Genomic DNA, 55586 nt, shown 5'->3' with positions numbered 1-55586 from the left:
GACGACATGGACAACCGCCGCTTGAGCGGTCTGCCGGTCCTGATCGCGTAACCGAAAATAATCGTACGGCGGCAAGCCGCACGGACGCCCTCCGCAATTCGGCCGGGCGAACATTTCCCCTGTCGATAACGAAAGGAATGATCGATGAGTGAACTAGCAGGTAAACGTGCGCTGGTGACTGGCGCGTCCCGCGGCATTGGCGCCGCGATAGCGATCGCTCTGGCCGAAAAAGGCGCCGACGTTGCGATCACGTACGAACGCGCCGCTGATCGGGCAGCGCAAGTTGTCGCGACGATCGAAGGCAAAGGGCGCAAGGCGGTGGCTATCCAGGCTGATAGTATGGACCCCGAGGCGGTCAAGCGGTCGGTTGATCAAGCGGCGCAGGCATTGGGCGGCCTCGACATATTGGTGAACAACGCGGCTATCGCGATCTATAAGGATGTGGCGGACTTCACCCTCGCCGAGATCGACGCCCTTTTTGCTGTCAACGCTCGCTCACCGATCCTGGCATCGCAAGCCGCGATGCCGTATCTTGGCAAAGGTGGCCGGATCGTCACAATCGGCTCCGCAGGCGCAGAACGCATTGTCGGACCGTCGACGGTTTATTCAATGACCAAATCGGCACTTCAATCATTTACCCGCGGTCTGGCGCGGGAACTTGGCCCCCGTGACATCACTGTCAACCTCATTCAGCCGGGATCAACCAACACGGAAATGAACCCGGCCGAGGGCGAGTTTGGAGATTTCCAGCGTGCCCTAATTCCGCTCGGCCGGTACGGCGAGCCGGAGGATGTCGCGGCTGCGGTAGCATTCCTCGCATCTGGTGCGGCCCGACAAATCACCGGAACCATCCTGACCGTTGATGGCGGCACGCTGACCTAAACACACGCCAGCGGGTCCGTGACTTGTAAGATAGGAGAGTGGGAGCTAACTAGATACTACCACCTACTAGCTCCCCACTCTCATTCCACTTTGCACCATGATCAAATAGCGTGTTCGAACGGCGTCCAGGTCGCGTGTCTTTCAGGAGCGGACCGGCCCGTCGCGCGGGGAAGCAAGCCACAGCGGCGGCCCGCCTCGATGCCTCTTTCGGACGCCACCCTACGCGGCATCCTGGAGGAGACGGGGCTCGTCACCACGGAGAACGCTCGGCCGGGTGCGGACCTGCAAGCTCGGCCTGCTCGGACTGGAGGAAGAGGCGGCATGGATCGAGGGGCACGCTTAAGGATTCCGGTCTCGAAAAAATCCTGATGCAATCGACCTATGGCGCAATGGAGGGCGACGGCATCGGCGATCTCACGGTGCTCTACGAGTCCGAGCGGCTGGCGGAGGCGAGCGCCGTTCCGGCCGCCATCAACCGCGCGGCCTATTTCTACACCAACCTCGACATGCTGCTGGAACCGGCAAGGCAAGGATCCCCACGCGCCGCCCGGAACTTCTGCCCGAATTCGTCATAAACGGGCGCTGCAAAGCCCCTGCTGCCGCTCAAGATCAGAACTGCCGGACCGGTTGCGTTTGCGCAGTTCCCGAAGCTCTCGACCAAAATCTCCCACTCGGCGTTGGCACGGTAAATTGCTGCCGCGTCGATTGGGCGGTGGCTACCGAAAACAAAGAATGATGAAGGCGGCAATAGTGATTTTGAATAGACGCATGGAGCACGACAGGACAGAAATAAAATCTCGCGATTCTTCACCAGCTACGCTCCACCAATTGCCCGCCGCCGACAAGGTTCTAGTTCAGTTTCGAGGCCTCCAGAGAGCAGACCTATCGCTACATACGCCGAAGCGTCTTGCCCTAGCGGCCAAGGTTGGCGTTGCCACCTTGCTTTGCTGCCCAATATGCCGAGACTGGTGAATCTCAAGGAGTTCAACCATGTCGCTGCGCCAGCCCGGCCAAGTTCGATTTCCCTTTCACTCACAATTGCCAAGGGATGACGGCTGTGGAGTTCGCGTCCTGCAAATGCTCACTGGCATGACCTATGATCAGGTCGCGGCCATGGTGGATTCGGGCGAGAGGTCAGTCCACTATACGAGGTGGGATGACGTCTGCCGGGTGTTGAGGTCCCTCGGCTGGCCTATCGGCGCGCCGATAAGAACCAGCGAATGGAGTGATATTCAAGGTGTGGCCGTGGTCCACGTTGATGGGGACCATTTCCTGCTCTATGACTCGGTCAATCGTCTGTTTTACGATCCAGGAGAACCGGAGGGGCCGGCTGTGGTCACCAGCCATACTCCAACCAGCTATCTGACGGTTCAGCCTGGGGAACGTGCGCCGGCTCGATGAAATGGCCACTTCGGGCTGATCTTGGTCGATAGGTCAGGTCGGGCCGGACGTCTGCTTTGGCCGCTTCGCCCTGACTTCGCTCGGCCTCTACGCTGCACTCGCGATCGATCAACTTCTAGTTTCAGACCGCGGCACCGTATTGTTGCTGCGCGCCGCCAGCGGGTTCATCCCCGTCGCGCTGATCCCACTTTGCCTCTTCCATATGATGCAGGCCTTTCCCGAGAGATGGCGTTTGCGAGGACTGGTGCTCGGCATCGGCGTGACGCAGTGCGCAGTTCCGTTGGCACGGCTCCTCTCGCCATTATTGCTCGCCAGCCAGGGATGGCGTTCGCTTTTCCTGTTCGAAGCCGGTCTGGCCCTGCTGTCGTTCGCTGCCGTGGAGCTGCTGCGTCTGCCGCAGGCCGAGCGAGATCGGGTCTTCCTGGCCGCTCGACCTGCTTACCTTCGTGCTGATGGGCGGTGGGCTGGCGTCGGTCGCGGCGATGCTGGGACTAGGCCGCTGGGAAGGATGGCTCCAGGCGCCGTGGATAATTATTTCGCTCATCGTCGCCATCGCAGCCTTGCTGACAGCTGGCGCGATTAAGACCCGTCGTACGACGCCGCTGCTCAATTTGCGCTGGCTTGGACGCGGCGAGGTCGCGCGGTTCGCTGTGGCCGTTTTCCTGGCGCGGATCGTTTTGGCCGAACAGGATGTCGCAAGGGCTACGGTGCGGTCGCTCGGCGGCACGACGCGTGAACTTTTCACGCTTTCGGCGATCATGTTGACCGCGCCGCCTGCGGCGTCCTCGCCAGCGCCTTCTCGATGAACGTCGAGAAGGTTGCGCGGCCGATGATGCTGGCCATCGGGATCGTGGCGATCGCGGCCCTTGGCGAGAGCACCACTGCGAATTCGCTTGATCTGTCGCGCTTCTATGTGTCGCAGGCGGGGACCGCGTTTGCTGGGACCTTCTTCCTGGGTCCGGCTGCTGCTCGGCATCACCAACCCACGTCAGTACGGCAGCAGGGAATTGATCAGCTTCATCGCGCTGTTTGGCGTCGTGAACGCACTCGGCGCGCTTGCCGGACCTGCGCTCCTGGGAAGCTACATGGACGGGCGCTTGGCAGCTGGCGATGCTCCGCTCACGGCACAATCCGATGCGCACCGCCTCGCAGCCGCACTGGCGGCGCTCACGACGGCATATCTGGCGGTTATCCTCGCTTTACGCATCCGGCGGAAGATGGCGGAACTGCGGATTTCAGCGCAGCGCCAACACAGTCGATCAGCCCGCGGCCGCGGGCGGCCCTCATGGTGCATCGAGTGATGGTGGCTGGCAGCCGCCACGCCCTGGCCGAGGTGTTACTACCGCACTGGCCGCGATGGCGATTGGTGGTGCCCTGCTGGTTCTGGCGGCCTGGAGATTGCCTGACCCGCGAACGACTTAGATTTCCCGGTCGAACTTCTCGTAGAGGAAATCCACCAATGCCCGCACACGCGCGATACCGGCCCGCGCGGGCGGCATGAATATCTGCAGATCACCCCCTTCGTGCGGGAAATCGGGCAGGACCGCTTCGAGTTCACCTCGCTCCAGAAGGCCTTCAACCATGAACAGTGGAAGAAGTACAATCCCCAGACCTGCACGCGCGGCGGCCAGGAGCATCTGCCCGTTATCGGTGCAGAACCGGGAGCTGGTGCGCACGTGCCCCGAGCCTTCGCGGCCCTGAAAGCGCCAACGGCCGGAATCCAGCGCGTAGAGGATGGTGTCGTGCGCCGCCAGGTCAGCGGGGACCGCAGGGCGTCCGCGCGCATCGAGGTAGGACGGGCTGGCTACCACTGCCCAGCGAACCTTCGCAAACTTGCGGGTGATGAAGAATCGAATCCGGAACAGCGCCGGGCCAGATCGCAAGATCGTACGCCTCGGCGACCATATCCACTTGACGATCGGTAAAGCGAACATCGAACTGGATAAGCGGATAAAGTAGCGCGAATTCCGCCAGCAGCGGAGCTAGCAGAAACTCGCCGAAGGCTGCCGGAACCTGAATTCGCAGTTGGCCGGAAATCTCGCTGGTCGACTTGCTGACGACCTCCTGCGCCGATTCCAGTTGCAATAGGCCTGCGGCCGCATGCGCATGATATTCGCGACCAATATCGGTTAACCTCGTGCCCCTCGGCGTGCGGGTCAGCAACTGAGCACCAAGAACGGCCTCGAGCCGACTGACGCGTCGGCTCACGATAGATTTGACGATGCCGAGGCGCGCTGCAGCATTGGCAATGCTTCCGGTCTCCACCACTCGGATGAATGCAATCACGTCCAACAAATCAACGGGCCCGGGTTCCGGCATCAGCAACTCCACGTTTCTACCTTGGCGGCTACTGCAACACTACAGGATCGGTATTTTCGAGGAAAGGGCTGCGGAAACACACATCCCGCCTCCCTTGCAATCGAACTCCCTGGAGGCCGCCGATGACAAGTTCGCGAAACTCTGAAGCAGCGAATATTCCCCGCGATCCGCATGGGCAGAGCACGACCACCCGTGCTCGCGCAGCGGTGGTCGAGAAAAAGGATGCACCCTTCGTGATGCAGGATGTGACAGTTGAAGCGCCCCGGCCAGACCAGGCGCTCGTCCGCATGGTCGCGACGGGGATCTGCGCGACCGATGCCCATGTCCGGCAACAGCTCATGCCGACGCCACTGCCGGCGATCCTCGGCCACGAGGGCGCCGGCATCGTCGTGCGTACTCGGACGTCGCGTCACCGCACCTCAAGCCCGGCGACCATGTCGTTCTTTCCTACCACTCCTGCGGCCACTGCAAACCCTGCCTGTCTGTCCCACGCCGCCTACTGCGACCACGTCTGGGAGGCCAACTTTCGCCGGCTGCCAGGCTCGATGGCACCATCGGCGTCGACGGGGAACGGCGCGGACAGACGCTCCACGCCCATTTCTTCGGCCAATCCTCGTTCGCCACCTATGCGCTCGCGCACCCGCGCAACACCGTCAAGGTGCCCGGACGACGTGCCGCTTGAGACTCCTGGGGCCGCTCGGCTGCGGCTTCCAGACCGGCGCCGGCTCCGATCCTGAAGGCGCTCAAGGTGCCGGTCGGCGCCACGTGTCGCCGTCTTCGGCGCAGGGCGCAGTCGGCGCTGGCGCGCGATCATGGCCGCAAAGGTCGCCGACGCGGCCGACGGTCATCGCCATCGACGTCGAATGCCGAACGCCTGGAGCTCGCTAGGGACCTCGGCGCGACCCACTGCCGTCAACCCGCGTCGAGCCAAGCTGGATGTTGCGTCGGCGATCCGGGACAGCTCGCGCCGCGCGGCGTCGAGTACGTCCTCGACACCAGCGGCCGAAGCCGCCAACCTCGACGCCGGCAGTTAGGCGCCCTCGCGCCGATGGGGCAGTTTCGGCTTCGTCGCCTTCAACGCCCATTCGGGCGCGGTGGTCGACGCATCCCGGCTCGACGGTCGGGCAGACGCCTCCATCGGGTATCATCCAGGGCGATGCCGTGTCCGGCGCTGATGATCCCCGAACTGGTCGGCCTCTACCGCAACGGGCCGGTTCCCCTTCGACCGCCTGCTCACCTTCTACGACTTCGCCGACATCAACCAGGCGTTCGACGACGTCGCCGCCGGGCGCGTCATCAAGGCCGTCCTCCGCGTTCGACGCCACGCGACGCCGCGTAGCGTACCCGCTTTACTTCCGATATCGTCAGACATCATGGAGAGCGGATCCATGTGCAACCGACCACCAGAAAGCCGATCAATGCCAGCGATCCGCCGAGCCAAACTTCTTCGCGATCGACCATTACGGCTTTCCCGAGGCCGGGTGAGCACCCGGCCGATCCCGCCGGGACTACTATCCGAGTCACTATCTCACTCGCGAGCGCTTCCAGCGGCTCGGCTACCATGTCGAGGAGCTGCGCGGCGGCTTCTACTGGGTCACCAGCGGAGGCTATGACGCGGCCTTCGTCGTGACCGGACGACGGCGTCGATCGCCATCGACGCCCCGCCGACGATCGGCGAGAACATGCTCGCGGCCATCGAGGACGTCACCGACAAGCCCGTGACGCATGTCGATCTACAGCCACTGGCACACCGATCATATCGGCGCCGCCTCCGTGTTCGGGCCGGACGTCGAGATCGTCGCGCACGACATCACCAGGGAACTGCTCGAGCGGTTCCCCGATCCGAACCGACCGGTCCCGACCCTGACCTTCGACAAGGAACACACTGCTTGACGGTCGGCGGCGTGACGCTCGAGCTGTCCTACAAGGGCGAGAACCACTGCCCCGGCAACATCTTCATCTATGCGCCAGCGCAGAAGGTGCTGACCGTCATCGACATCGTCAGCCCCGGCAGCGCCACCTTCATGCACTGCGACGCATCGCAGAATATTACCGGCTGGTATCGAGGCCCAGGAAGCAGCTCCTCGAGTATCGACTTCGACTTCCTCGTGGCTGGCCACCACATGAAGTACGGCACGCCAGAGACGGTCGCAGGCGTCGATCGAGTATTTCGCCGGACGTCCTCGACGGCGCGCAGGCGGCCGTCGACCGGTTCTCAGCCGGTCGGATGCCCTCGATCAGCATCCTGGACGGCGCCGGCTGGGACAGAGTGTTCGTCCGGCACCGAGAACTGGATCAACTCGATGGCCAACTACGCCACGAAATACGTCCTCGAGAAGCAGCAGCAGCAACGGCCAGCTCTGGTCCGAGCGGCTCGCCGGCGTGACCACCCAGACCAAGTACCACGCCTACACCGTGCTCGGAGTCGATCCGCCTGGAACGCCCGCGGCCCAACTATCGCCTGCGCGGCGAAAATCGCGCCGCCGTTCCTGACCTGATCCCCGATCGCCCTCCGTGCCCGCTGAAGCCCGGAATCGCGGCGGGCGCAAGCACGAGCCGCGGCTCTCTAGCGGCACGAGTCGCCACTCACGAGCGGCGGAGCCGGATCTCGTCGCGCCCTTGCAGCTATCAGAAAGGACAAGTCAGATGACGACGTTATTCCGCAAATAACTGGATCGACGGCGCGCTTCGTCTCGTCGGCCGAGCGCTTGGCCGCTCCATCGATCCGGCGACCTACGAGACGCATCGGCGAATATCCGGACGATGGCGGCGCGGCCGCACGGGTCCGCCATCGAAGCCGCGAGCCGCGCCTTCCGCGAAGCACGGCCTGGCGCGACATGATGCCGAGCTTACGATGCCAAGGGTGCTCGACCAGGTGGCATCGGCGATCGAGCGGAACCGCGAGCGCCTGATCGACATCCTCTCGCTCGAGAACGGTAAACGGCTCGGGGCGAGGCGGCGCTGGAGGCTCGACGGCAGCCCCGAGCAAGCTGCGCTACTGGGCGGCGATGGCGCGAACCGGAGGCGGGGCGCGCGACATTGCAACCGACGCCCGGGCAGCCTCTCCGATCGATCCTGCGCCAGCCGATGGGCGTGGCGGGGATTATCGTTCCCTGGAACTCTCCTGATCATTCTGGCGGTCCGCTCCTTCGCGCCCAGCACTCGCCGCCGGCTGCGCGGTCGTCGTCAAGATGCCCGGCCAGGCCGCCCAGATCGCCAGCGTCCTGGCCGAGACCCTCGCGGAACCCACGGACCTGCCGGGCGGCGTCATCGAACATGTTCGTCGAGAGCGGATCGGATGGGCGCCGCGCTCCTTGTCGAAAGCGCCCGACGTGCCGACGATCAGCTTCACGGGAAGCACGCAAGACCGGCCGTTGCCATCGGCGCCGTCGGGGCGCAGCCGGATGAAGCGCTTCGGGCTGGAATTCGGTGGACAAGGCGTCCGATGATCGTGTTCGACGACGCCGACATCGAACGCCATGCTGCCCGTGCTGGAAAAGGCCCTGACCGTCTTCGCCGGCCAGTTCTGCATGACGGGCTCGCGGCTGCTCGTACAGGAAGTTCGGTCTACGACACCGGTCCGCCATCGGCCTCGCCGGGCGGCTGCGTGACTGTACGGAGTCGGGCCCGCCTCCGATCCCGGCAAGCGACATGGGGCCACTGATCGACAAGCCCAACGTCGCCCGGGTCGACAACGATGGTCCAGGACGCGCTGTCAACGCTGGAGCCAACTGCGGTCGTCCGCGGCGGGCCCGATCACCGACGGCCCGCTGGCGAAAGGGGCGTTCTTTCCGCCCGGCCGCTGCTCGAGGTCGCCGACACAGCCTGCCCGGTCGTGCAGCAGGAAACCTTCGGCCCCGTCCTCACCAGCCAGCGGTTCTCCGAAGAGACCGGAAGCCAGTCGCGCTCGGCCAACGACAGCGAATACGGCCTGTCCGCCAGCTGTCTGGACGCGAGACCTGGACCGCGCGTTGCGGGTCGCGCAGGCGCTGGAGGCGGGCAGCGTCTTCGTCAACGATTGGGCCAAGGTCTACGACGGCACCGAGGAGGGCGGATTCAAGCAATCCGGATCTCGGGAGGCTGAACGGAGCCGCCGCGCATCGAGGACTTCATCGAATACAAACATGTCGCGCTGAAGCCCGGTCGGTCCGGCAGTCCACATCAGGTTTCGGGGAAAGAAGACCGACCGGACGCATCGGGAAGACCGCATCCTGCGCCGTGCGGATCCCGCTGAACCTTCATTTATGGACGGCCCGTGCCATCGCACGGACTTGCAGCTTGGGGAGGAGTGACGAAGCCGCCGCCTTAGATTGCTGGAACAGGTCCATATTGGCTTCTCCCCAAGCTGAGAGGGATAGAAGGATCGGTATGAATGTCCGGCCCCGATCAGACAAGCTGTATTCGACCTTGGGTGGTACCTGAGCATGGACTACGCGATTGATCAGTCCGTCGGCTTCCAATTCGCGCAACTGATTGGTCAAGGTCCTCTGCGTGACCCCGGACATTCAAGCGCATCAACTCGTTGAAACGGACAGTACCCCTTTCCTGAAGATACCAAAGCGCAACGCATTTCCATTTTCCGTCGATCAGACTGATCGCCGCCTCTACCGCGCAACCGGGATTGCTATCCAGACTCGTGTGGCGCCGCTTGACCATAGCAGTATCCTTTTGTGTACCTAGGGTCAATCTTTGTGCGTATTACATATGATGTGGGTATCCACTATTAAAGCTCTTACCATCATTGATTTTGAGAAAGGTAAGATCATGACCGACACCATGAAGGCGATCGTCCTCGCCAAGTTCGGTGGCTTCGACGCTTTCGAGATGCGCGATGCTACCGTACCGGTCGTCGGACCTCGGCAGGTCCGGGTGCGCGTTCACGCCACCGCCATTAATCCCCTGGACTATCAGATCCGACGTGGCGACTACGCCGACTACGTGCCGCTCCCCGCCATCATCGGTCACGACGTTTCCGGCGTCGTGGAGGAGAAGGGGGCGGATGTGAGTGAGTTCGACGTAGGCGACGAGGTTTACTACACGCCCAAAATCTTCGGCGGCCCCGGCTGCGTATGCGGAGCAGCACGTTGCCGATGTCGATCTGGTCGCCCGCAAGCCGCACAACATCAACCATCTGGAGGCTGCCACGTCTGGTCGCTGGTCGGGACGGTCTGGGAAGCTTTGGTGACCCGCGCCCAACTTGCCGTTCACGAGACCATTCTGATCCATGGCGGCGGTGCCGGCGGTGTGGGTACGGTGGCGATCCAGCTTGCCAAGGCGATGGGCGCGCGGGTCATCACGACGGCGCGCCGAAGCAACCATGAGTTCGGCGCGTTCGGCGCGGCAGCGGACGAGGTAATCGATCACTCCTCCGACGACGACGTCTCAGCCGTGGCGGAGCTGACGCATGGGCAAGGGGTGAATGTCGTATTCGACACCATCGGAGGCGACACCCTGACCAGAAGCGCACTCGCCCTCGCGGATGCCGGACGGCTGGTCAGCATCGTCGACATCGCACAGCCGCAGAACCTGATCGAGGCTTGGGGAAAGAACGCCGCCTACCATTTCGTGTTCACCCGTCAGAACCGAGGCAAGCTCGACGCGCTGACAAACCTTATCGAACGCGGTCTGATCAAGCCGGTGATCGGCGCAGTGTTTCCTTTGGCTCGCCTAGGCGAAAAGCGCAATCAACCGCTCGAAGGCGGAAGCTCCCGTGGGCTTCGAGGTAAGGTGGCGATCGATGTTGTTGGCCAGACTGTCGAGCTCCCCACGCCGCGATAGATACATCGATAAGACAGCGGTATTCTCCCAAAATACCATCATTTTCGGGACGGCAGCTATCGCCCGTGCCGCCCGGGATCCGGCTGTCCGCTCGCCACCAGACCTTGCCGTAGCTGTTGAGGGCGGCGCTCACGCGCCGCCGAACTTCCAGACCGGGATGCCCAGCTTCTTGGCCTTGTCGGCGAGGTTGTCGTTGATGCCGGTGCCCGGGAAGTGCATCACGCCCTTGGGCAGGATTTCCAGCATCTCGTCGTTGCGCTTGAAGGGTGCTGCGCGGCCGTGCTTGGTCCAGTCGGGAGCGAAATCGATCGGCGGACTGGCGAAGATGAAATCCGGGCAACGCCTCATCCAGTTTTTACAGTCAGCCAAAACCACGGACGGAGGGCAATGGGTTCTCGATTCTCGAAAAAACGAGGGCCTTAGAGGGCTATGGAGTAGACATAGTTCTCATCATCACCCGGCGCGGCGCGCCAAATTCCGCCGATCTCCACCACCCATATGGGAATAGCGAAGACGCAGTTCTCCGCTTCATCGTTCTCGGCCCGCCGGGCGAGATTCGAACCGCACGTGGGTGGGTCGGTACGCGTATGTCTGCTTTCGGGCCGCCTAGCGGACCATTATGCATTTCGAAAAGTCTCTCAACTCAATCTCGCTCGAGAGCGGCGATAAACATAGTTTGGTTCTGCTTCTACGCTGCGGTACGAAATTGACGTGCCCCCGCTAAATTAGGCCATTCAGACCTGGAATTTTCCACTTATGATCCCTGCGGGGAAGAAGAGGGAGAATTCCATGAAGGCATCGAAGTTTTCGGAAGCGCAGATCGCGTTCGTGCTCAAGCAAGCGGAGGACGGAACGCCGATCGGTGAGGTGTGCCGCAAGGTCGGGATTTCGGACGCGACCTTCTATAATTGGCGCAAGAAGTACGCCGGCCTGATGCCGTCGGAGATGAAGCGGCTGCGCCAGCTCGAAGAGGAGAATGCCAAGCTGAAGCGGATCGTTGCCGACCTGTCGCTGGACAAGGCCATGCTTCAGGACGTTCTGGCAAAAAAGCTCTGAAGCCTGCCCGCAAGCGTGTGCTTGTCGACAAGGTGAGAGCCGTACTGGAAGGTTTCCGCTCGCCGCGCCTGTTCGGTGCTGAAGATCGACCGGTCGCTCTATGTCTACAAGTCCAGGCGCGGCGAGCAGGCCGAACTGAAGCTGAGGATCAAGGACATCTGCCAGACGCGGGTGCGCTACGGCTATCGCCGTGTTCACGTTCTGCTCAAGCGTGATGGCTGGCCCGTCAATCCGAAGCGAATTCTATCGCCTTTACAAGGAGATGGACCTCCAGCTCCGCAATAAGGTCCCGAAGCGTCGGGTCAAGGCGAAGCTACGAGCTGGTCGCACGGAGCCGACCCATTCCAACCATGTGTGGGCAATGGACTCTCGTTCATGACCAGTTGGCAACGGGTCGCAAGATCAGGGTACTGACAGTGGTCGATACGTTCTCTCGCTTCTCTCCGGCGGTCGACGCACGTTTCAGCTACCGCGGCGAAGACGTGGTTCAGACGCTCGAGCGGGTGTGCCGGCAGGTCGGCTATCCGGCCTCCATTCGTGTCGATAACGTCCTATATTGGAATGAGGGCCGTTTTGGCAGCAGGTCGTTGTCGCGTCGGCTTGTGCCGATGCGTTAGAATTATGATGCAAGCCATGCCGGCCGTCAACGAACGGTCTCTTCCATAACAAACACAGAGTACGCATGATCGCGGCTCTCACCGTCCTTAAGACGAGATCCTTTTGCCGTTAAGCGGAAGGCCTGAACATTATCTACGAGGTCGCTGAACGCATCAGCGCCTCCACGGCCCTGTCAGAGAAAGGTCCTTCCGCCGTGGATCGCTCCTTCAAAGAAGGGGCGATAAGGCTTCGCCGCTTTTAACGACCGCGTGCACGGTGCGGGCCATCTTGGCGGCGATTGCTGTAGACGCCTTGCGGCGTAAATTGGTGTTGTGACGGTCTTTGGTGATGTAGCGTTCGAATTTGTCGCGGAAGCTGTTAGCACGCTGCGATACGGCTACCTGGCCTGCCATCCACAAGGTCCGCCTCAGCCGCGCATTGCCGTACTTGGAGAGCTTTGTCTGGCCGCGAAACGTTCCTGACTGGATCGTGGCGAGGTCCATGCCGCAGAACTTGAGGAACTGACGATGATGTCGAAAGCGCCGCAGGTCTCCTGCTTCCGCCAGGATGGTCAAAGCGTTGATAGGGCCGATACCGGGGATTGTGCACAAGAGCTGGTAGTCTGGATTGTGCTTCAACATCTCAACGGCCCGCGTTTCGATCTGATTGCGCTGAGCGATCAGACTTCTGCCCTCAGCCAGGACCATACGGAACATGCCTATGGCGTCTGATTCAGGGGAAACGGGTAATCCAACCGAGCTGGTCGCGGTGGTGTAAATATCTGCCAACAAACGTTCTTTGCCAACTTTGCGTCCGACGACCTCCCATGCGGCTTCTATGAACGCATCCTTGGTCAGGGCTGCGATAAAGTGGGGAGACGGGAACAGTTCCAGGAAGGCGAAGAACCAGTCGCTACGGGAACTGCGGTGAAAGCGGTCAGCCTCCGGAAAATACAATGGCAGATAATGGGTCAGGATCCGGTGCCACAGTTCGGTCTTCGACTTTGAGATCATGTCGTGGGTCTTAGACAGTTCCTGAATGTCGTTGGTGCCGTGGACCAATGGGTCGTGGTAGAACTGCTCAGCGCCAATCGTCATCATATGCAGGATGACCTGGGCATCCTTTGGATCGTTCTTGTCCCAGGAATTATGCAATGCCTCCCTGGTCCGAGCCAGAGCAATGGACGAGATCAGTTTTATCTCGAAGCCGGCTGAACAAAGCTGATATGCCAATGCGCGGTGATAGTTGCCAGTTGCCTCGAAGGCGACGCGGACGGGTCGCTGATAGCTTCGCAACAGATTGATCAAGCGATTGAACTCGTCGAGATTGTTCAGCACGCTCACACGGCGCCGTCGCTTTTTATCGGGTGTCTCGATCAGCACTTCATGACGATCTTTGGAAATATCAATCGCTGCCAGAAGCGGAGCAGATGAGCTAACATCGGAAGCGGTCATAGTCGGTCTCCTTTGCAGTGTGGTTTGGGCAAAACCACTGTAGAGACCTAATGCCCGGCTATGACCACCTGCTTCGCCTGATGAGGGCTACGCACATGGACAAAGCCTTATCCAGCGCAGAGTTCCGAAGGTGTTACGGCAGCGAATTCACCAGCAACGCCATCCTGCAATGGACGGATCAGGGCAAGCTGGATTGGCATTACATTGCCCCAGGCAAGCCGATCCAGAACGCCTTCATCGAAAGCTTCAATGGACGGCTGCGCGACGAGCTATTGAACGAGACACTCTTCTCGTCATTGCCGCACGCTCGATCAGCGCTTTCAAACTGGCGCAGCGATTACAATCCTGTTTCATAACGCCCATCTTTCTATGTCATTGAGGGGAATAGGTTTTCCTGATCTGTATGTGATCCTGTTGGGTATTTTGGGTTCTGTCGGGCACGATGAACGATCTGTCGCGCTTGCGGAGTGGCGAGTTTTGAGCGGTTGAAGATCCACGGACCGTTCGGCAAGGGATGAACGCCCTCGATCTCGCCAGCCTCAGCGGCCAGTCTCAACGTCTTTGGCGCGACACTGAGCAGTCGTGCCGCATTTCCCAGATTGAGCCAAGGCTCGATCCCGTCCGTCTGCGGACGGAAGACTGGAATTTCTGCGATATGACCGGAGTGCCGTGACGCGCTCGCGGGTCCAGCGATTGCCATTTCCGGTCGTCAGTCCATTGCGGTTAAGGACCCCGGCAATCACATCGTCGTTGGCAATGAGGACGAGTTGTCGCACCGCCTCAATGATGTCGTCGGGAGTAGCGTTTCTTTGGCCGCGATGCCTCTTCGGCAGCCGCAGTTGCGTATGGACACCGCCAACCCAGTGGATTGCGAGGACGATCTCGGAGGTTACGTCGTCGAGGTCGGCGATCACTTCATGAATGACCGTGCGCACGATGCGTTTCTTGAGCCTGGCATCGGTCGATGGCGCTGCCCAGACGGCACGAAGGTTCCCCGCAAGGGCTGCCATCTCTGATGTCGACATCGGCGATGGTTGAGGCGTCGCAGCGTCATGGCCGGCAATCTTGTTCTCGATCTCGCTGACGCGAGCGAGCGTCTTATTCCACCGCGCTTCAAGTTCCGACGCCACCAGCCGGTTCTCAGGATCAGCCGCGTCATATTGCCGGAATGCCCGGTCGGCGGCATAGCGTGAAGCCTGAAGATCGCGCTGGAGGGCGTCGCGGACCTGGTCACGTTGGCTGCTCATATTGCCTTCCGCCTCGGCGGCGGCGGCAATGGCTCCCGGTTCGACCACCCCGAGTAGTGCCTCTTCGATCGCGTCATCGACCCGCAGGCCGCCGAAGGCGATGCAGCGTGGTTCGCCATTGTCGAGCAGACCACGCCAGCAGGAATACCGCGGAATGTTATGATTGGCCCCTGTGTACCGGACCATGAGTTTCCGTCCGCACCTCTTGCAGCGGAAGAGGCCGGCAAGGAGGGCGTCGCCATGCTTCGGCGCTCCATGATGGCGGCTCGCGGGTAGATTGTCGCTGACCATCTTGCGGATCTCCTCCGCCCGTTCCCAACTGACATAGCCTTCGTGCGCATCCGGGATCAACGCAAGCCATTCATCACGCGACTTGCGGCGAATTGCAGATCGGCCACCGTATCCTGGCACAGAACGACTCTTACCATAAGCATAAGCGCCGCCGTAGATCGGGTTCTCGATCATCCGGTGGACGGTCGCATAGTTTGGCCTGCGCCAGACGACATCGCCATTGGCACGCCTGACAGGCAGGTCCAGCCCATGTTCGAGGAACCATAGCAGGGCCTGCCTTGCACTTCCGAGTTCGGCGACCTTGTTGAAAACCAGTGTAATGGCTTCCTGAACACGTCGATCGGGATCTTTCTCGATCCTGTCACCGGCCTTTACGAAGCCGACCGGGGTAGCGACGACAAGCTCGCCACGGCGGGCCTTCTCGTAGCGTGCGGAAAGGGAACGCTGACGCAGAAGATCGAGTTCATATTCGTTGAGGCTGCCCTTCAGTCCCAGCAGTAGGCGGTCATTACCCTGGCGCGGCGCATAGACCGCTTCCTGGTCGATTAGAACGGTATCAACGACACGGCACATCTCGATGAGTTGTTGCCAGTCTCGGCTGTTGCGGGCAAAGCGCGATACCTCTCGTGCCGCAACCGCCCCCACCTTGCCAAGGCAGACCTCGGCGACCATCCTGTCGAAACCGGCGCGTGTCACGCCACCGGCCGCCGACCGGCCAAGATCCTCATCCACCGTTTCAATGCGCGACCATCCAAGTGCTGTCAGCCGGTCGCGCATCGCGTATTGAAGAGCGCTGCTTTCGCGATTGTGCAGAACCTGGTGGGCCGAGGACTGCCGGACATACAGAATAGCCTTGCGCTCCAGATGGTGCGGCCCGATCTTCTCATGCATCATGATCGGCCTCCTTCTGTTGGGAGGCGCTTGCGCCGCTCGCATGGTCGACGAGCAGTCGCACTATAAGCGCCGTCAGCGCCTGGCGCGTCCCTTCCGGTAACTCCTGCCATTGCGGCATCTCCGCCGTCTTCCCGTTGCGTAGGCCCGAGAACAGATCGAACTGATTTGTCATGAACTGGCGTGGCATGGACATCTCTCCGACTCGATTCGTGAGAGATCAATGCTGCGCCCATCTCCACGGATTGTGATGGGGCGCCAGCCTCTTGGACCAATCTGGCCAAAGCATGCAGGCTGGCGAGTTCGACATGCGGGACCGGCCTAAGAGACCACCGCGCACTCAGGGACCGATCGAACATCCAGGCTGGAACTTCCAGAAAACGACCAGATGAGGCGCCGGAAAGGCTGCATCGGAAAACAACCTCCCCCTTCGCGAGCACCTCATGGATATGAACGAGCCGCCGACACCAGGGATGCCACGGATATAAAAGCTCGCGAACTTCCGTCCCGTGGGTGTTCTGTCGCCTCGTTGTACAACGATCACCGGCCACACTCCGGCCTCGGCTGGCTGACACCTGCCGAGTTCGCTCAGACCATCGACCCGCGACGTGATGCGGTGCTGCGCAGCCGAAATGGCTCCGCACCGCAACCCGCCGCTACCGCCCCAAATGCAGCAACCAAAAACCGCCGGAGCGAACTCAAAACTGGATAAAACTTGGGGGCAAGGTCAACGGGTTTGCCTTTAGAATCAGTAGCTTGATCTAAAGTATACCTGAAACCGCCGGGCTTTGCCCCGCGGAGATATCGCGATACCTACAACAATCTCAGCGGTTTACCGTTCGGGCACTAGTCTAGATGAGAACGTCCCGCAGCGAACGGGGCATTCTACAGGGCGGGGCCAATTCGTGGGCCCCGGCTAGCAATCATAGGCACCAACGGCACAACGCCGAGTTGTCCGCCGGGCGACGCCGGCCACGCTGACCGGCGTCAGCGGTCGACCGACTACGGCGACGGCATCAGAAACGAAGCGGGGCATCGGAACAATTGACTGGTCGCTCGCTAGTTCGCCGACCCAAAGTAAAGCCGCCCAAGCGAGACAGATGATTCCCATGCGTCTAAAAAGGGTCATTTTCCATCTCCTCTTACGAAGTTCCCCGGCAATTCACCAAGGTTACTCTGGATGTCCTTCACGTCGACTTTTTCGGCGTTTGTCGGGTTCTTGAAGCCAAAATCACCCGGCATAACCTCATCCCCCGACTTCCAATCCCGGACCTGGACGCTGTATTCCGGTCCACCCTTGACTAGCCTGGAAGTAATGACGAAGCGGCAGGGGTAAGGTTGTGCTCCTTGGGCGACCCAAATCTGGAAATCTACGTCGTCCTTGCGAAAGGCGAGAGAATTGCACTCGGCACTATTGATGACGCCGCTTCCCAGGTCTTTCGAATCGTAAACGCCCTGCATCAACTCGTCATATGAATTGGTCATCAACAAGTCGGCGGCAGGCAGCGGCAATCCATACTTGTCCTTTAGCTCGTCTATCAGATGATCGACCGTGCCAGGAATATCGACTTGCGTATACTTGTTGAGGTTCTTTCCCAAAAGGGTAAGCGTTTTTCCGTCGAATAGCGCCTCTGTCTCGACAAAACCGCCGGAACGTGTGGTGTGTACCTTGTCAGGCCGGCTGAGGGTCACAGTCCCTGAACTTGCCAGCCCAAGTTTTTGATCACTGTTGGTGACAACCTGGAGATTGGCATCGTATGCGAAGGATATGGCCTTCTGGGTTGCCAGATAATCGGACATGGCCTTCAGCAGCTTCTTGGCTTCGGCCGAGTCCGTGAGCCTCACGAGCTCAACTCGCCGGTTGAGAGCTTTTCCTTCGGCCGTCTCATTGCTGGCGATCGGCCGGGTCTGCCCAGCGCCTCCCGCTAGTAACCTGTCAGCATCGACCCCTCGTTCCACCAGCGCCGCCTTGATGGCGTCGGCGCGTTCAAGGGAAAGACGTTCATTGGCTTCTGCATTGCCGCTTGCGTCGGTATGGCCGACAATTCTCAGGTTCCAATCAGGGAAATTCTTAAGTGCAGTCGCTATGTCATCAAGCAGCGTTTCAGCACCAGGTTCCAGTGTTGCCTTGCCAACGCCGAAACGCAGGCCATAGAGATCGTACTGATCCCTGGTCTGCAGCGCCTGCTGCATGGCTTCTTTACTGTAATGCTTGGCCGGGTCTTCCTGGGACCAGGATGGGGCGTTTGCCGCTACGACAAAGGCAACTGCCAGGAAAATTTGTCGAATTCTCCCATGCCTCGGTGTATTTCCGCTAAGTTTCCGCCGGGCCCTATCGTATTCTTGGTGTTCGAGCATCTCAATTCGTGTGCTAAACATCGGATAAATCCTCCTCACCGATTTATGGAATATGACCACCGAGCACTGCATGCCTTAATTTCGAACATGCTGAATAAGCAAAGTAAAATTGCTGCAGGCGTGCGGCCGAATCTATGGATCAGAATTTCAATCCGAGGCGCCCGCATGGGGTGAACCGCACACGGTCTGCCGGCGGTTTCCCATCATATCGCCGTTCCGGCGCGAAACTAAGTCTAATGAGTTAACGACAACCAAGGCCGGTCGCGGTGAACTGAATACATCCGTTCAGAAAAACGGGAGATTCGACGGTTTCGGGATTGGATCAGGTAGCATTCTGCGCCCATGCAAGCAGTCCGCTCGGGCGGAACACCCACCTTCCGCACCATCCCAATCCATACCCTTGTACAACAACCAGAGAATACATTAGTATGCTCTTAAGTGCAACTTACATTGGGGACCGAGACGGCAGAGCCAGAGTTTGCCAGGTGCGTTCAGGGCACGGAGATCGAGGCCACCAGCTGCAGGTTCCCGCATGCCGCGGTGGCTCCCGGCGGTGGCCAGCGGCAATCACTTTGGGGCCAATATTACAGTTCCGGTAAGTTACTTGTCGGCGGTTGCGTTGTAAGGCAAAATGATGCATCGGAGTTGTGGCCTCCCCTCGGGACTGAGGTGATTTTCCAGTGCGACTGGAGTTGGCGAGGCAGGCTTCATACGATGCAGCGTTGGTGCGGGGTACGGCCAGGGTGGAAACGCCCGGGGCTGTGTTGGTGCTGGAGGACGCGCGAGGATGTTACTTCAGATTGTCACGGGCACTGGCGTGCTGCTTGCCACGATCTTTATTCACGGCATGGCGGTTATGCTGCTGTTCCGGATAGGACGAGGTCCCCTTACCGGCACGCGGAAACTCTCCGGCTACGCCCGATTGGGCATCAGTTACTTTTTTGTCACCGGCTTTGTAATCGCTCACATGATCGAGATCATGCTGTGGGCCATGGTCTATCGGCTAGTCGGCGAATTGCCGAACTTTGAGGACGCCATGTATTTCTCGGCGATTACCTTCGCCACGATCGGCTATGGCGACATCACGCTATCCAACGAATGGCGGCTCGCCAGTGCCATCGAAGGTGTAAACGGAATCCTGCTGTTCGGCTGGACTACGGCATTTCTTTTCAAAGTCTCGGAACTGTGGTCCTCCCGGCGGGCTGCGGATCAAAACATCGCACAACCGTGAAACAAGGACTTGCGGCGCGAGACAGGCCCCGGTGCACGGGACCGATGTACGCAACCATCAGCGGCTGTCCCTTGCAGAAAGGGGCTTCGCCGACTTCTGATCAAACCAGGAGGTGTTGTTATGCAGGAATTGCCTGTTGAAGGCGGGCGACACCAGAAGCTCATAGAGGCAGCTCTCGCCTTGCTGCTTGTGTCCATGCTGATCGTCGCGAGCTTCAGGGTACTGTTAGCCTTTGTCGGTGTCCTCACCTATGCGGTGATCCTTGCCACTGCCACAGCGGGGCTGTTTGATCGAATAGTTGAGCTGCTGAATGGAAGGCGTCGCCTGGCTGCCGTGCTGTTCGGCGTGGTCGCCGTGACGATCATCATCGTGCCGTTGATCTATCTCTGTTCCGCTATTGCCGACTATCTGAGCGTCGCCGAGGCGTGGTTGAGCACGGCCGGCACTCGCGGAATCCCCAACCTTCCCGAGTGGCTCGCAGGACTTCCGCTGGTTGGAAACAAGGTATCGGCGGCATGGCAAGAACTGCAGCGCGAGGGTCTGGTGTTGATGCAGCGCTACCAACCCCAGCTCGCTGCCGCAGGGCGCTGGCTAATCAATTTGGGCGCAGGTCTTCTGGTGGCTGTCCTTGAAATCTTCGTGGGCGTCGTCATAGCCGCGATACTTCATGCGTCGCGCGCCTGGGTGCTGCAGTATGTCTCCGCCATCATGGTACGCATAGTTGGACCGAAGGGGCCAGAACTGCTGAATGCCGCGGGAAGGGCAATAAGCGGCGTGGCAATCGGCGTCATTGGAACGGCTCTGCTCGAGGCGGTGTTGGCCTGGATCGGCTTCGCAATCGCCGGCGTTCCGGGAGCCATCGCCTTGGCCGCAGCGACGTTTTTCCTGGCCGTTATCCAGATTGGACCGCTTCTGGTTTGGTTGCCGGTGGCGATCTGGCTGGGTGCCGGGGGGCAGACCGGTTGGGCGATCTTCACCGCTGCATGGGGGATCATTCTACTCATGGGAGCTGACAATATCGTGAAGCCCATGCTGATTGCGCGCAGCGGCCAGTTACCGATGCTCGTGCTTTTCATGGGAGTGATCGGGGGTCTGGCAGCCTGGGGCTTTACCGGCATGTTCATCGGTGCGACGACGCTGGCCGTGCTCTGGACCGTGTTGCAGACTTGGCTCGGCACCAACGAGGAGCAGCCGGCAGCGGTCACCTGAGTGTGTGCTTCAGCTTGATGCTGCTGTTTGGGTCGCTGGTGCCCGCAAAACCGCTGGGCCGTCCGGAGGCGGTCTGGCGGGTAGGGACGGCTCACCCTCAAATGGAACCTTTGGAGAGGCCAGGCGCGTCATTTGGCACGACTTTCTCGTGTTTCCGATTGCGGCCAGAAGATTGCCGCCATCAGCACCGTGTAGATCAACGCCGCGCCGACGTAGACAATGCGGGTCGCGAAGGATTCCAGCGGCGCCGCCAGGCACCGGCGACACGCCCAGCCCGAACAGGATCAGGAACGTCGTGAGAGCGCCGGCGTACATCTTGGCATCTTTCAACCGGCCCGCAGCGCGCCCGCCCAGGATCAGCGTCACCACGAGGACGATGAGAAAGATCGAGAACAGGCTTGGGCGCAGAGTGAGGATGGAGTAGGCGATGGATGCCAGTATCCCTCCTGACAGATTGATGATCACAAGCCCGAGTGCCATTCGGCTGCTCGCAGCGGCATCGAACTGGCCGAGCAGCGAGGCGACGGTGATGGGGATGACGAGCGCTGCGGACAGTTGATCGTTGACCAGGCAGACCGCGACCGCCCCCAGCAGTATCGCCGTGTTCGCCAGAGCTCGCAGATAGGAAGGAGGTGTGACTGTTGCCGAAGAAGCCGCCGCGATGCGCGTCGTATGGGGCTCCGGGATCACCGCATGGGCAAGCCACATCAGAAGCGTGCCGCCGAGGATGCCGGTCACAAGGATCGACAGGATTGAATTCGCAAGGTCCTTGTTCAGGATTCCGATCAATGGAACCATAATTGCGACGACCTGCACTAGAAAGATCGCGGGCCCCCCTGTGCCCGCCGCCTGGGCCGCGAAACAGAAGAAGTAGATCAGCGCCAGCAGGATCAGGAACGTCGAAGGGCGATCGCCGAACAGAATCGTCAAGACCATCATGCCGATCCCCGTGAACAGGATCAGCAACGCGGCGCCCAATGTCTTGCCTAGCGGCATCGGACCGGAGCTACCCAACAGGAACTGCGCGGCAAAAATAGGCACGAGGAACGGCACGATGGCACCGAGCGACACAGCGGAAGTAAATCCCAAGGAGACCGCAAACGCCACCCTCAGTCCCTTTCGACGCTGCTCGGCAGACGGATCGTCGCGGTCATCCCACATAAGTCAGCACCGATATGATGCGGATCCGCAGCCAGCCCCAGGCATTGGTGACCGGATGATCGCCGGTGTAGATGACGACGGTCGCCTGCGAGCCATATCGCACGCCCTTTGGCCGTTCTGCGTCCATGACCAGGCGAACCGGAAAGCGCTGCGCCTCCTGGACCCAGCCGGTGTCGGTCCGGATCGTCGGCAGACCGGTGTTCGGGTCAGTTCCGCCGCCGCCCTGCTGAGAAACGCCGAGGCCGATGCTTTCGACCTTGGCAGGAAAGAGCCGTCCGGGGAGCGCATCGAAGAGCAGCTCGGCCCGATTGCCGACGGCGACATTCTCCAGGCTGTTCTCCTTGAAGGCGGCGGCAATCCAGATCGTCCCGACATCGATGAATGTCATGGCCGGCTGGCCGACGCTGACGACCTTGCCGATGGAAAGCTGCAAGTTGGTGACGACGCCGGCCGATGGCGCGTGAATGGTCGTTCGGACCAAGTCCAGCTGGGCAGCCTCCAGCGCCGCAAGCGCTTCCCGGAGCTGTGGGTTGTCGTTGCCTGCCGGGCCGAGCTCTTCCTTGGCCTTGGCGAGATCGGCCCCCGCACCGGTCACCGCGGCCTCCGCCTGCTCGTAAGCGGATTTTGCCGTGTCATATCTTGCCTTGGAAAACACGCCCCGCTTGACCAGTTCAGTAGCCCGCGCGTACTGGTCACGCAGGTTGTCCCGATCCACCTCCATTTCCACCAGCTTGGCCTGGGCGACGTCCACCGTCGCAGTGGAAGCGCCGATGGTCTGACCCACAAGCGCCAGATTGGCCTCCGCTTGGGCGACAGCGATCTGATAGGTGCTGGGATCGATGCGGAAAAGCACCTGATCGGCTTCGACCAGCGAGTTGTCGTCGACATTGACGTCTATGACACGGCCCGTCACCTCAGGCGCGATCCCCACGACATAGGCCTGAACCTGCGCCTGCGACGTGGAGGGTGTACGCCGCTCCATGAAGACGGACAGCACAAACAGGACGAGCGCTAGGAGCACTATGATGAGCGCCGTTCGGCGTAACGGATTGCGGCCGGCGACGACAGCTGCTGGCTGGGTTGAATCCACGGCTCTTTCCCCCGAAAGACGCTATTCATCGAGTCCAGGGCCTGCAGTGGCATACCGGAAGCCGACTGGACCAAGCCCGATATTACACCTTACCGGCAGAGATGTCGTCCGAATAGACGATTCGGAATCCCTGGATGCGTGAACCAGAGCATCGCCCCGGCACTATGGCAGGGGCATCTTAACGGCACCGCCGGCGCCGCGAAAGAGCTGCGTCGTCTCGCTGCCAAGCGTCTTGCCGATCGCAAGTGCCTGATCCTAGCCACGAACAGACAGGATGCAAGGCAAGCGCTCAACGACTGTTGCAGGCGCTGGGGCATCGAGTGCCTGTTCGGCAATGCCAAGACGCGCGGGGAGTTCGGCGCGGACGCCAAGGGCCATGGCTCGACAAGCGGTTCCAGATTTTGCAAGCCTCTGTGCAATCAGGCCCCCGCAACCAAATACTACGACAAACTCAATGGGCTCCGACGAAACTCGGAGCCCATTTTGCGTGCCAAATCTACTGACACACGGCTAGCACAAGTGTATCTCCAATGGTGACGGCAAGCACGACGCCCAAGGCTTGGCTGAGAGCACCGCTTCTTCGAGCCGAATCATGACGGCCGTCACCTGGGTCGCAGACGTTACTCCTATAACGTGTCCGCATTCTTCTCGGCGAGGCGATGACGCTGTAGAGTGATCGAACGTGCACCACACCATCTCACCCGGAGGTCTGTATGACTGAGGTCTTGCTGTTCCACCACGCACAGGGGCTGACCCAGGGCGTGCGCGCGTTCGCCGACGACTTGCGGGCCAGCGGTCACATCGTGCACACGCCGGACCTGTTCGACGGACGCACGTTCCAGAGTATCGACGAGGGTCTCGCCTACATCGGTGAGATCGGATTCGACGAAATGCGGGAGCGCGGCGTCCGCGTCGCCGACGAACTGCCTCCCGAGCTCGTCTACGCTGGGTTCTCGTTCGGTGTGCTGCCGGCGCAGAAGCTTGCACAGACACGGCCCGGAGCCCGCGGAGCCCTGCTCTTCCACTCTTGCCTGCCGATAAGTGGCGAGTGGGCCTTCGGACCCTGGCCGGACGGCGTTGCGGTCCAGATCCACGGTATGGACAACGACCCGTTCTTCGTCGGCGAGGGCGACATCGACGCCGCCCGCGGGATCGTGGAGAAGGTCGAGGACGCGGAGCTTTTCCTGTATCCCGGCGATCAGCACTACTTCGCCGACAGCTCGCTTCCGTCGTACGACGCAGATGCGACCGCGCTACTCACCATCCGCGTGTTTGAGTTCCTGGATCGCGTCTGATCCATGCCGACGTCTTGGTTGAGCTCAATTACCGAAAGGTGATCCCGCAACAGCGCTTACCATCCAAAACGTCAAGCCAATGAATAGACACGCCGTTATCCTCGTCGTTAGCAACGTGGCGATAGCGCTCGGCTTTCAGGGCAAGACGGCTCTCGGCGCGGGGACGCAGGGATTTCGAGCGGCCTCGAAGTTCGGAGGCGGTCTAAAGTCAGAAAACCTCCTGAACTTCCATGATTGCCCGGATGAATTCCATAAAATGCTAATATAACCTCTCTAACCGATGTGGTAATATTGGCCTTGGCATGAGGAGGGGATGCCTGACGGCGTTTCGACTTGTCGCAGAGTGGTTCGATGGCTGTCGAGGCAGCGTCGCCGCTATGCCGGAAAGGGTGGGGCCCCTACGAAGAAGACCTCTGGATAACAGCTCGGAATGGGAGGTGTACAATGCTTCGCAAATTGTTTTTCACCTTGGCTATTGCGACGTCCGTACTCGCGATCAACGGAGCCGCATGGGCTGACATCACGATCCTCGTGCCATCGGGCAGCGAGGGCGACGGTCTTAGGGCCGCTGCCCAGGACTACGCGAAGGTGAAGGGCACGAAAGTTGAGGCTGTCCAGGCGCCATATGCCAACGAGTTCGAGCAAGGCGCCAATGCCGGTGCCACGAAGTCGGGCGTCTTCGATATTATCCTCATGGACGACCCGTGGATTCCGTTTTTCGCCGAGAACGGGCATCTGGAGGATCTGACGGCATTTTTCAAGACGGCCGGAATGGAGGGGCCGGACAGCGATTTTCTTTCGAAGTCGCTAGCCGTCTGCCGCAATCCCTACAATACGGGACCCTATGTCTGCCTGCCTTATGTTGGAAATGCGCAGATGTTTTTCTATGACGCTGCCAAGTACAAGGAAGCCGGCGTCGATGCCCCGAAGACCTGGGATGACGTGCTGAAGGCGAGCAAGAAGCTGACTGAAAGCGGAGGTGGCCGCTATTTCGGCTATGTTTTCCGAGGCGGTCAAGGAAATCCTGTGGTTGCCGATTTCATGCCGATCTTCTGGTCTTATGGCGCAGATATGTTCAATGCCGACCGGACTAAGGTAACGATCGATACCCCGGAAGGGGCCGCCGCCATGAAGACATTCATGGCGTTGCGCGATGTCTCGCCGAAAGGGGTAGAGAGCTACAACGCCAACGAGGTCGGCACGGCGCTCGCTGCCGGTGCTGCCGCTTCATCGATCAACTGGCCGAACTGGGTTGCGACCTTTGAAGATCCAACCCAATCGAAAGATGGTTGGCAAGATCTCTTACAGCCCCATTCCTGCCGGAACGAAACCGGGCAGTTCGGAAATCGGCCACTGGACCATGGGCATCATGTCGGCTTCCAAAAACAAGCAGGAAGCTTTCGACTTCATGATCTGGGCGACTTCGTCCGAACAGATGAAGATTTCTGCCCAGCGCGGCAATCCGCCTGTCCGGACCTCCGTCTTCACCGACCCGGAACTGACCTCGCAAGAGAAGTTCCGGCACTATCCCGTGTTGATGGAGGCGATCCAGGCTTCGACTCCCCGCCCGCGTCACCCGAAGTGGCCAGAGATCGAGAATGCCTTCGGCATCGAGCTTTCCAAGGCGGTGGCGGGCACGATCACGCCGCAAGAGGCTTTGAAGAACGCCCAGGAGGCGGTCGCACGGATTACGAACATTTACTAGGCAACGGCCATTCGGAGCGGGGTTTTCGGACGCCGCTCCCTCTGCAGCGCCGGCAATCGCGCCCAGTGAGCTTGAAATCCGACAATTCAGGCGCCCCGAGGCAGGGTTTTGCGGGAGAGGTCAATGTTCAAGTCGGAAAGCGGGGCATTGGCCGAGCCGCTTCGATCTGGTGGCGGTCTGGAGCGGTGGGCAGAGCGGCATTTGCGCATCCTCATGCTCGCACCGACGGTGCTTATACTGCTGGGGCTGACGATCTTTCCCAGCGTCTACATGTTCTACGCGGCGGTTCACAAAATCAGCCCGAATCCCGATATACCCTGGACCTTTGTCGCTGCCGGCAATTTCCTTCGGCTGTTTTCCGACACGCAATTTCACGTCGCGCTCCGGAACACCGCCGTATTTACAGTCGCGGCGGTGACGGCCGAGTTCCTCCTTGGTCTCGGCCTGGCGCTTCTCCTCGATAAATTTATCCGCAAGCTGACCTTTCTGAAGACCGTCCTGATGATCCCCATGATGCTGCCGCCAATCGCGGTCGCGATCACGTGGAAGCTCATCTACGAGCCTCAGTTCGGCGTCCTGAACGAAATCATGTTCCGCCTTGGTCTGCCCTTGCAGGCATGGGCGGGCGACGCGAACCTCGCGATGTTCTCGATCATTGTCGCCGATGTCTGGCAATGGACACCGTTCATATTTCTTCTGATGTTGGCGGGGTTGGCCAGCTTGCCAGTCGAGCCTTACGAGGCCGCCGCACTCGACGGCGCCTCGTCCTGGCAGCAATTCCGGGATCTGACCCTGCCATTTCTCAAGCCGGTTATCGCTATTGCCCTACTCCTGCGCGTCATGGATGCACTGCGTCTTTTCGATCTGGTCTTCATTCTGACGGGAGGGGGACCGGCTGACCGGACCAAGGTCTTGAGCCTTTATATCTATCAGGTCGCCTACCGCTTCGCCGATCCCGGCTACGCGGCGGCGATCTCACTTTTCGTGCTGTTTATGACGATCGTTCTGAGCACTTGGTTTATGAAACGCATGCGATTGGCGGACTGACCATGACGAGGGCAAAGACCATACACGCACGCAGCCGCACCAGAGAGGTGCTCATCCGCCTGTGCGCCTATCTGACGATTCTTGTCGCACTGATCGTCACACTTTTTCCCATCTATTGGATCGCGACGAACTCTTTCAAGTTTGATATCGACATTTTCGCAGTGCCGCCGGAGTGGCTGCCTCGAAACCCGACGCTGAAACACTACGACGAAGCGTTTATCCAGCGTCCGTTCCTGCGCTATGCGCTGAACAGCTTTCTCGTCGCCGTAGGAACGACCGTCATTTCAGTGACCTTCGGCACGATGTCAGGCTATGCCTTGGCACGGTTCAGCTATCCCTGGCAGTGGCGGAAGCAGATTTCGTTCTGGATCCTGTCGACGCGCATGATGCCCCCCATTGTGAGCATCATTCCCCTCTACCTGTTCTTCAACTATTTCGACATGCTCAACACGAAGTCGGCTCTGATCATCGCCTACACCGCCTTCAATCTGCCCTTCGCGACATGGATGATGAAGAGCTATTTCCAGGATCTTCCGGTCGAGCTGGAGGAGGCGGCAATCGTTGACGGCGACACGCGGTGGGGCGCATTCCTGCACGTGGCGTTACCTCTTGCCCGGCCCGGGCTTGCGGCCACTGCGATCTTCTGCCTGATCATCTCGTGGAACGAGTTCCTGCTTTCCCTCATTATTACGCTCACCGAGCAGTCGCAGACACTGCCGATCGGCATTGCCGGGCGCGTAACGCAGTACAACACTTATTGGGGCGAAATCAGCGCGGCTGGTTTCATGGCATGCGTGCCAATCGTTATCTTCGCCTTCATCGTCCAGAAGCATCTTGTCCGGGGGTTGTCCCTGGGCGCCGTCAAAGGTTGAAGCCTATGGCGTCCGTCACATTCAAAAATGTCTGCAAGAAGTTCGGCGAATTCGTCGCCGTCACGAATTTCAACCTTGAAATCAAGGACAAAGAGTTTCTCGTTCTGCTCGGACCTTCGGGATGCGGCAAGACGACGACCATGCGAATGGTCGCGGGTCTCGAGGAAGCGACGTTCGGCGACATCTACATCGATGCGGACCGCATCAACGGTGTCCTGCCCAAGTATCGCGATGTCGCAATGGTCTTTCAGTCATATGCTTTGTATCCGCACCTCACCGTCGAGGACAATATCGGCTACCCCCTGAAGATCCGCAAAGTGCCACCCGCTGAATGCAAGCGACGGATAGCCGAGGTCGCACGGCGTGTGGAACTCGACACGATGTTGTCGCGCCTGCCCAAGGAACTTTCCGGCGGCCAGCGCCAGCGTGTAGCTCTCGCCCGCGCCATCGTCCGCACGCCGCGTGTCTTTCTCATGGACGAGCCACTGTCCAATCTTGATGCCAAGCTTCGCACCCAGATGCGCGCCGAGTTGAAGCATCTTCAACATGAGCTGCAGGTCACGACGATCTACGTCACTCACGACCAGATAGAAGCGATGACCCTTGCCCACCGCGTGGCCGTGATGAACAAGGGCGTGATCGAGCAGCTTGGGACGCCGCGGGAGATCTACAATGATCCGCGCACCCTCTTCGTTGCCGGATTCATAGGCTCGCCGCCGATGAACCTCATTCCGGGCGAAGTGAAGAATGGTGTGTTCGTTAGTGCCGGTCTCAGGGTGTCGGGTATCGGCCGGGCAGATGTCTCCCACGCCGTCCTCGGTGTCCGCCCGGAGGACGTCCACGCGACCGAAGTCGGGGATACGGACGTCAATCTGGTTGCGCCGATCTATTCGGTGGAACTCACCGGTGAAAACACGCTTGTCAGCTTGCGCTTGGGTGGCCAGCCCATGACCTTGCGTGCCGACAAGAATTTTAGTGGTCAGATCGACCAGCAGATCGGCGTCAAGGTCGCGACAGATCGTGTGTTTCTGTTTAATGGCGAGACTGAAGATCGTGTTGACTTCTAGCGTTTGGACGGCAGCTATGGTCATTGCCTTTGCATTCCGTGCGGATGCCACCGATGTCGCCCCTATCGCAGGAAATCCGCTGATCGAAATTCCTGCCGGCGCGTTTGTCTTTGGCCGTGACGACGGCCCCGAGAACGAACGCCCGCGCCGCGTGCTGCAGGGGCGGGCGTTTGCAATCAATCGTACCGAGATCACGAATCGGCAATATGGACGCTTCGTCAATGCTACCGATCACCGTCCGGCCTTCTACGCAGGTCACCCGGTCCTGGGGCTAGACGACAGGCCGGTTGTCGGGGTGAGTTGGGGAGACGCCGATGCCTTTTGCCGTCATTACGGGTTGGCTCTGCCGTCGGAGCAGCAATACGAGAGGGGCGCGCGAGGCGCGAAGGGCGACGCGTTTCCTTGGGGCGAGGCCCTGCCGGACGATACACGCGCAAATTCCGGAGCGGATGCCTGCTGCTCTGGCGACGCGCGCGACGGGTATCCAATGACCGCACCGGCGGAGTCCTTCGCTGATGGCGCAAGCAGCGAAGGCGTCCTCAATCTTGTCGGCAATGTCTGGGAGTGGACCCGCGATCTTTACGTGCCGTATGAAGGCGGGACCGCGGAAAGGAGCGCCGGGCTGTACCGAGTGCTTCGCGGCGGCTCCTGGAACAGCGATCCAAACCACCTTACGACGACCTATCGCCTCGCCTATGATCCGGAATTCCGGTTCTCAGCCAATGGTGGCTTCCGATGCGTTCGTTCCACGCCTTGATTATCGTCTCTGGTCTTCTGTTCCTGGTAGCCGGTGCCGGCGCCGAGCCGACAGTTGCGCCTGGCTACACGCTCGAGACCTTTAACACGCCGGGCGCCGCCTTCGCAGGTGTGTCCCGCGATGGCGGGGGCTTGCTTGTCAGCGATCTCGCGAGCGGCCGGCTCTATCGGCGCGGGACGGACGGCAAGCTTGTCGCATTCGGTCCCGTATTTCCTCATGGGCTCGACGTGATCGGCGACCCGACCGGTCCCTATCGTGTGGTCCGCGTCGGCGATGTCCTTGTCGTTGCCCAGGGATGGACGCCGGTCAATTCTGACGAGGGTCCGCTCGACCACGCTCTCGTGGCGATCGACGCCGCCGGTCAGGCCCGCGTCATCAGCAGCGATTTCTGGAATCCGTTCGATTTCATCGTGGCGGGCGGAACCTACTACGTGATCGACTCTGCTCGAAACAGTGTCGAACGCGTGCAGGCGGACGGCCGGAAAAGTACGCTCATGGCTTTCCGCCGCATGGGGGAGGCGGCCGCGGCGCTGCGCAGCCTTTCGCCAACGGAATTCGCGGAAGGCAACAGCTACGAAGTCGACGCGGTGCCGACTGGCATCGCCCTTCGCGACGGTCGCCTTTATATCGCGCTGTTCGGCGGCTTTCCCTTCCTTGCCGGTGCTGGAAAGATCGTTTCGATTCCCGCGGCCGGCGATGCTTCAAAGCCACAGCTTGACGTGAAAGGACTCAATGCACCCGTGGCTATAGCCTTCGACAATTATGGCGAGATGCTTGTCCTCGAACACGGTACTTACAACCAGAAAGAAGGTTTCCGGAAGGGTAGCGGGCGATTGCTCAAGCTCAATAAACTCACACCCGACCGCAAGATCATTCTCGACGGCCTGACCCGACCCGTGTCCGTGCTCGTCTGGGACGAGCGGCGGCTTGTCGTTTCCGACCTAGGCGGCAACCTCCATTTTCTGACACGCGAATCTGCTCGCTGACATACCAGTCTACGTGTCTTTTGCACTTATCCGAGGCGGGCGCGGCAGGATTCAGCGTTGCAGGTCAGCCACGGGCGCAGTGCCAAACATGCTTTTATACTCTCGACTGAATTGCGACGGGCTTGTGTAGCCTACCTCATATGCCACGCGCGATACATTGGTGCTCCCCGCGGCAAGAAGCTTTCGAGCTTCCAGCAGGCGTATATGACGTTGGAAAGCCAGCGGGCTAAATCCTGTGACAGCCTTGAAGTGCCTATGAAAAGAGGTGACGCTCATGCCGGAAGAGGCCGCCAGGTCGTGGATAACAACGGGTTCGCTGTGGTTGGCGGCGAGCCAGTCAGCCGCAGTCTTGAGCTGTTGAAACCGATCGTTTCGCCGGCCGACCTGACGGAGCGTATCGCCCATCGAGCTCTGCAGCAGACGATAGTACAGTTCGAACTCGTAGTGCGGCGCGAGCACGCGCGGCGTCATCGGGCGTAGCCAAGAGCCCGACGAGACGAGCGAACGCATCGCCGACCGGCCCGTTCAGATCGCCTGCCGCGACCGCGCACGTCCAGCGATCCTCCTGTTTGGGCATATCGAGCATGACGCGCGTGAGCATGCCGATATCAAGATGAAGGCTGATTCCGACATAAGGGAGCTCGGGCGTCGCGCCAGTCAGCTGGTGGATATAGGGCAGGCCGAAGGACGATGCGGCGCAAGCACCCGCCAGCAGTTCGAAGCGATTGGCGCCCATGGTCAAAACCTTGGTGCCCCGTAAAACGGCATAGAACATGGGTTCGAACACGGCCGGTGTGGGTGACGTGGCGCGTGTGCTTGTCCATAGCGTCAGGCGCGGAACGGAAGTCGGGAGGCCAACAGTTCCCCCATGTCGCGCAACAAAGGGAAAAACGTCGTTCAGCAGCTGAGCGGTTGGTTTCAGAGGATCGGCCATCACCTCGAGCATGTAGTGATTTGGAAGGATCAGGCAAGTCTCTGGGATAATCGGGAATGTGGCCTCCGTCGTGTCTGCCTATTTTCAGGCTCAACGAAGGAAACTGCCGTGATCCTCGGTACCAAGGGGAATGGGCCTCGAAACCGCGCATCAGGGCGACACGACATTGAAAGGGTTCGGGTTATGCAGGAACTGGCTGGGAAGAATGCTCTGGTGACGGGTGGGTCGCGCGGCATAGGCGCGGCAATTGCACGCGGGCTTTCCGAGAAGGGGGCGAATGTAGCGATAACGTATGAGCGGTCAGCCGACAGCGCGGCGCAACTTGTTCAGGCGATCGAAGGCAAGGGGCGCAAGGCCGTCGCGATCCAGGCTGACAGCGCCGATCCAGCGGCAATACAGCGATCCGTGGACGAAGCCGTCCGCGCACTGGGCGGTCTCGACATTCTCGTCAACAATGCCGCGATCGCACGGTATAACAATATTGCGGATTTCACGGTCGAGGATCTCGACGCGCTGCTTGCGGTCAACGTGCGCGGGCCGGTGCTCGCGTCGAAGGCGGCCATTCCCCATCTCAAGGAAGGCGGTCGCATCATAACCATCGGTTCAGCGGGTGCGGATCGTATCGTCGGCGTACCCGGCACGGTCTACTATATGACCAAAGGTGCGCTTCAAGCATTCAATCGCGGTCTTGCGCGCGAATTGGGTCCTCGGGACATAACGGTCAATCTCGTTCAACCGGGGTCCACAAACACCGACTCGAATCCCGAGACGGGCGAATCTGCGGATTACCAGCGCAGCCTGACCCCCCTTGGCCGTTTCAATCAGCCCGAAGATGTCGCAGCCGCGGTCGCCTTTCTCGCGACGCCCGCCGCTCGGCAGATCACCGGGACGATCCTCACTGTGGACGGCGGCGCGCTTTCATGAAGGCGCAATGCAGTTGGTGGCCGCTCGATGAAGGTCGGGCAAAGGCTGGTCGGTGCCCCAATCCCTGTAGAAAAGCGGGGTGCCGTCCTTGGTGGTAAAGTAGGTCATCTCAACTCTTATCGTTGTACTCGCGATTATTTGCAGAGTTGTATCGCTGAAGTCAGGGACTTTGCGTTCCGCTTCTTGCGACAAAGTTTTGCGAATGTGGCGACTATTCAGCCTGAAATTGCAACGATACCAAACGAGGTGGAGACACTGAATGGCGGGGCGTGGTCTTTCTTTAGCCGGCGCCCGGTTGCTCAAGCATGTGAGATCGGAAGGGCGAATGCATGGCTGAAGCGAGCTTGGGGCAGACGATCGGACCTGCGATCGTCCTGATGGGGGCGGCTGTTGTCGCGGTGCCCTTGTTTCGGCGGCTCGGCCTCGGTTCGGTTCTGGGCTATTTCGCTGCCGGCGTGCTTGTCGGTCCGTCGATCTTCGGGCTCTTCGCCGATGCCCTGTCCATCCTGCATTTCTCGGAGCTCGGCGTGGTGATGTTCCTGTTCGTCATCGGACTGGAGTTGCGCCCATACAAGCTGTGGGCCATGCGTGGCCAGATCTTCGGACTGGGCCTCGTGCAGGTCGCGGCAGCAACCGCAGCCCTTACGCTGACGGGCATGCTGGTCTTTGGCCTTTCCGGCCCTGTAGCCTTCATCGCCGGGGCAGGTTTCGTCCTTTCCTCGACGGCCGTCATCATGTCGGTCCTGCAGGAGCGCGGCGAGATTTCGAGTGCCGAGGGCCAGAAATCGGTCTCTATCCTCCTCTTCGAGGATCTGATGATCGTGCCGCTTCTGGCGGTGGTCGCCTTCCTGTCGCCTCTGTCCCAAGGACAGTCGGGGTGGATCGAGGTTTTGCTGGCGCTTGGCGCGTTACTGGTTCTTTTGAGCGTATCAAGATGGGGCCTGAACCCATTTTTCGCCTTGCTGGCGCGTGCGCGAACGCGGGAAGTGATGACGGCGGGCGCGCTGCTGGTGGTGCTTGGAGCAGCACTGCTGATGGCCGGCGCTGGTCTTTCCATGGCGATGGGCGCATTCCTCGCCGGGGTGATGCTGTCGAGCTCCAGCTACCGGCACCAGATCGAGGGCGATATCGAGCCGTTTCGTGGCCTGCTGATGGGCCTGTTCTTCATGGCCGTCGGCATGTCGCTCGACCTTTCCGTCGTTGCCGCGGAATGGTGGCTTCTACTGTCCATGCTGGTCGCATTCACCGTTGCAAAAGGCGCTGTGGTCTATACGGTTGCACGTTCATTTGGCAGTTCCGGTCATCAAGCATTGCACCGCACCTCGATGTTCCTTCAGGGCGGCGAATTCGCCTTTGTGCTCTACGCCGCCGCGTCTACAGGCAGCGTGATTGATGCGCGCGAGAACGCACTGTTCACCACCGTCGTGATCTTCTCCATGGCTCTGACGCCTCTTCTCATGATCGTGGCAGACCGGCTGCTGCGAAGCGAGGCATCTATGGAGGGCGTTGAGGCGGCCCGGGATCTCAATGGAAGGGTGCTCATCATCGGTTTCGGCCGCTTCGGACAGATCGCTTCGCAACTGCTGCTTTCCAAGGGAGTCAGGCTCTCCGTGATTGATATGAGTCCCGATCGGATCCGTGAAGCGGGACGATTCGGGTTCAAGGTCTTTTTCGGCGACGGCACCCGGCTCGATACTCTGCGCCATTCCGGCGCGGGTTCCGCCGCAGCACTGATGATCTGCATCGACGACCCGAAGGCCGCAATGCAGATCGTGGACCTGGCGCAGCATGAATTCCCGCAGGCAAAGATTCTCGTGCGCAGCTATGATCGCGGCCATGCGGTCGACCTGATCCGCGCCGGCGTGGACTATCAGATTCGCGAGACGGTCGAATCCGCCTACATGATGGGAGCGGAGGGCCTGCGCGCATTGGGTTACGCCGAGCTTGACGTGGAGGAAGCCGCCGAAGATGTCCGTCAACGGGACAACGAGCGACTGTCCGAGCAGGTGCAGGGAGACGCCATGTCCGGCAGCGACCGCCTGCACGTCCGGCCCGTTCCTGAGCCGTTGAGCGGAGTAGCAGTGTCGAAATAGACAGAGGCAGGTACTCCATCGCAAGCTTCCCTCATCAAAAAGGAAAAGCACATGAAAGCCGCAGTCTACGACAACCCCGGTCCTCCGGCAGTCTTGAGATATGCCGATGTGCCCGATCCGACTTGTGGGCCAGAGGATGTTCTGATTGCCGTCGAGGCGATTTCGATCGAGGGCGGCGATCTGATCAACCGCCGGTCGACGCCACAGCAAACCCCTTGGATCGTCGGCTACGCGGCTGCCGGGACCGTAATATCGGTCGGTGAAAATGTCCGCGACCGGGCAGTCGGCGAAAAGGTGGCTGCCTTCGATATGCATGGATCGCATGCGGAGCTCTGGTCCGTCCCCGCCTCACGGACATGGCTCGTCCCGGACGGCGTGGACATGGCACATGCCGCCGCGCTGCCGATTTCCTTCGGCACGGCCTATCACTGTCTGATCACCAAAGGCGGCTTGCGCGAAAAAGAAACAGTCCTGATTCAGGCTGCCGCCGGCGGTGTCGGTCTGGCGGCCATCCAAATGGCGCGTGGCGCAGGGGCGATCGTCATCGCCGTGGCCGGTGGCAGCGAACGACAAGCGCGCCTGGCTGAGTTCGGCGCATCACATGTCATCGATCGCCTGGAGAAGGATGTCGTGGAGGAGGTTCTTCGGCTGACCGGGCGCAAGGGTGCCGACCTCGTCATCGATCCCGTCGGTTCGACCTTGCAGGCCTCGCTATCCGCACTCGCGCTCGAGGGTCGCCTCGTATTCGTCGGGAATGCAGGTGGCGGCAGCCTCAATGTCGACCTTTGGCAACCGATGCAGAACAATCAAACGCTTCACGGCGTCTTCATGGGGCCGCTTTTCGAGAGGCCGGCCGTATACAGGACCGTCAGCCAACTTCTCGAGGCCGTGGCCGACGGACGCATGGAGGTTGTGATCGATCGCGTGTTTCCGTTGCATGAAGCATCAAAGGCGCATGAGTATGCGGAGACAGCCAAGCCGTTGGGGCGCGTTGTGATGGTGCCCTGATTTCCGAATGATCTGACGAACTCAAGATGCCGTTGCTGATCGCTAGCCGAGGCATCGCGGACGTCGTTGGGAAGAGTGCCGCGACACTACGGGTAAGCTGTTTTCGGCAATGCCGGGCCATGGTCGAAGCACTCGATCAGCATTTCGGTCAGCACCCGGACTTTTCTTGCAGGATGCTGCCCGGGCGGTCTGACGACATATATCCCGATCGGGGTTGGTGGATGGCGTTTCATGACCGGAACCAACTCGCCTGAGGCCAGATAATCTTTTATAAGCTCGTCAGGGAGCGCGGCGATACCCAAACCGGCTACTGCGGCGACAGCGAGAGCAACCCCGTTGTCGGCCTTGAAGCGTCCCTGTGGGCGAACGGTTATCACCTTGTCTCCATCCATCACTTGCCAGGTTTCCGTTCCCTGCATGAGAGCCTGATGGGCGACAAGCTCGTCTGGTGTCTCCGGAGAGCCATGGGCTTTGATATAGTTCGGGCTTGCAACGAAACTCCCATAGAGGGGACCGACGCGTCTTGCGATCAGGCTGGAGTCCTGAAGTGTGCCAACGCGGATCGCACAATCATAGCCTTCCGCGATCAGATCCACGAAGCGATCACTGTAACAGGTCTGGATCTGGAGATGAGGATGGCGGCGTGCCATTTGCGCAATCACCGCTGCGAAATGCGTCGGACCGAAGGAAAGCGGCGCGGCAACCCTGAGGCGGCCGCGGAGCTCACCGGCGGGCAAAATTGTCTCCCTGGCCACATCGATCTCGGCGGAAACCCTGGCTGCATAGTCCCGGAACGTTGCGCCCGGCCTCCGGTGCAGGGAAGCCCCGCGGGTGGATCGGGCGAGGAGCTGGACACCAAGCTCCTCTTCGAGCCGCATGAGCCGCCGGCTGACCATCGACTTGGAGATGCCAAGTCGCAGCGCGGCCGCTGAGACGCCTCCGGCATCCGCAACTTCGACGAAAGTCCGAAGATCCTCGATGTCCACTTTGGCGTTCCCCGTTTTGCGACACAGCTCAGCACGGAACGAGCACTACCGCATCACAAACAGGAATGACAAGTTTCGTCCCGCGGCAGCGCCTCGGAGGGCGCATGTCTTTTGAGCAGAACGCGCTTCAATAAACCGCTAACATAGGATGAAACCATGACCTTTCGTAACGGCCTTGATTCACTTCTCCGCCCCGAAGACTCCGTCCTCGTTCTGATCGATCACCAGCCCTATCAGCTGGCGAACCTGAACAGCCACGATCCGCATAGCTGGTGGTCAACAACACGACCGCGCTGGCGAAGCTGGCAAAAGCCTTCAATGTCCCGACCATTCTCACCAGCGTGATCGCGGCGCGCGGCGGACTTCTCTTCAAGCAGATCACCGACGTGTTCCCCGGCCAGGAGGTCATCGATCGCACCTGGGTGAACACCTGGCAGGACGAGAATGTGGTGAACGTCGTCAAGGCGACCGGCCGCAAGCAGCTGATCATCGCCGGCCTGTGGACCGAGGTCTGCGTCGCCATGCCTGTCATCCAGGCCGCCGGCGAAGGCTGGGACGTGACCGTGATCACCGACGCGTCGGGCGGGATTTCGAAGGAGTCTCACGAAGTTGCCATCCAGCGAATGATCGCGGCCGGCGCGAACGTGATGACCGTGATGGCGCTCGCTGGCGAATGGCAGCGCGATTGGGCGCGCACCGAGCATGTCGAGGAGCTGACCGAGATTCTCATCCAGCACTTCGGCGGCAGCGGCATCGCGTATCTTTGGGAGCAGCAGCTTCTCAACACGCCGGTGCCGACCACCCAAAGCGGGCACTAGAACCTAACGAGGATGACGGGGTTCTCGATGAACGTATCGCAAGTGCCCGGACGGTGCGTTGAACCTCGTCGTCCCTTTTTCATGACAGCTCGAAGTATCTGAAGCACCGGCTTGATTGTGCGCATGATGAATTTCCCGCGTCAGTCGCCGGCGTAGGCTGACAAATATTCAAGGACCAAAATGGAAATCGGTATCGACAGTTTTGCAGCCATCCTCCCGGATCCGACCACAGGCAGGCTTCCTTCGGCGACCGAGCGTATGGCCGAACTCGTCGAGGAGGTCGTCGTCGCGGACCGCGTCGGGCTCGATGTCTTCGGCATAGGCGAGCATCATCGCAGGGAGTTTCTCGACTCCGCACCGACTGTCATTCTGGCTGCGGCAGCGGCCCGGACCGGCCGGATCAGATTGACGAGTGCGGTGACCGTTCTGAGTGCCGCCGACCCGGTGCGGGTTTTTCAGGAGTTCGCAACTCTCGATCTGATTTCCAAAGGCCGTGCGGAAGTCGTTGTCGGCCGAGGTTCCTTCGTGGAAGCCTATCCGCTATTCGGTCTGGACACACGCGACTATGATGACCTTTTTGCTGAAAAGCTTGACCTGTTTCTCAAGCTTGGCGAGACGACCAATATTACATGGGAAGGTCGCTTCCGTCCGGCCCTCAAAGGGCAAGGTGTTTTTCCGCGTCCCCATCAACCACAGCTACCATTATGGATCGGGGTCGGCGGCACGCCGCAATCCTTCGCTCGTGCCGGTTCGCTTGGCCTTCCGCTGATGATCGCAATCATCGGCGGGAGCTTCGAGCGCTTCCGCCCGCTTGTCGATCTCTATCGCGAAGCTGGCAAGCGTGCAGGGCACAGCACCGAGACGCTCAAGGTCGGCGTGCATGCAATGGGCTTCGTCGGCGAAACCAGTACGGCAGCGAAGGATGCCTTCTTCCCCGGATGGGCGCATCTGACGACGACGATCGGTCGCGAACGCGGCTGGTCGCCGCCGACGCGCCAGCAGTTCGAAGGCATGACAGGTCCGCAGGGCGCATTCCTGGTCGGTGACCCGAAGACGGTCGCAGCCAAGATGCTGCAGGCCAGTGAGACGCTTGGCGGCGTTTCGCGCATCACCTTCCAGATGAGCACAGCCTCTCTCGACACGGCAGCGATGAAGACATCGATCGAACTTCTCGGCACTGAAGTCGCACCAATCGTGAGGGCAGCGCGATAGGCATGAACGCCAGGCTGTATTGCAAAGCGGGGAACACCAATTGGACATCGAGGATCTGCGGACATTTGTCGAAGTTGCCGATGCCGGGGGCGTTTCTCCCGCGGCACGTCGACTGGGGATCTCCAAGTCAATGGTCAGTCGGCGCCTCATCCGGCTTGAGGAAGCGCTCGGTATCCAGCTTCTTGCACGAACGACCCGTGGTGCAGGGCTGACGGAAGCCGGGGGCACGTTTCGCGATCATGCAGCAAGGATCTGCGCCGAGATCGACATCGCACGGGAAACGATATTGCCCGACGGTGACCTTCGCGGGCGCCTGCGGGTGGCCGTCCCTCTCACATCAGGCCCGCTATATTTTGCGCCCGTGCTGGCAGAGATGGCGCGCCACCACCCGCAGCTTCAGATCCATGCCGAGTATAGCGATCGGTTCGTCGATCTGATTGCGAACGGGTTCGATTGCGCAATCCGGGTCGGCGCCCTGCGCGACTCGAACCTGATTGCAAGGCGCGTTGGTCAGATCTACGGCAAGCTGGTGGCGAGCCCGGACTATATCAGGACGCATGGTTCGCCTGAAAAGCCGGACGAAATCGCCGCTCATCAAGCCCTGGTCGGTGCCGAGGCGTGGCGGTTTATGGATGGCGACAAGGTCGTCACTGTGCAGCCGCAGGGTCGCTTCAGTTCCGACAACGGCGCGGCGCTCGCCAGCGCGGCCGCAGCAGGGCTTGGCATAGCGTGGCTTCCCGATTGTGTTACCCATGAATATCTTGCGTCCGGCGCGCTCGTTCCAGTCATGACCCGGTATCCGCTACCGGTCGGTGGGGTCTACGTCGTGCGGCCACCCAGCCCGCACCCGGCGCGAAAAGTGCGCATCCTCTCGGAGTTCCTGATCGAATCATTCGAAAGAAATCCGCATTTGTAGGATCTGCGTGTTGACACATGGACTGCGCGTTCCGCTTTTTGCGACACAGCTCACCGCGCCGCGCAACTAGTCTTGGGGGCGCTCACCCGTTAGTCACTTGGGCCATGCAGCGACCCTTGCGCTCTGCGCAGGCAGGAGATCGCTAAACGAATGAGGTGAAGGCGCATGAGTTGGAACCCTGCAATCGAACCAGGCTGTCCTGACGAGGTCGGCATCGACGCGATCGAAACCCTAATCGTTCCTCGGGCCCGTGACCTTGGCGGCTTCGAGGTTCGGCGCGCCCTGCCGGCGCCGAAGCGGCAGATGGTGGGACCGTTCATTTTCTTCGACCAGGCTGGCCCGGCCGAGCTGTTGACCGGCCAGGGCATCGATGTTCGGCCGCACCCCCATATCGGTCTTGGCACGGTCACCTATCTGTATCGCGGTGACTTTCACCACCGTGACAGCACCGGGGCTGACCAGCTCATCCGTCCCGGTGAGTTGAACTGGATGGTCGCAGGGCGAGGTGTTTCTCATTCCGAGCGGACATCCGCAGCGGCGCGGACAGGGCCGAACGGCTTGTTCGGGATCCAGACCTGGCTGGCTTTGCCGGAAAGCCACGAAGACATGGCGCCGATGTTCGAACACCACGGCAAGGAGACGCTGCCGATGATCGAGGACCATGGTGTGTCGGTGAGGCTCGATCTCGGGAACGCCTATGGCAAGTTCGCTCCCGCGACCATGTTTTCCGAAACATTCTATGCTGATGTTAAGCTTGAAGCAGGCGCTCGCCTGCCGATGCCGGACAATCATGAGGACCGGGGCATCTACATTGTCGAAGGCTCGATCTCGATCGCCGGCCGGGAGTTCGAAGCACCCCAGATGATGGTGTTTCGTCCTGGCGACAGGATCACGGTCGCAGCCGGGGAAAAAGGCGCGCGGCTGATGATCTTAGGCGGGGCGACATTTTCCGGCCGACGCTACATCTGGTGGAACTTCGTCGCCTCATCTAGGGAGCGTATCGAGGAAGCCAAGGCTGAATGGCGGGCACAGAACTGGGGCGAGGGGCGCTTCGATCTTCCGGTCGACGACCGGGATGAGCACATTCCGCTTCCAGAGTGATGGGGAGTGCAGAATTAGACTAGGATGCCATGTTTACGCAGCGCTGCGAAAAAGGCCGATGCGGTTCTCGGCAATCAGAAGCTCAAGTAACGGGTTTCGGGGGTGCTCGGAGATCGCAAGTTAAGATTAAATCCTGCCCCCCGCAACCAATAGACATCGAAGAAAACCCCGGTAATCCAACAGGTTACCGGGGTTTTTGTTTAGCCTGGTATTCCTTACGGCAATACCACTTCCCAACAAAATCAATAACTTATTCCGCAGGTTCAAATCCGCGCGGGCAACCCTACTGAGCCTCCTGGCAGGCGCGCAGGGCCTTAAGGGCCGCGTCGGTTCCGGCAAGGCTCACCGCGAACGGATCGCGCCCTGCCGGCGTGATTGTCAGCGTCTTCTTCTTGGCGAGATCGTAGATGAAGTCGGGATTGTTGACCCAAATGAAAGATCCATCAAATCCCTCCATCTGTTGACCGGTCGCCTCCCCGCTGAATTTCTGACCGTCAACGTCGAATATCACGGTGCGCTTTTCACCACTGACAACGTTGGCATCCGCCTTGGTGTAGAGCGCCATATAGCCGCGTCTGCCGCGGGTCGTATCGATGCCCATCTGAATCTGCGTGCTCTCGTTCAGTCTTTTTGCGATCAGGCAGCCCGGGCCTAGGTCCTGCCTAATGACAATGTCCCAGCCTGCTGCCGAACCGTATTTCTTCATCTGGGCCTGAACCTGGTCCATCGCCGTGCTGCCGAGAAGGCCTACAATCATCGCTGCTGCGATGCGGGCTTTTGGTGCCGCTTTCATATCTTTTCTCCTCCTTGTTTCAGCCATGCCGATGTGGCCCCAGGCTGGTCTCCAATGGCGGGCAGGTTTGTCGTGTGTCCCCGATTCGAGGTGAGGGCATCGTGCCAATCGACTACGCGCTGTTGGCTTTGCCCATAGGTCTTGATGCTGCGCTACCGGAGGCGCGCTCTTGCGAACCCAACGGTCGAAATAGGAATTGCCGTGGCAAACGCCGATTTCAGTGAACCGCGCCATGTCATTTCGAATTCCTCCTAGAGCGCCATGGCGTGGCGTCTGCGGCGTTTTCGAATGGTCAGTTTATGCGGGTTTGTCTGCCCTATGGGGCCATAGCATCGCAGAAGTATTGTGGAACAATGCGCGCATCGCCGCAAGTAACAACTTCTGACTACTTTGGCCAAGCCGCACGGCTGGTGCTGGATGAGGCTGAACGCGACGCCTCGTTCCGCAAACGGGTGTCGGCCGCGCTTGCCGCCCGGAAGGGTCCGGAGGCGATTGCGAAACTCGTGGATCGCAGGCTCGGTGGGCTGGAAAGGGCGCGGGGCTTCATCGACAGGGACAAGGCACGAACTTTTCGCGACGATCTGGCGGCGACGGTTGTAACCATCTCGGGCGAACTGGGTGAATCGTCACCCGCCATGGCCATCGACCGACTGTTACGGTTCATCGCCACGCACGAACGGGTGTTTGAGCGGATCGACGATTCCTACGGCCATGTCCAGGACGTCTATCATCAGGCGATCGCGGAGCTCGGCCAATTGACACCGAAGGCGGAAGAAGAGATCGGTCTGCTGCCGGAGAGAATCGTGGAGGTGCTGGGTGACAGCAGCCACGGCTATCTGGTCGATGTGGCGCATGAGTGGACCATCTGCCGAAGGAGGTTTTGCGCAAATGGGATGCCGATCTGGCAGTCCTTCAACAGGAGCAGTAAGCGAAGGATGCGAAATCGAAAGACCGCTATGTCTTCTCGAACGCCTCGCAATACCGGGATATAAGGCAACTCATTGCACACGTGCTCGGCGATCTGGACGGCCGAAGGTGAGGGGGTAGCGTTCAAATTTTTCCAGCATCGAGGTCTCCATCAATCGATGGCAACTTGCTACCATGTTGGTTACGAAAGGTGCTTTTTAATGCTGCTGAAAATTTAGAAGTTGATCCAAAGATGAGATAAAAATGACATCAACATCGCTATCTCCTGTCCTCCAATGGTCCTTTCATACGTTGACGGAGCACTTCACGTTGGCGTTTCTGGTCAGGTCCCGTCGAGTTGTACGTTGGATAGTTGCAGCCAGGGCGGGTTGTCGGCATACATCTCGCGGATGATCTGCTTGATCTCTTCGATCCTTCCCTTTGCATCGTCGCGTCTGAAACTCATGATGACCGGCGATGTGGCGTTCTCATCCTTTATGGTGCGGTAACACACGTCGTCGGGTCTTTGCCGCTGCGATGCCGCGGGAATGACGCACAAGCTCACCCCGGCCGCCACGATACCCAATGCGGTCTGAATTTCACGGACCTCTTCCACGCTGCCAGGAGAAATGCCTTGCTCGGTCAACATGTTGAGGATCTCGTCGGCAAAGCTCGGACGTGGAGCCGACGGATAGACGATGAGCGGTTCACCCTCCAGTTCGGCAAGCGCGATGGGATCCGAGGAGAGCGACTTCGGATGCCCCTTGGGGAAAGCGACGACCAGTCGTTCCTCTCGAAGCGTCAACCTTTCGACCTCCCGATCGTTGAAGCGAACCCTGCCGAAGCCAAGATCGATCCGCCTTTCCTTGAGAGCGGTGACCTGCTCGGTCGACATCATTTCCCGAATCTCGATGTCGAGTTCCGGCCAGCGCTGGCGCATGCGGCGGACAAGGTCCGGCATGCCGCCATAAAGGGTCGAGCCGACGCAGCCGATGACATACCGCTCCCGTTTGGACAAGCCGATCTTGCGCGTCTGCTCTCGCATGTGCTCGGTCCGGGCAATGATCTGTCCAGCCTGTTCGTAGAAGAAGCGGCCGGCCTCCGTCAGATCGAGAGGACGGCTCGACCGGTCGACAAGCAGAACGCCCAGTTCGTCTTCCAACTGCTGGATCTGCCGGCTGAGGGGTGGCTGTGCAATATGCAGGATTTCCGCGGCACGCGAGAAGTTTCGCTCGCGCGCAACAGCGAGAAAATAGCGCAGCTGCCTCAGCTCCATAATTATACCTTTCAGGTATCAAATCCAACTTTTATAGTTTTGGACTGATTTGAAAGTGGACGCTAGTTTCCCCGTGATCAAGGGAGGAAAGCTTGGTGTCTACGGAAATACGCATCAGCGCGATCGAAACAATTATACTCGATCTGCCTACCATCCGGCCCCATCAGCTGTCGATGGTGACCGTGAACCGGCAAAGCATGACCATCGTCCGCATCCGCTGCTCCGACGGCTTCGACGGGGTTGGAGAGGGGACGACGATCGGCGGTCTCGCCTATGGACCGGAAAGCCCGGAAGGCATGAAGCTGACGATCGACGAGTATATCACGCCGCTGCTGATCGGCCGTGACGCGACGCGTATCCAGGCTGCCATGGACGTCGTCGCCAAAGCGGTAAAAGGAAATCACTTCGCCAAATGCGCGGTCGAGACGGCCCTGCTCGATTGCCATGCGCGCCGCCTAGGTCTGCCGATGTCGGAACTGCTCGGTGGGCGCCGCCGCGACAGCCTGCCGGTCGCCTGGACGCTCGCCTCCGGCGACACTGCCAAGGACATCGATGAGGCGCAAGCCATGCTCGATCGGCGGCGGCACAAGGATTTCAAGCTGAAGATCGGCCTAAAATCGATTGAAGATGATATCCGCCATGTGAGCTCAATCCGCAAGGCACTGCCGGACCTGGCCACTATCCGGGTCGACGTGAACGCGGCGTGGCGAGAGCGGGAGGCGCGCAACGCGATCCAGGCTCTGGCCGACGCCGGCTGTGTGCTGGTCGAACAACCTGTGCCGGGGATTCCAGCGCTCGCCCGTCTGCGGCGGGCTTCCCCGATCGCCGTCATGGCCGACGAGGTGCTGGTTGGACCTGAGAGCGCGCTCGAGGCGGCGACTGCGCGGGCTGCCGACGTATTTTCGATCAAGATCGAGCAGGCGGGAGGGCTGTTTGCCGCCGCCCGGGTGATCGCGATCGCGGAAGCCGCGGGCGTCAGCATTTATGGCGGCACCATGCTGGAGGGACCGGTCGGCACGATCGCCGCCTCTCAGTTGATGGCAGGCGTCAAGGAACTGGAATGGGGCACCGAGTTCTTCGGTCCCCTGCTTCTGACCGAAGAAATCCTGGAGGAGCCGCTTCGCTTTGAAGACTTCGAGCTGCAGTTGCCAAAGGGTTCCGGGCTCGGAGTGACGCTCGCCGAGGAAGCCGTCAATCGTTTCCGCAGGGATGGCAAGCACGCTTCGACCTTGCGCGTAGTGGGGTGAGATCATGCTGTTTCATGTACGGATGGATGTGCGCATTCCCCATGATCTGCCCTCGAAGGAAACGGCGGAGATCATTGCACGGGAAAAGGCCTATTCGCAGGAACTGCAGCGCATCGGCAAGTGGCGGCACATCTGGCGCATCGCCGGCGAGTACGCCAACTACAGCGTCCTCGACGTGAATGACAACGCGGAGCTGCATGAGATTCTGTCCGGCCTGCCGTTATTCAAGTTCATGGACATTGAGGTGACGCCGCTGCTGCGGCATCCCTCTGCGATCCGCGAGGACGATACCTAGAGCCTTCGTCAGCGGGTTTCCCCGGAGGAGGGGAACAACTGCAGTTTCAAAAGAATCCAAGTGGAGGAATTAACATGAGTGTAAAGATTTTCGAAAGACCGGACATTCAGGACTTTCTGAAGGTCCTGAGCGGCCTTGACCAGGATGGCGGCAATCCGCGCGTCAAACGGATCGTTCATCGCATCATGTCGGACCTGTTCAAGGCCATTGACGATCTCGACATCACCCCCGACGAATATTGGACCGGCATCGCCTGGCTCAACGAGATTGGCGCCGCCGGCCAGGCTGGCCTGATCTCGCCCGGTCTCGGCCTTGACCATTTCCTCGATGAGCGTCTCGACGCAATCGATGAGGCACTCGGCATCAACAACCCCACCCCGCGCACGATCGAAGGTCCGCTCTATGTCGCCGGTGCGCCCGTGTCGCACGGTTTCGCCCGTCTCGACGACGGCACCGATGCCAACGGGCATACCCTGATCATGCATGGTACTGTCTATGGTGCCAACGGCAATCCGCAGCCGGGCGCCACGGTCGAAGTCTGGCACTGTGATACCCGTGGCTTCTACTCGCACTTCGACCCGACGGGAAAGCAGGCGCCGTTCAATATGCGCCGCACGATCGTCGCCGACGAAAAGGGCTGTTACAAGTTCCAGAGCATCGTGCCGCACGGCTATGGCGTGCCGCCAGGCAGCCCGACCGAGCAACTATTGTCGGCACTCGGCCGCCACGGCCAGCGCCCGGCGCACATCCACTTCTTCATCAGCGCCGATGGCCACCGCAAGCTGACGACGCAGATCAACATCGAGGGCGACCCGCTGGTCAATGACGATTTCGCCTATGCCACCCGCGACGGTCTGGTTCCGGCCGTCATCGAGCGGACCGACGAGGCCAGCATCAAGACAAATGGTTTGAGCGGTCCGTTTGCGGAGATCGAATTCGACATTCACCTGACGGCCCTGGTGAACGGCGCCGACAACCAGATCAACGAGCAGCGCAAGCGCGCAGCCGCCTGAGCGGACATACTGCGGCGGCCCGGACTGGGCCGCCACCCTGACAACATCGTCATCAACGACATTGTGTGCAAAGGCTAGCGCTCGCGCAACGCGCCCTTTGCGGGAGGTAGGATCATGTCTGCCGATCATCGACAAAGCCCGGGATCTTGATCAACCTGCTCGCAACCGCGGTCGCAAGACGATCAAGGAGGCCGGTGTTTTCCGTTGCCGCCGCGACATCTTCACCAACGAAGACCTGTTCGAGCTGGAGATGAAGCACATCTTCGAGAGCAACTGGGTCTATCTCGCCCATGAGAGTCAGATCCCGGAGAACAACGACTATTACACGACCTATATCGGCCGTCAGCCGGTGGTCGTGACGCGCGACAAGAACGGCGAACTGCACGCTGTCATCAATGCCTGTGCCCATCGCGGCGCGATGCTCTGCCGGCGCAAGCACGGCAACAAGGGTAGCTTCACCTGTCCCTTCCACGGCTGGACCTTTTCCAACACCGGCAAGCTGCTCAAGGTCAAGGACGAGAAGACCACGCAGTATCCGCCGCAGTTCGCGAAAGACGGCTCGCACGACTTGAAGCGCGTTCCCCGTTTCGAAAGCTATCGCGGCTTCCTGTTCGGCAGCCTGAAGGAGGACGTGCCGGCGCTGGAAGAATATCTCGGCGAGACAAAGGTCATCATCGACCAGATCGTCGATCAGGCGCCGAACGGGCTGGAAGTGCTGCGCGGCAACTCGTCCTACATCTACGACGGCAACTGGAAGCTGCAGATGGAGAACGGCTGCGACGGCTATCACGTCAGCTCCGTGCACTGGAATTACGCCGCGACCATGGGGCGGCGCAAGGAAGAGGGCACGAAGGCGGTCGATGCCAACAGCTGGAGCCGGTCCGTCGCAGGCGTCTACGGGTTCGAGAACGGCCACATCCTGCTGTGGACCAATACCATGAACCCCGAGGTCCGCCCCGTCTACGACCAGCGCCACGAAATCAAGGCACGCGTCGGCGAAGACAAGACAGATTTCATCGTCAACCAGACCCGCAATCTCTGCCTCTATCCGAACGTGTTCCTGATGGACCAATTCAGCACGCAGATCCGCGTGACCGCGGCCGATCAGCGTCGACAAGACCGAGATCAGCATCTTCTGCTTCGCGCCGAATGGGCGAAAGCGCTTCGGACCGCGCACTGCGCATCCGCCAGTACGAGGATTTCTTCAACGTGTCCGGCATGGGCACGGCCGACGACCTCGAAGAGTTCCGCGCCTGCCAGGCCGGCTATGCAGGGACCGCCGCGCTTTGGAACGACCTGTCGCGCGGCGCGCCGCTCTGGATCGACGGCCCGGACGAGAACGCCAAGAGAATGGGCATCGCAGCCGCTGCTTTCCGGCGAACGCAGCGAGGACGAGGGCCTGTTCGTCCGCCAGCACGAATACTGGGCCAAGGTAATGCGCGAGGCGCTCGCGGCCGAGAAAAACGGAGTGGTCGCATGACGCATTTCCTATGACGCCATCTGCGCCTTCCTCTATCGGGAGGCGCGCCTTCTGGACGATCGCGAATGGGACGAATGGCTGACATGCTATGCGCCTGACGTGAGCTACTGGATGCCCGCCTGGGACGACGATGACCAGATCACCGAGGACCCGCACTCGCAGATTTCGCTGATCTACTATCCGAGCCGCGACGGCCTGGAAGACCGTGTGTTCCGCATCAAGACCGAGCGTTCAGGCGCCTCTACGCCGGAGCCGCGCACCAGCCACAACGTGACCAATGTCGAAGCTTGCTGGACGGTCCGCGGCGACGAGACGGACGTGCGCTACAACTTCCACACGCTGAACCATCGCTACAAGGTCACCGACCACTTCTTCGGGACCATGTTCGTCACCCTCCGCAAGCGCGGCAGACGGGCTGCTGATCGCACGGCAAGAAGATCGTGCTGAAGAACGACTACATCCGCCAGGTCATCGACGTCTACCACATCTGACGGACCGTCGCCTGCAGGCAGAAGACTGATGAGGAGGGACAACCATGGCCAGCTACAGGATCGCATTGAATTTCGAGGACGGCGTCACCCGCTTCGTCGAATGCAGGGACGGCGAGAAGGTGCTCGACGCCGCCTTCCGCAACAAGATCAACCTGCCGATGGACTGTTCGGACGGTGTGTGCGGCACCTGCAAGTGCCGGCGCCGAGAGCGGCGCCTACGACCTCGGCGACGACTTCATCGACGATGCGCTGACGGCGGACGAGGCTGAAAGCGGACTGGTGCTGACCTGCCAGATGAAGCCGGCCGCGCGACTGCGTCATCGCCGTGCCGACAACAGCGGTCGGCCTGCAAGACCGGACAGCAGACAGTTCACGGCGACTGTGGCGCGCGTCGTCCCGCACAACGACGCGGCCATCGTGCTCGAGCTGGATATCGCGGGCGCTGCCGCGCCTGCCTTCCTGCCCGGCCAGTACGTCAACATCGACGTGCCCGGCAGCGGCCAGAGCCGTTCCTATTCCTTCACCTCGGCACCCGGCGAGACGACGCGTCGGCTTCCTGATCAAGACGATACCCGGGCGGGCTGATGAGCACGCTGGCTGGAGCGCGCCGAGGCCGGCACGAAACTGGAGCTCGACCGGGCCGCTCGGCAGTTTCTACCTCCGCGACGTCCAGCGCCCCCTGCTCTTCCTCGCCGGCGGCACCGGTCTTGCGCCGTTCCTGTCGATGCTGGAGGTGCTCGCCCGCGACGCGGCCCGCGAGCAGAAAGATCCACCTGATCTACGGCGTCACCCGCGACCTCGATCTGGTGCTCGTCGACGAGATCGAGGCCTATTGCCAAGCGCGCCTGCCCAGCTTCACCTTCGACGACGGTGGTGGCCGAGGACGCCTCCAGCCATCCGCGCAAGGGCTGGGTCGACCCAGCACATGCCCGAGCCGACGATGCTGAACGGCGGCGACGTCGACGTCTATCTCTGCGGCCCGCCGCCGATGGTCGACGCCGTCCGCAAGCATCTCGACGACACCGGCGTGAAGGCCCAACAGCTTCCACTACGAGAAGTTCACGCCCAATGCGGCGGCGAAGGAGGCGGCATGACCGCCGCGCGCTTCGACGGGCCGTTTTGCCAGCAAGGCGCTCGTCGTCACCGGTGCCGCGCCAGGGCATCGGCCGCGCCGCGGCAGCTCGCGCGCCGGAGCGAGGGCGGCAAGGTGCTCTTTGTCGACCGCGCCGATTTCGTTGTCCGAGGTCGCGGCGGAGGCCGGGCGGCGAAACGGCGCCGCCTTCGTACGCCGATCTGGAAACGCACGAGGGGGCCGCGGCAGCCATGCGCTTTGCCGCCGAAACGTTCGGCGGCATCGACATCCTGATCAACAATGTCGGCGGCGCCATCCGCATGCGACCCTACGCCGAATTCGAGCCGCAGCAGATCGATGCAGAGATCCGCCGCTCGCTGATGCCGACGCTCTACTGCTGCCACGCCGTGCTGCCGCATCTCTTTCGCGCGCGGCGGCGGCACCATCGTGAACGTGTCCTCCAACGCCACGCGCGGCATCCACCGCGTCCCCATTCGGCGGCCAAGGGCGGCGTCAACGCCATCACCCAGTCGCTGGCCATGGAGCTGGCGGAGCGCAACATCCGCGTCGTCGCCACGGCGCCGGGCGGGACCGAGGCGCCGCCGCGCCGCATCCCGCGCAACGCCGAAGGCGATAGCGAGGCCGAGAAGAGCCTGGATGGCCGAAGTCGTCGCCCAGGTGAAGCAGTCCGAGCTTCATGAAGCGCTACGGCACCATCGAGGAGCAGGCCGGCGCCGATCCTGTTCCTGGCCTCCGACGAGGCCTCCTACATCACCGGCAGCGTGTCTGCCGGTCGCCGGCGGCGATCTCGGCTGACGGACCTTGATAATTGCAACGCGCTAACGACTCTGGGGAGGAGTGACGATGCGCACCATCGATGTGAATGAGGCTATAGACAACGGCCCGCTTCGGGGGCTTCCAGTGGACGGTGGTCGCGCTCTCGCGCGCTGCTGTTGGTCGTCGACGGCTACGACGTCTTCGTCGCCGGCACCGTGCTGCCGACGCTGATCGCCGAGTGGGGCCTTAGCCAAGCCGCAGGCCGGCGCCCTGCAGGCCTGGGCGCTGTTCGGCATGATGTTCGGGGCCCTGATCTTCGGGCCGCTGGCCGACCGGATCGGCCGGAAGAAGGGCATCGCCATCAGCTTCCTGCTGTTCACCATAGCCACTCTTCTCACAGGCTTCGCGAGTTCGCCGGGCGAGTTCAAAGTCTTTCGGTTTTATTGCCGGCCTCGGCTGCGGCGGGTTGATGCCGAACGCCGTGGCCCTGATGAACGAATATGCGCCGAAACGTCTCCGCGGCACAATGGTCGCGCTGATGTTCTCCGGTTATTCGGTCGGCGGCATGGTTGCGGCGGGACTTGGCATCGGCATGATCCCGCAATATGGCTGGCAACCGATGTTCTTTGTCGCCGCCGTTCCGCTGCTCATGCTGCCGCTGATCCTGTGGAAACTGCCAGAATCGCTGGGCTTTCTCATTCGCCAAGGCAAGCAGGAGCAGGCGAAGCGGATCTATGCCAGGATCAATCCGGCGCATGGAGCTGGGCAGTCCCGACAGTCTCGTTTTCTCCGAGACCAAGGGTGCACTCGGCATCCGTTTCCGAGCTGTTCCGCCATGACCGCGCCTTGCGCACGGTCACGCTCTGGGTCGTCTTTCTTCTGCTGCCTTCTGCTTGTCTACCTCCTGTCATCATGGCTGCCGAAGGTCCTGCAGGAAGCCGGTTATGCCGAGAAGGCCAGCCTACTCAGCCTCTTCTCGCTCAATTTCGGCGGCATGGCCGGAGCGATCGCCGGCGGCTGGCTCGGCGACCGGCTCGGTCTGCCCAAGGTGGTGGTAGGCTTCTTCGTCGTCGCGGCCCTGTCGATTGCGATGATCGGCTTCAACCCGCCGGCGGGACTGCTGTTTCTCCTGAGTGTTCGTTGCCGGCGCCACGACCATTGGCACGCAGATCCTCCTCTATGCCAGCGTGGCGCAGCTCTATAATCTCTCGGTTCGCTTCGACCGGCCTGGGCTGGGCCTCAGGCGTCGGCCGGATCGGTGCGATTGTCGGCCCGACCCTTGGGGGAGCGCTTCTGGCAAACGAACTCCCGCTTCAGCAGAACTTTCTGATCTTCGCCGTTCCGGCGGCGGTTTCGGCAATGGCGATGCTAGTCTTCGCGGTGAGCAATGCCCGCCGGTCCAACGTCGTACAAGTTGCCACGGCATAGGAGCGGTGACGATGGCCGGCATGAAGGGCAAGCATCAGGTGGATGGTTTTATACCCCGACTGTTCTGGCGGGTCTCGTATCCACGCTGATCGCTTATACTGGACCGTTGGTCGTCGTCTTTCAGACAACGCCGGGCCTTGGTGCTGACCGGGAGACTTGCATTATGGACTATCGCCATCGCGAGGCTGTACTAAGGGATCCAGCAATCAAGTGCCGGTCGGATCGCCTGGTCGGCACGGGGTTCCGCTATTCTGATTAAGCACTCTGCTGGGGTCGATTTTACCGAGGCCCTCGATACTTGCCTCGTGGTAAGCGGGGGCCTCGTCATCGGGATCCCCGGAACTTTCGACGGAATTGTTGCAAGCTGGCGATGGGGGTTTCCGCTGTGATGCTCGCAGGTACCCTCAGCTTCGCCGCGGAGTAGCATCGAAACCGCTTAACAAATCGAAAGCTTTCGAGCCATGCCCTACCTCGATCTCACCAGCCACCGCCTTCACTACCGGATAGATGGCGACACTGACGGCACAGGCAAGCCCTGGCTGATGTTCTGCAATTCGCTAGGCACCGACCTGCGCATGTGGGACGCTCAGGCGGTGGAGCTGTCGCGGCACTATCGCGTGCTGCGCTACGACCGCCGCGGGCACGGCCTGTCGTCGGCGCCGCCGGCGCCGTATGCGCTGGCCGACCTTGGCAACGACGTCATTGCCCTGCTCGACGCGCTCGACATCGCGCGTGCGCATTTCTGCGGCTTGTCGATCGGCGGCCTGACCGGGCAATGGCTTGGCCTCCATGCCGGAGAGCGGTTCGACAGGATCGTTGTCTGTGCGACCGCCATGAGGATCGGGACCGCCGAAAGCTGGACCGCGCGCATTGATGCCGTGTGCGAAAACGGTCTTGGTGGACTGATCGCCGCCACCGCCATGCGGTGGTTCACACCGGCGTTCAACGCGGCCGAACCAGCCATCGTCGGAAGGATACTTGACGGTTTTGCCGCGACGTCGATCGATGGCTATGTCGGCTGCTGCGCGGCGCTGGGCGATTTCGATCTGCGGAAGGACATCGACAAGATTGCCAATCCCCTTCTTGCCATTTCTGGCGAAGACGATCCGGTCTGCCCGCCATCCGAGCTGCAGGCGATTGCCGCCCGCGTTCGGCAGGGACGGCATGTGTCGCTGCCGGGGCGACATATCGTGAATGTTGAGTCGGCATCCGTATTCAACCCAATACTTCTCGAGTTTTTCGGTAGTGGGTCTTGAAGATAGATCTGTGGCTCATGATTGGAGATGAAGTCCTTCGGATTTCCGGGCCCCAAGACGCAGCCATGCAAGCACCCGCGCCAGTGCCGCAAAGAACGCGCTGTCGCTGATATCCAGCCTTCTGCGCCAACTCGGCTTGGCACAGGTGCAATACGCTCTGCCGGGTTAATGTGAATACAATGCCCGTAAAGTCCCCTCAGCCTGGAAGCTGAGGTAACAATGCGTCCCGTATTCAGTGCATGCCTCAGCGAAGAAATTTCCACGTACCGAATATTTTGGGCGAATGACTGCATTTGGTGCGCCGTTCCGGACCAAATATCTGTCCAGGAAGAGCTCATTTTTGATTCAGCATGCTCACTTGGACGCTGTGAAGCAATGGGGTAGAATGGTAGAAAACTATCTGATTAGGTAGAATGGAGTACCTCCACATGAGCCTCAACGTGAAAGACCCCGAAGCGCATCGCCTCGCCCAGGCGATCGCCCATGCGACCGGGCAGAGTATGAGCCGCGTCGTGACCGACGCTCTGCGTGAGCGGTATGCGCAAATTGAAAAACAGAGAGGTCGGGCCTCTGTTCGAAGAACTTCTTGGCGATCGCCGAAAGGGCCGCAGTCCATTTGAAGCGGCCTTATGCTGACCACGCCGAGCTTCTCTTTGACGAGGACGGTCTTGCCGAGATCATGATCGATAGCATCCGCCATGGTGGCGATCCTCTACGGCGAGCCAGAGGCTGCCGCCTTCACGCGACTGATCCAACGATTCCGCAACCAGCCGGATCAGCGTGGCGAACTATGTGGAACTGTCCATGGTGATCGAAAAGCAGCTCGGGCCGGAAGGCATGAGGCAGGCCGATGCCTTCTTCCGCCGCGCAGTGATCGACATCGAGCCCGTGACCGTTGAGCAGGGGACATCCTGGCTCCGACAGGCATTCCTTGATTTCGGGAAGGGCAGGCACAAAGCTGGACTGAATTTCGGCGATCCGCTTGGCCTACGCTCTCGCCAGGGATTTCGGCGAACCGTTGCTGTTCAAGGGCAACGATTTCACCGAGACGGACATCCGTTCGGCCACAATGACACACGACCTGGAATGACGGGGTCAAAGCGGCCGTACTGAGGCTTCGCGACTAACGGCAGCTATCCCATGACGTGCTCCCCGATTTTGGGCCAGCGGGAGCTGGAATTTTCCGGGGTTAAGGCTCAGCACGGCGGGGGCGCCGATGGAGCCGTTCATCAGCGGCAGTCGGCACCTTGTTGCCGATGGCGCGCTGCGCGCGCAACTCGTTGTAGTCTCTACGCCAATCCTCCATCTTCGTCCGCGCGTCGTCAAGGCTCATAGAACCAGTGCGCGTTTCAGGCACTCGGCGCCGAACTTGCCATTGAAGCTTTCGATATAGCTGTTGTCCGTCGGCTTGCCAGGTCGGGAGAAGTCGAGCACGACACCCTTGTGGTAGGCCCACAGATCAAGGTCACGGGAGATGAATTCGATGGCGCCCGCTTTTTGCACTTTGATTGATCACCTGAATGGGTGCTGGTTACGCGTTCGAACTCAAGGTCGAAAAAGAATGGGTGCCGATGGGGCACCCAATACTAAACTCATATGAAAACTGGATCCGGTTCGTTACGCCGCTCTCTCTTCCGCGGCGTTCGGTCTCCACTTGATAAGCCGGCCTTCCAGTACATCGAGAATTCGGTCGATGACGAGCACGAACGCGGCCAGGATGATGATGCCGGCGAACACCCCCACCGCGTCGAAGTTGCCCTCCGCCTGCGCGATCAGGTAGCCCGAGCCCTGCGCGAGGCAGCCGAGGTACTCGCCGATGATCGCGCCGACCACCGCGAAGCCGACGGACGTGCGCAGCGAGGACAGGATCCAGCTGGCCGCCGCCGGGAAGTACACGTGCCGCAGCAGATCGCGGACGGTCCGGCCCCGAGGATCCGTGCGTTGGCGAGCACCACCGGGTTCACTTCGCGCACGCCCTGCATGGCGTTGAAGAACGTGGTGAAAAACACCAGCGTGACCGCCAGCGCCACCTTCGACCACAGCCCGAGGCCCAGCCACAGCACGAAGATCGGTGCCAGCACCACGCGCGGAATCGCGTTCAGGCCCTTGATGAACGGGTCCAGGATGCGTGCCGCGCTGTCGGCTCAGGCCAAGCCACACGCCTGCCGGCCACGCCCAGCCCGGTGCCGATGACGTAACCCAGCGCGGTCTCCGTCAGGGTGATTGTACACGTGACTGGTAGAAGCTGAGGTGTCGGACAGTCCAGCTCCACGACCTGGCTGCACGATTGCCGAGCGGCGCGGGGAAGAAGAACGGCATCGATCACGCCCGGCGCGTCACGCCGCGCTGCCCAGCCGCCGAGGATACGGCGACCACCAGCGCCGAGCTGGATGAATGCGTTCAGTCACGGCGTGCATAGCTTTTCTCCACTTCGCCGCGCAGGCAGGCCCAGATGTCGCGGTACAGGTCCGTGAATCGTGCGATCCAGCTTGATCTCGGCCACGTTGCGCGGCCGCTCCAGGTCCACCGGCGAAGCTTGCGCACGACCCGGCTGAGCGGGGGCCGGCGGCCAGCACCGCCACGCGGTCACCCAGCGCGATCGCCTCTTCCAGGTCGTGCGTGATCAGGACCACCGGCGCGACGGTCCTCCTGCCACAGCCGCAGCAGTTCGTTCTGCATCAGGTGCCGCGTGTGGATGTCCAGCGCCGAGAACGGCTCGTCCATCAGGATCACCTTCGGATCGAGCGATCAGCGCCTGCGCCATCTGCACGCGCTTGCGCTGGCCGCCGGACAGTTGGTGCGGATAGCGGTGTTCGAAGCCCTTGAGCCCGACTTCTGCAAGCCAGCTCATCGAACGCTCGCGCCG

Annotated in this window: 53 protein-coding genes and 16 pseudogenes (1 of these 69 running past the window's edge); 47 read left to right on the top strand and 22 right to left on the bottom strand. The window is 60.7% G+C overall.

Annotated elements, in window-relative coordinates; all coding sequences use genetic code 11:
* The 6 genes and pseudogenes from ACW4PC_RS09980 to ACW4PC_RS09955 all read left to right on the top strand — a co-directional run.
* Window positions 1-51, top strand: the 3' end of a protein-coding gene (locus tag ACW4PC_RS09980; protein ID WP_244914915.1) for a zinc-binding dehydrogenase. Its footprint begins 903 nt before the window's first position; 51 of the gene's 954 nt are visible here — the last part of the coding sequence; the start codon falls outside the window, past its left edge; the stop codon is at window positions 49-51.
* 93 nt (window positions 52-144) lie between these two features.
* A complete protein-coding gene (locus ACW4PC_RS09975) occupies window positions 145-882 on the top strand; it encodes an SDR family NAD(P)-dependent oxidoreductase (RefSeq protein ID WP_040115101.1) in 738 nt (245 codons plus the stop codon).
* Window positions 883-1107: 225 nt separating this feature from the next.
* Window positions 1108-1213, top strand: a pseudogene (locus ACW4PC_RS09970) (ArsR family transcriptional regulator); the annotation flags it as partial.
* Window positions 1214-1250: 37 nt separating this feature from the next.
* On the top strand, window positions 1251-1457 hold the full coding sequence (locus ACW4PC_RS09965; protein WP_040115103.1) for a hypothetical protein: 207 nt from the start codon (window positions 1251-1253) through the stop codon (window positions 1455-1457).
* A gap of 415 nt (window positions 1458-1872) precedes the next feature.
* The gene (locus ACW4PC_RS09960) at window positions 1873-2283 is read left to right on the top strand and encodes a hypothetical protein (RefSeq protein WP_455873706.1); all 411 of its coding nucleotides are present in this window, start codon (window positions 1873-1875) and stop codon (window positions 2281-2283) included.
* Between the two features lie 28 nt (window positions 2284-2311).
* Window positions 2312-2866, top strand: coding sequence for an MFS transporter (locus tag ACW4PC_RS09955; protein ID WP_455874981.1), 555 nt, complete (start codon window positions 2312-2314; stop codon window positions 2864-2866).
* A gap of 173 nt (window positions 2867-3039) precedes the next feature.
* Here ACW4PC_RS09955 and ACW4PC_RS09950 read toward each other — a convergent pair whose 3' ends face one another.
* Window positions 3040-3165 (bottom strand): hypothetical protein, encoded by a 126-nt coding sequence (locus tag ACW4PC_RS09950; RefSeq protein ID WP_280523751.1) that lies wholly within the window; start codon window positions 3163-3165, stop codon window positions 3040-3042.
* Window positions 3166-3218: 53 nt separating this feature from the next.
* On the opposite strand from ACW4PC_RS09950, the gene ACW4PC_RS09945 reads away from it, so the two are divergent.
* Window positions 3219-3584, top strand: a complete 366-nt coding sequence (locus ACW4PC_RS09945; RefSeq protein ID WP_455873705.1) for a hypothetical protein — start codon at window positions 3219-3221, stop codon at window positions 3582-3584.
* A gap of 117 nt (window positions 3585-3701) precedes the next feature.
* Here ACW4PC_RS09945 and ACW4PC_RS09940 read toward each other — a convergent pair whose 3' ends face one another.
* The gene (locus ACW4PC_RS09940; RefSeq protein ID WP_455873704.1) at window positions 3702-4094 is read right to left on the bottom strand and encodes a substrate binding domain-containing protein; all 393 of its coding nucleotides are present in this window, start codon (window positions 4092-4094) and stop codon (window positions 3702-3704) included.
* Window positions 4039-4614 carry a LysR family transcriptional regulator gene (locus tag ACW4PC_RS09935; RefSeq protein ID WP_455873703.1) on the bottom strand — a complete coding sequence of 192 codons (576 nt, stop codon included), beginning with the start codon at window positions 4612-4614 and terminating at the stop codon, window positions 4039-4041. The genes ACW4PC_RS09940 and ACW4PC_RS09935 overlap by 56 nt, the downstream gene beginning before the upstream one ends.
* Before the next feature lie 110 nt (window positions 4615-4724).
* Between ACW4PC_RS09935 and ACW4PC_RS09930 the strand changes: the two genes are divergently transcribed.
* Entirely contained in the window at window positions 4725-5339 is a 615-nt protein-coding gene (locus ACW4PC_RS09930) for an alcohol dehydrogenase catalytic domain-containing protein (RefSeq protein ID WP_455873702.1), read from the top strand.
* 147 nt (window positions 5340-5486) lie between these two features.
* Here the strand turns inward: ACW4PC_RS09930 and ACW4PC_RS09925 are convergent, their stop codons facing one another.
* Window positions 5487-5927 carry a hypothetical protein gene (locus ACW4PC_RS09925; protein ID WP_455873701.1) on the bottom strand — a complete coding sequence of 147 codons (441 nt, stop codon included), beginning with the start codon at window positions 5925-5927 and terminating at the stop codon, window positions 5487-5489.
* Between the two features lie 400 nt (window positions 5928-6327).
* On the opposite strand from ACW4PC_RS09925, the gene ACW4PC_RS09920 reads away from it, so the two are divergent.
* Window positions 6328-6495 carry a hypothetical protein gene (locus ACW4PC_RS09920; RefSeq protein ID WP_455873700.1) on the top strand — a complete coding sequence of 56 codons (168 nt, stop codon included), beginning with the start codon at window positions 6328-6330 and terminating at the stop codon, window positions 6493-6495.
* Window positions 6492-7100 carry a hypothetical protein gene (locus ACW4PC_RS09915; RefSeq protein WP_455873699.1) on the top strand — a complete coding sequence of 203 codons (609 nt, stop codon included), beginning with the start codon at window positions 6492-6494 and terminating at the stop codon, window positions 7098-7100. The genes ACW4PC_RS09920 and ACW4PC_RS09915 overlap by 4 nt, the downstream gene beginning before the upstream one ends.
* A 605-nt stretch (window positions 7101-7705) precedes the next feature.
* On the opposite strand, the gene ACW4PC_RS09910 is transcribed toward ACW4PC_RS09915, so the two are convergent.
* Window positions 7706-8134, bottom strand: a complete 429-nt coding sequence (locus ACW4PC_RS09910; RefSeq protein WP_455873698.1) for a hypothetical protein — start codon at window positions 8132-8134, stop codon at window positions 7706-7708.
* A 165-nt stretch (window positions 8135-8299) separates the two neighbouring features.
* Between ACW4PC_RS09910 and ACW4PC_RS09905 the strand changes: the two are divergent.
* Both ACW4PC_RS09905 and ACW4PC_RS09900 read left to right on the top strand, forming a co-directional pair.
* Window positions 8300-8485: pseudogene (locus tag ACW4PC_RS09905) on the top strand (aldehyde dehydrogenase family protein); the annotation flags it as partial.
* Between the two features lie 88 nt (window positions 8486-8573).
* The gene (locus tag ACW4PC_RS09900; RefSeq protein ID WP_455873697.1) at window positions 8574-8738 is read left to right on the top strand and encodes a hypothetical protein; all 165 of its coding nucleotides are present in this window, start codon (window positions 8574-8576) and stop codon (window positions 8736-8738) included.
* Between the two features lie 102 nt (window positions 8739-8840).
* Here ACW4PC_RS09900 and ACW4PC_RS09895 read toward each other — a convergent pair.
* Window positions 8841-9258: pseudogene (locus ACW4PC_RS09895) on the bottom strand (winged helix-turn-helix transcriptional regulator).
* Window positions 9259-9366: 108 nt separating this feature from the next.
* Between ACW4PC_RS09895 and ACW4PC_RS09890 the strand changes: the two are divergent.
* Window positions 9367-10380 (top strand): alcohol dehydrogenase catalytic domain-containing protein, encoded by a 1014-nt coding sequence (locus tag ACW4PC_RS09890; protein ID WP_455873696.1) that lies wholly within the window; start codon window positions 9367-9369, stop codon window positions 10378-10380.
* Between the two features lie 129 nt (window positions 10381-10509).
* Here ACW4PC_RS09890 and ACW4PC_RS09885 read toward each other — a convergent pair.
* Window positions 10510-10695 (bottom strand): annotated as a pseudogene (locus tag ACW4PC_RS09885) (hypothetical protein); the annotation flags it as partial.
* A 474-nt stretch (window positions 10696-11169) separates the two neighbouring features.
* On the opposite strand from ACW4PC_RS09885, the pseudogene ACW4PC_RS09880 reads away from it, so the two are divergent.
* Window positions 11170-11981: pseudogene (locus tag ACW4PC_RS09880) on the top strand (IS3 family transposase); the annotation flags it as partial.
* A gap of 245 nt (window positions 11982-12226) precedes the next feature.
* On the opposite strand, the pseudogene ACW4PC_RS09875 reads toward ACW4PC_RS09880, so the two are convergent.
* Window positions 12227-13487: pseudogene (locus tag ACW4PC_RS09875) on the bottom strand (IS110 family RNA-guided transposase).
* 137 nt (window positions 13488-13624) lie between these two features.
* Here ACW4PC_RS09875 and ACW4PC_RS09870 point away from each other — a divergent pair.
* Window positions 13625-13831: pseudogene (locus tag ACW4PC_RS09870) on the top strand (integrase core domain-containing protein); the annotation flags it as partial.
* Between the two features lie 195 nt (window positions 13832-14026).
* On the opposite strand, the gene ACW4PC_RS09865 reads toward ACW4PC_RS09870, so the two are convergent.
* Window positions 14027-15919, bottom strand: coding sequence for a recombinase family protein (locus ACW4PC_RS09865; protein ID WP_455873695.1), 1893 nt, complete (start codon window positions 15917-15919; stop codon window positions 14027-14029).
* Window positions 15909-16106 carry a hypothetical protein gene (locus ACW4PC_RS09860; RefSeq protein ID WP_442153893.1) on the bottom strand — a complete coding sequence of 66 codons (198 nt, stop codon included), beginning with the start codon at window positions 16104-16106 and terminating at the stop codon, window positions 15909-15911. The genes ACW4PC_RS09865 and ACW4PC_RS09860 overlap by 11 nt, the downstream gene beginning before the upstream one ends.
* A gap of 342 nt (window positions 16107-16448) precedes the next feature.
* Between ACW4PC_RS09860 and ACW4PC_RS09855 the strand changes: the two are divergent.
* Window positions 16449-16628 (top strand): annotated as a pseudogene (locus ACW4PC_RS09855) (IS3 family transposase); the annotation flags it as partial.
* 204 nt (window positions 16629-16832) lie between these two features.
* Here ACW4PC_RS09855 and ACW4PC_RS09850 read toward each other — a convergent pair.
* Entirely contained in the window at window positions 16833-17045 is a 213-nt protein-coding gene (locus tag ACW4PC_RS09850; RefSeq protein WP_455873694.1) for a hypothetical protein, read from the bottom strand.
* On the bottom strand, window positions 17042-18190 hold the full coding sequence (locus ACW4PC_RS09845) for a DUF2092 domain-containing protein (RefSeq protein ID WP_455874980.1): 1149 nt from the start codon (window positions 18188-18190) through the stop codon (window positions 17042-17044). The genes ACW4PC_RS09850 and ACW4PC_RS09845 overlap by 4 nt, the downstream gene beginning before the upstream one ends.
* 871 nt (window positions 18191-19061) lie before the next feature.
* Between ACW4PC_RS09845 and ACW4PC_RS09840 the strand changes: the two genes are divergently transcribed.
* Together ACW4PC_RS09840 and ACW4PC_RS09835 are read left to right on the top strand one after the other, a co-directional pair.
* Window positions 19062-19505, top strand: a complete 444-nt coding sequence (locus ACW4PC_RS09840; protein WP_455873693.1) for a potassium channel family protein — start codon at window positions 19062-19064, stop codon at window positions 19503-19505.
* Window positions 19506-19625: 120 nt separating this feature from the next.
* Window positions 19626-20714: an AI-2E family transporter gene (locus tag ACW4PC_RS09835; RefSeq protein WP_455873692.1), complete on the top strand. Its 1089-nt coding sequence runs from the start codon at window positions 19626-19628 to the stop codon at window positions 20712-20714.
* A 128-nt stretch (window positions 20715-20842) separates the two neighbouring features.
* On the opposite strand, the pseudogene ACW4PC_RS09830 reads toward ACW4PC_RS09835, so the two are convergent.
* Window positions 20843-21875: pseudogene (locus tag ACW4PC_RS09830) on the bottom strand (DUF2955 domain-containing protein).
* Complete coding sequence (locus tag ACW4PC_RS09825) at window positions 21865-22965, bottom strand: HlyD family secretion protein (RefSeq protein ID WP_455873691.1); 1101 nt, start codon at window positions 22963-22965, stop codon at window positions 21865-21867. The pseudogene ACW4PC_RS09830 and the gene ACW4PC_RS09825 overlap by 11 nt, the downstream one beginning before the upstream one ends.
* A 713-nt stretch (window positions 22966-23678) precedes the next feature.
* On the opposite strand from ACW4PC_RS09825, the gene ACW4PC_RS09820 reads away from it, so the two are divergent.
* The 8 genes and pseudogenes from ACW4PC_RS09820 to ACW4PC_RS09785 all read left to right on the top strand — a co-directional run bounded on the left by ACW4PC_RS09820 (window position 23679) and on the right by ACW4PC_RS09785 (window position 30694).
* Window positions 23679-24260 carry a dienelactone hydrolase family protein gene (locus tag ACW4PC_RS09820; protein ID WP_455873690.1) on the top strand — a complete coding sequence of 194 codons (582 nt, stop codon included), beginning with the start codon at window positions 23679-23681 and terminating at the stop codon, window positions 24258-24260.
* A 351-nt stretch (window positions 24261-24611) separates the two neighbouring features.
* Window positions 24612-25484, top strand: a pseudogene (locus ACW4PC_RS09815) (extracellular solute-binding protein); the annotation flags it as partial.
* A gap of 61 nt (window positions 25485-25545) precedes the next feature.
* Window positions 25546-25965, top strand: coding sequence for an extracellular solute-binding protein (locus ACW4PC_RS09810; protein ID WP_455873689.1), 420 nt, complete (start codon window positions 25546-25548; stop codon window positions 25963-25965).
* A 123-nt stretch (window positions 25966-26088) separates the two neighbouring features.
* On the top strand, window positions 26089-27012 hold the full coding sequence (locus ACW4PC_RS09805) for a carbohydrate ABC transporter permease (protein WP_455873688.1): 924 nt from the start codon (window positions 26089-26091) through the stop codon (window positions 27010-27012).
* 2 nt (window positions 27013-27014) lie between these two features.
* Complete coding sequence (locus tag ACW4PC_RS09800) at window positions 27015-27884, top strand: carbohydrate ABC transporter permease (RefSeq protein ID WP_194728564.1); 870 nt, start codon at window positions 27015-27017, stop codon at window positions 27882-27884.
* 5 nt (window positions 27885-27889) lie between these two features.
* Window positions 27890-28951 carry an ABC transporter ATP-binding protein gene (locus ACW4PC_RS09795; protein WP_455873687.1) on the top strand — a complete coding sequence of 354 codons (1062 nt, stop codon included), beginning with the start codon at window positions 27890-27892 and terminating at the stop codon, window positions 28949-28951.
* Between the two features lie 16 nt (window positions 28952-28967).
* Window positions 28968-29708: a formylglycine-generating enzyme family protein gene (locus tag ACW4PC_RS09790; RefSeq protein ID WP_455874979.1), complete on the top strand. Its 741-nt coding sequence runs from the start codon at window positions 28968-28970 to the stop codon at window positions 29706-29708.
* Window positions 29687-30694 carry a ScyD/ScyE family protein gene (locus ACW4PC_RS09785; protein WP_455873686.1) on the top strand — a complete coding sequence of 336 codons (1008 nt, stop codon included), beginning with the start codon at window positions 29687-29689 and terminating at the stop codon, window positions 30692-30694. Before ACW4PC_RS09790 ends, ACW4PC_RS09785 begins: the two co-directional genes overlap by 22 nt.
* A gap of 51 nt (window positions 30695-30745) precedes the next feature.
* On the opposite strand, the gene ACW4PC_RS09780 is transcribed toward ACW4PC_RS09785, so the two are convergent.
* Both ACW4PC_RS09780 and ACW4PC_RS09775 read right to left on the bottom strand, forming a co-directional pair.
* A complete protein-coding gene (locus ACW4PC_RS09780; protein ID WP_455874978.1) occupies window positions 30746-30970 on the bottom strand; it encodes a helix-turn-helix transcriptional regulator in 225 nt (74 codons plus the stop codon).
* A 61-nt stretch (window positions 30971-31031) separates the two neighbouring features.
* Window positions 31032-31640 carry an AraC family transcriptional regulator gene (locus ACW4PC_RS09775; protein ID WP_455873685.1) on the bottom strand — a complete coding sequence of 203 codons (609 nt, stop codon included), beginning with the start codon at window positions 31638-31640 and terminating at the stop codon, window positions 31032-31034.
* 171 nt (window positions 31641-31811) lie between these two features.
* On the opposite strand from ACW4PC_RS09775, the gene ACW4PC_RS09770 reads away from it, so the two are divergent.
* The 3 genes from ACW4PC_RS09770 to ACW4PC_RS09760 all read left to right on the top strand — a co-directional run bounded on the left by ACW4PC_RS09770 (window position 31812) and on the right by ACW4PC_RS09760 (window position 35653).
* Window positions 31812-32552: an SDR family NAD(P)-dependent oxidoreductase gene (locus tag ACW4PC_RS09770; RefSeq protein ID WP_455873684.1), complete on the top strand. Its 741-nt coding sequence runs from the start codon at window positions 31812-31814 to the stop codon at window positions 32550-32552.
* Window positions 32553-32881: 329 nt separating this feature from the next.
* Window positions 32882-34645, top strand: coding sequence for a monovalent cation:proton antiporter-2 (CPA2) family protein (locus ACW4PC_RS09765; protein ID WP_455873683.1), 1764 nt, complete (start codon window positions 32882-32884; stop codon window positions 34643-34645).
* A gap of 51 nt (window positions 34646-34696) precedes the next feature.
* Window positions 34697-35653 (top strand): quinone oxidoreductase family protein, encoded by a 957-nt coding sequence (locus tag ACW4PC_RS09760; RefSeq protein ID WP_455873682.1) that lies wholly within the window; start codon window positions 34697-34699, stop codon window positions 35651-35653.
* Window positions 35654-35739: 86 nt separating this feature from the next.
* Here the strand turns inward: ACW4PC_RS09760 and ACW4PC_RS09755 are convergent, their stop codons facing one another.
* Window positions 35740-36639, bottom strand: a complete 900-nt coding sequence (locus tag ACW4PC_RS09755; RefSeq protein ID WP_455873681.1) for a LysR family transcriptional regulator — start codon at window positions 36637-36639, stop codon at window positions 35740-35742.
* A 156-nt stretch (window positions 36640-36795) separates the two neighbouring features.
* Between ACW4PC_RS09755 and ACW4PC_RS09750 the strand changes: the two are divergent.
* The 4 genes and pseudogenes from ACW4PC_RS09750 to ACW4PC_RS09735 all read left to right on the top strand — a co-directional run bounded on the left by ACW4PC_RS09750 (window position 36796) and on the right by ACW4PC_RS09735 (window position 40686).
* Window positions 36796-37457 (top strand): annotated as a pseudogene (locus ACW4PC_RS09750) (hydrolase).
* Between the two features lie 180 nt (window positions 37458-37637).
* On the top strand, window positions 37638-38669 hold the full coding sequence (locus ACW4PC_RS09745) for an LLM class flavin-dependent oxidoreductase (protein WP_455873680.1): 1032 nt from the start codon (window positions 37638-37640) through the stop codon (window positions 38667-38669).
* Window positions 38670-38709: 40 nt separating this feature from the next.
* The gene (locus tag ACW4PC_RS09740; protein ID WP_455873679.1) at window positions 38710-39585 is read left to right on the top strand and encodes a LysR family transcriptional regulator; all 876 of its coding nucleotides are present in this window, start codon (window positions 38710-38712) and stop codon (window positions 39583-39585) included.
* A 165-nt stretch (window positions 39586-39750) separates the two neighbouring features.
* The gene (locus ACW4PC_RS09735) at window positions 39751-40686 is read left to right on the top strand and encodes a pirin family protein (protein ID WP_455873678.1); all 936 of its coding nucleotides are present in this window, start codon (window positions 39751-39753) and stop codon (window positions 40684-40686) included.
* A 283-nt stretch (window positions 40687-40969) separates the two neighbouring features.
* On the opposite strand, the gene ACW4PC_RS09730 is transcribed toward ACW4PC_RS09735, so the two are convergent.
* Window positions 40970-41479 carry a hypothetical protein gene (locus tag ACW4PC_RS09730; protein WP_455873677.1) on the bottom strand — a complete coding sequence of 170 codons (510 nt, stop codon included), beginning with the start codon at window positions 41477-41479 and terminating at the stop codon, window positions 40970-40972.
* Between the two features lie 353 nt (window positions 41480-41832).
* Here ACW4PC_RS09730 and ACW4PC_RS09725 point away from each other — a divergent pair, with 353 nt between their 5' ends.
* Window positions 41833-42471 carry a DUF6880 family protein gene (locus tag ACW4PC_RS09725; RefSeq protein WP_455873676.1) on the top strand — a complete coding sequence of 213 codons (639 nt, stop codon included), beginning with the start codon at window positions 41833-41835 and terminating at the stop codon, window positions 42469-42471.
* A gap of 257 nt (window positions 42472-42728) precedes the next feature.
* Here the strand turns inward: ACW4PC_RS09725 and ACW4PC_RS09720 are convergent, their stop codons facing one another.
* On the bottom strand, window positions 42729-43661 hold the full coding sequence (locus ACW4PC_RS09720) for a LysR family transcriptional regulator (protein ID WP_455873675.1): 933 nt from the start codon (window positions 43659-43661) through the stop codon (window positions 42729-42731).
* 95 nt (window positions 43662-43756) lie between these two features.
* On the opposite strand from ACW4PC_RS09720, the gene ACW4PC_RS09715 reads away from it, so the two are divergent.
* From ACW4PC_RS09715 to ACW4PC_RS09655, 13 genes and pseudogenes are all read left to right on the top strand, one after another.
* Complete coding sequence (locus ACW4PC_RS09715; protein WP_455873674.1) at window positions 43757-44908, top strand: muconate/chloromuconate family cycloisomerase; 1152 nt, start codon at window positions 43757-43759, stop codon at window positions 44906-44908.
* Between the two features lie 4 nt (window positions 44909-44912).
* On the top strand, window positions 44913-45203 hold the full coding sequence (gene catC / locus ACW4PC_RS09710) for a muconolactone Delta-isomerase (RefSeq protein ID WP_455873673.1): 291 nt from the start codon (window positions 44913-44915) through the stop codon (window positions 45201-45203).
* Between the two features lie 74 nt (window positions 45204-45277).
* The gene (catA, locus tag ACW4PC_RS09705; RefSeq protein WP_455873672.1) at window positions 45278-46216 is read left to right on the top strand and encodes a catechol 1,2-dioxygenase; all 939 of its coding nucleotides are present in this window, start codon (window positions 45278-45280) and stop codon (window positions 46214-46216) included.
* A gap of 127 nt (window positions 46217-46343) precedes the next feature.
* A pseudogene (locus ACW4PC_RS09700) lies at window positions 46344-47696 on the top strand (Rieske 2Fe-2S domain-containing protein).
* A 3-nt stretch (window positions 47697-47699) separates the two neighbouring features.
* Complete coding sequence (locus ACW4PC_RS09695) at window positions 47700-48143, top strand: aromatic-ring-hydroxylating dioxygenase subunit beta (RefSeq protein ID WP_455874977.1); 444 nt, start codon at window positions 47700-47702, stop codon at window positions 48141-48143.
* 88 nt (window positions 48144-48231) lie between these two features.
* Complete coding sequence (locus tag ACW4PC_RS09690; RefSeq protein WP_455873671.1) at window positions 48232-48456, top strand: 2Fe-2S iron-sulfur cluster-binding protein; 225 nt, start codon at window positions 48232-48234, stop codon at window positions 48454-48456.
* Window positions 48362-48772 carry a hypothetical protein gene (locus tag ACW4PC_RS09685; protein WP_455873670.1) on the top strand — a complete coding sequence of 137 codons (411 nt, stop codon included), beginning with the start codon at window positions 48362-48364 and terminating at the stop codon, window positions 48770-48772. The genes ACW4PC_RS09690 and ACW4PC_RS09685 overlap by 95 nt, the downstream gene beginning before the upstream one ends.
* A 483-nt stretch (window positions 48773-49255) precedes the next feature.
* The gene (locus ACW4PC_RS09680; protein ID WP_455873669.1) at window positions 49256-49960 is read left to right on the top strand and encodes an SDR family NAD(P)-dependent oxidoreductase; all 705 of its coding nucleotides are present in this window, start codon (window positions 49256-49258) and stop codon (window positions 49958-49960) included.
* A 340-nt stretch (window positions 49961-50300) separates the two neighbouring features.
* Window positions 50301-50465 (top strand): annotated as a pseudogene (locus ACW4PC_RS09675) (MFS transporter); the annotation flags it as partial.
* 40 nt (window positions 50466-50505) lie between these two features.
* The gene (locus ACW4PC_RS09670; RefSeq protein ID WP_455873668.1) at window positions 50506-51240 is read left to right on the top strand and encodes an MFS transporter; all 735 of its coding nucleotides are present in this window, start codon (window positions 50506-50508) and stop codon (window positions 51238-51240) included.
* Between the two features lie 685 nt (window positions 51241-51925).
* Window positions 51926-52720 (top strand): 3-oxoadipate enol-lactonase, encoded by a 795-nt coding sequence (gene pcaD / locus ACW4PC_RS09665; RefSeq protein ID WP_455873667.1) that lies wholly within the window; start codon window positions 51926-51928, stop codon window positions 52718-52720.
* Between the two features lie 413 nt (window positions 52721-53133).
* On the top strand, window positions 53134-53340 hold the full coding sequence (locus tag ACW4PC_RS09660; RefSeq protein ID WP_455873666.1) for a type II toxin-antitoxin system VapB family antitoxin: 207 nt from the start codon (window positions 53134-53136) through the stop codon (window positions 53338-53340).
* A 362-nt stretch (window positions 53341-53702) separates the two neighbouring features.
* Window positions 53703-53810: a type II toxin-antitoxin system VapC family toxin gene (locus ACW4PC_RS09655; RefSeq protein WP_455873665.1), complete on the top strand. Its 108-nt coding sequence runs from the start codon at window positions 53703-53705 to the stop codon at window positions 53808-53810.
* A gap of 99 nt (window positions 53811-53909) precedes the next feature.
* On the opposite strand, the pseudogene ACW4PC_RS09650 reads toward ACW4PC_RS09655, so the two are convergent.
* The 3 pseudogenes from ACW4PC_RS09650 to ACW4PC_RS09640 form a co-directional block, all read right to left on the bottom strand.
* Window positions 53910-54202 (bottom strand): annotated as a pseudogene (locus ACW4PC_RS09650) (integrase core domain-containing protein); the annotation flags it as partial.
* A gap of 135 nt (window positions 54203-54337) precedes the next feature.
* Window positions 54338-55137: pseudogene (locus ACW4PC_RS09645) on the bottom strand (ABC transporter permease).
* Window positions 55121-55586 (bottom strand): annotated as a pseudogene (locus ACW4PC_RS09640) (ABC transporter ATP-binding protein); the annotation flags it as partial. The pseudogenes ACW4PC_RS09640 and ACW4PC_RS09645, both read right to left, overlap by 17 nt.

The sequence above is a fragment of the Rhizobium yanglingense genome, from assembly GCF_977109285.1.
This window is presented reverse-complemented; position numbering and strand designations above follow the sequence as displayed.

Excerpts from the sequence above, each read along its gene's own strand:
- ACW4PC_RS09975 (WP_040115101.1), top strand. The coding sequence starts at position 145 with ATGAGTGAACTAGCAGGTAAACGTGCGCTGGTGACTGGCGCGTCCCGC.
- ACW4PC_RS09965 (WP_040115103.1), top strand. The coding sequence starts at position 1,251 with ATGCAATCGACCTATGGCGCAATGGAGGGCGACGGCATCGGCGATCTC.
- ACW4PC_RS09960 (WP_455873706.1), top strand. The coding sequence starts at position 1,873 with ATGTCGCTGCGCCAGCCCGGCCAAGTTCGATTTCCCTTTCACTCACAA.
- ACW4PC_RS09930 (WP_455873702.1), top strand. The coding sequence starts at position 4,725 with ATGACAAGTTCGCGAAACTCTGAAGCAGCGAATATTCCCCGCGATCCG.
- ACW4PC_RS09920 (WP_455873700.1), top strand. The coding sequence starts at position 6,328 with ATGTCGATCTACAGCCACTGGCACACCGATCATATCGGCGCCGCCTCC.
- ACW4PC_RS09910 (WP_455873698.1), bottom strand. The coding sequence starts at position 8,134 with ATGCAGAACTGGCCGGCGAAGACGGTCAGGGCCTTTTCCAGCACGGGC.
- ACW4PC_RS09890 (WP_455873696.1), top strand. The coding sequence starts at position 9,367 with ATGACCGACACCATGAAGGCGATCGTCCTCGCCAAGTTCGGTGGCTTC.
- ACW4PC_RS09865 (WP_455873695.1), bottom strand. The coding sequence starts at position 15,919 with ATGATGCATGAGAAGATCGGGCCGCACCATCTGGAGCGCAAGGCTATT.
- ACW4PC_RS09860 (WP_442153893.1), bottom strand. The coding sequence starts at position 16,106 with ATGCCACGCCAGTTCATGACAAATCAGTTCGATCTGTTCTCGGGCCTA.
- ACW4PC_RS09850 (WP_455873694.1), bottom strand. The coding sequence starts at position 17,045 with ATGACCCTTTTTAGACGCATGGGAATCATCTGTCTCGCTTGGGCGGCT.
- ACW4PC_RS09840 (WP_455873693.1), top strand. The coding sequence starts at position 19,062 with ATGTTACTTCAGATTGTCACGGGCACTGGCGTGCTGCTTGCCACGATC.
- ACW4PC_RS09835 (WP_455873692.1), top strand. The coding sequence starts at position 19,626 with ATGCAGGAATTGCCTGTTGAAGGCGGGCGACACCAGAAGCTCATAGAG.
- ACW4PC_RS09820 (WP_455873690.1), top strand. The coding sequence starts at position 23,679 with ATGACTGAGGTCTTGCTGTTCCACCACGCACAGGGGCTGACCCAGGGC.
- ACW4PC_RS09810 (WP_455873689.1), top strand. The coding sequence starts at position 25,546 with ATGGTTGGCAAGATCTCTTACAGCCCCATTCCTGCCGGAACGAAACCG.
- ACW4PC_RS09805 (WP_455873688.1), top strand. The coding sequence starts at position 26,089 with ATGTTCAAGTCGGAAAGCGGGGCATTGGCCGAGCCGCTTCGATCTGGT.
- ACW4PC_RS09800 (WP_194728564.1), top strand. The coding sequence starts at position 27,015 with ATGACGAGGGCAAAGACCATACACGCACGCAGCCGCACCAGAGAGGTG.
- ACW4PC_RS09795 (WP_455873687.1), top strand. The coding sequence starts at position 27,890 with ATGGCGTCCGTCACATTCAAAAATGTCTGCAAGAAGTTCGGCGAATTC.
- ACW4PC_RS09790 (WP_455874979.1), top strand. The coding sequence starts at position 28,968 with ATGGTCATTGCCTTTGCATTCCGTGCGGATGCCACCGATGTCGCCCCT.
- ACW4PC_RS09785 (WP_455873686.1), top strand. The coding sequence starts at position 29,687 with ATGCGTTCGTTCCACGCCTTGATTATCGTCTCTGGTCTTCTGTTCCTG.
- ACW4PC_RS09780 (WP_455874978.1), bottom strand. The coding sequence starts at position 30,970 with ATGAGCGTCACCTCTTTTCATAGGCACTTCAAGGCTGTCACAGGATTT.
- ACW4PC_RS09775 (WP_455873685.1), bottom strand. The coding sequence starts at position 31,640 with ATGCTCGAGGTGATGGCCGATCCTCTGAAACCAACCGCTCAGCTGCTG.
- ACW4PC_RS09770 (WP_455873684.1), top strand. The coding sequence starts at position 31,812 with ATGCAGGAACTGGCTGGGAAGAATGCTCTGGTGACGGGTGGGTCGCGC.
- ACW4PC_RS09765 (WP_455873683.1), top strand. The coding sequence starts at position 32,882 with ATGGCTGAAGCGAGCTTGGGGCAGACGATCGGACCTGCGATCGTCCTG.
- ACW4PC_RS09760 (WP_455873682.1), top strand. The coding sequence starts at position 34,697 with ATGAAAGCCGCAGTCTACGACAACCCCGGTCCTCCGGCAGTCTTGAGA.
- ACW4PC_RS09745 (WP_455873680.1), top strand. The coding sequence starts at position 37,638 with ATGGAAATCGGTATCGACAGTTTTGCAGCCATCCTCCCGGATCCGACC.
- ACW4PC_RS09735 (WP_455873678.1), top strand. The coding sequence starts at position 39,751 with ATGAGTTGGAACCCTGCAATCGAACCAGGCTGTCCTGACGAGGTCGGC.
- ACW4PC_RS09730 (WP_455873677.1), bottom strand. The coding sequence starts at position 41,479 with ATGAAAGCGGCACCAAAAGCCCGCATCGCAGCAGCGATGATTGTAGGC.
- ACW4PC_RS09725 (WP_455873676.1), top strand. The coding sequence starts at position 41,833 with ATGCGCGCATCGCCGCAAGTAACAACTTCTGACTACTTTGGCCAAGCC.
- ACW4PC_RS09720 (WP_455873675.1), bottom strand. The coding sequence starts at position 43,661 with ATGGAGCTGAGGCAGCTGCGCTATTTTCTCGCTGTTGCGCGCGAGCGA.
- catC (WP_455873673.1), top strand. The coding sequence starts at position 44,913 with ATGCTGTTTCATGTACGGATGGATGTGCGCATTCCCCATGATCTGCCC.
- catA (WP_455873672.1), top strand. The coding sequence starts at position 45,278 with ATGAGTGTAAAGATTTTCGAAAGACCGGACATTCAGGACTTTCTGAAG.
- ACW4PC_RS09690 (WP_455873671.1), top strand. The coding sequence starts at position 48,232 with ATGGCCAGCTACAGGATCGCATTGAATTTCGAGGACGGCGTCACCCGC.
- ACW4PC_RS09680 (WP_455873669.1), top strand. The coding sequence starts at position 49,256 with ATGCGGCGGCGAAGGAGGCGGCATGACCGCCGCGCGCTTCGACGGGCC.
- ACW4PC_RS09670 (WP_455873668.1), top strand. The coding sequence starts at position 50,506 with ATGCCGAACGCCGTGGCCCTGATGAACGAATATGCGCCGAAACGTCTC.
- pcaD (WP_455873667.1), top strand. The coding sequence starts at position 51,926 with ATGCCCTACCTCGATCTCACCAGCCACCGCCTTCACTACCGGATAGAT.
- ACW4PC_RS09660 (WP_455873666.1), top strand. The coding sequence starts at position 53,134 with ATGGAGTACCTCCACATGAGCCTCAACGTGAAAGACCCCGAAGCGCAT.